This is a genomic window from Paenibacillus sp. EKM212P, assembly GCF_011066115.1.
Classification (GTDB): domain Bacteria; phylum Bacillota; class Bacilli; order Paenibacillales; family Paenibacillaceae; genus Paenibacillus; species Paenibacillus polymyxa_B.
The window spans coordinates 403701-461371 of sequence record NZ_JAAMNR010000002.1 but is presented as its reverse complement, the minus strand read 5'-3'; the positions used below and the strand labels follow the sequence as shown (position 1 = coordinate 461371).

63 protein-coding genes, 1 riboswitch and 1 other annotated feature (2 of these 65 cut by a window edge) are annotated in these 57671 nt (G+C 46.6%); of the genes, 58 read left to right on the top strand and 5 right to left on the bottom strand.

The features are described from left to right. From G9G54_RS08270 to ytfJ, 9 genes are all read left to right on the top strand, one after another. Positions 1-1642, top strand: partial view of a thiamine pyrophosphate-dependent enzyme gene (locus tag G9G54_RS08270; protein WP_165177261.1) — the 3' portion only. Its footprint begins 647 nt before the window's first position; the window shows 1642 of its 2289 coding nt (coding positions 648-2289); the start codon falls outside the window, past its left edge; the stop codon is at positions 1640-1642. A gap of 219 nt (positions 1643-1861) precedes the next feature. Then, positions 1862-2329: an IDEAL domain-containing protein gene (locus G9G54_RS08265; RefSeq protein WP_013310772.1), complete on the top strand. Its 468-nt coding sequence runs from the start codon at positions 1862-1864 to the stop codon at positions 2327-2329. Between the two features lie 68 nt (positions 2330-2397). After that, positions 2398-2571, top strand: a riboswitch (FMN riboswitch). 330 nt (positions 2572-2901) lie between these two features. Continuing rightward, positions 2902-3567 (top strand): riboflavin synthase, encoded by a 666-nt coding sequence (gene ribE, locus G9G54_RS08260; RefSeq protein ID WP_165177259.1) that lies wholly within the window; start codon positions 2902-2904, stop codon positions 3565-3567. 60 nt (positions 3568-3627) lie between these two features. Continuing rightward, a complete protein-coding gene (gene ribB / locus G9G54_RS08255) occupies positions 3628-4311 on the top strand; it encodes a 3,4-dihydroxy-2-butanone-4-phosphate synthase (protein WP_080710688.1) in 684 nt (227 codons plus the stop codon). 79 nt (positions 4312-4390) lie between these two features. After that, positions 4391-4855, top strand: a complete 465-nt coding sequence (gene ribH, locus G9G54_RS08250; protein ID WP_023989205.1) for a 6,7-dimethyl-8-ribityllumazine synthase — start codon at positions 4391-4393, stop codon at positions 4853-4855. Positions 4856-5028: 173 nt separating this feature from the next. Then, a complete protein-coding gene (locus tag G9G54_RS08245) occupies positions 5029-5823 on the top strand; it encodes a segregation and condensation protein A (protein WP_029517304.1) in 795 nt (264 codons plus the stop codon). Beyond that, positions 5792-6403: an SMC-Scp complex subunit ScpB gene (gene scpB / locus G9G54_RS08240; RefSeq protein WP_013310766.1), complete on the top strand. Its 612-nt coding sequence runs from the start codon at positions 5792-5794 to the stop codon at positions 6401-6403. Before G9G54_RS08245 ends, scpB begins: the two co-directional genes overlap by 32 nt. A gap of 167 nt (positions 6404-6570) precedes the next feature. Continuing rightward, on the top strand, positions 6571-7272 hold the full coding sequence (locus G9G54_RS08235; RefSeq protein ID WP_165177257.1) for a DUF2953 domain-containing protein: 702 nt from the start codon (positions 6571-6573) through the stop codon (positions 7270-7272). A 151-nt stretch (positions 7273-7423) separates the two neighbouring features. Further along, a complete protein-coding gene (gene ytfJ / locus G9G54_RS08230; RefSeq protein ID WP_039271014.1) occupies positions 7424-7915 on the top strand; it encodes a GerW family sporulation protein in 492 nt (163 codons plus the stop codon). 92 nt (positions 7916-8007) lie between these two features. On the opposite strand, the gene G9G54_RS08225 is transcribed toward ytfJ, so the two are convergent. Continuing rightward, positions 8008-8730 (bottom strand): protein-glutamine gamma-glutamyltransferase, encoded by a 723-nt coding sequence (locus tag G9G54_RS08225; RefSeq protein WP_165177255.1) that lies wholly within the window; start codon positions 8728-8730, stop codon positions 8008-8010. Between the two features lie 207 nt (positions 8731-8937). On the opposite strand from G9G54_RS08225, the gene G9G54_RS08220 reads away from it, so the two are divergent. From G9G54_RS08220 to G9G54_RS08195, 6 genes are all read left to right on the top strand, one after another. Further along, positions 8938-10200, top strand: a complete 1263-nt coding sequence (locus G9G54_RS08220) for a D-alanyl-D-alanine carboxypeptidase family protein (protein WP_165177254.1) — start codon at positions 8938-8940, stop codon at positions 10198-10200. Positions 10201-10259: 59 nt separating this feature from the next. Continuing rightward, positions 10260-11003, top strand: a complete 744-nt coding sequence (locus tag G9G54_RS08215) for a nucleoside recognition domain-containing protein (protein WP_039271021.1) — start codon at positions 10260-10262, stop codon at positions 11001-11003. A 7-nt stretch (positions 11004-11010) separates the two neighbouring features. Next, positions 11011-11541 carry a spore maturation protein gene (locus G9G54_RS08210; protein WP_013310760.1) on the top strand — a complete coding sequence of 177 codons (531 nt, stop codon included), beginning with the start codon at positions 11011-11013 and terminating at the stop codon, positions 11539-11541. A 78-nt stretch (positions 11542-11619) separates the two neighbouring features. After that, positions 11620-12378, top strand: coding sequence for a pseudouridine synthase (locus G9G54_RS08205; RefSeq protein WP_165177252.1), 759 nt, complete (start codon positions 11620-11622; stop codon positions 12376-12378). 109 nt (positions 12379-12487) lie between these two features. Beyond that, on the top strand, positions 12488-13204 hold the full coding sequence (locus G9G54_RS08200) for a response regulator transcription factor (RefSeq protein WP_029517311.1): 717 nt from the start codon (positions 12488-12490) through the stop codon (positions 13202-13204). Position 13205: 1 nt separating this feature from the next. After that, entirely contained in the window at positions 13206-14648 is a 1443-nt protein-coding gene (locus G9G54_RS08195) for an ATP-binding protein (protein ID WP_071641423.1), read from the top strand. 222 nt (positions 14649-14870) lie between these two features. On the opposite strand, the gene serA is transcribed toward G9G54_RS08195, so the two are convergent. Next, positions 14871-16463, bottom strand: a complete 1593-nt coding sequence (gene serA, locus G9G54_RS08190; RefSeq protein WP_165177250.1) for a phosphoglycerate dehydrogenase — start codon at positions 16461-16463, stop codon at positions 14871-14873. Between the two features lie 261 nt (positions 16464-16724). Continuing rightward, positions 16725-16973 (bottom strand) — a binding site (T-box leader). A gap of 185 nt (positions 16974-17158) precedes the next feature. Here serA and G9G54_RS08185 point away from each other — a divergent pair. Both G9G54_RS08185 and G9G54_RS08180 read left to right on the top strand, forming a co-directional pair. Further along, positions 17159-17746, top strand: coding sequence for a type II CAAX endopeptidase family protein (locus G9G54_RS08185; RefSeq protein ID WP_061829230.1), 588 nt, complete (start codon positions 17159-17161; stop codon positions 17744-17746). Then, on the top strand, positions 17743-18084 hold the full coding sequence (locus G9G54_RS08180; protein ID WP_039271029.1) for a hypothetical protein: 342 nt from the start codon (positions 17743-17745) through the stop codon (positions 18082-18084). The genes G9G54_RS08185 and G9G54_RS08180 overlap by 4 nt, the downstream gene beginning before the upstream one ends. A 105-nt stretch (positions 18085-18189) precedes the next feature. Here G9G54_RS08180 and G9G54_RS08175 read toward each other — a convergent pair whose 3' ends face one another. Then, the gene (locus G9G54_RS08175; protein ID WP_165177249.1) at positions 18190-19137 is read right to left on the bottom strand and encodes a polysaccharide deacetylase family protein; all 948 of its coding nucleotides are present in this window, start codon (positions 19135-19137) and stop codon (positions 18190-18192) included. A 94-nt stretch (positions 19138-19231) separates the two neighbouring features. Here G9G54_RS08175 and G9G54_RS08170 point away from each other — a divergent pair, with 94 nt between their 5' ends. From G9G54_RS08170 to spoIVA, 16 genes are all read left to right on the top strand, one after another. Next, entirely contained in the window at positions 19232-19609 is a 378-nt protein-coding gene (locus G9G54_RS08170) for a hypothetical protein (RefSeq protein ID WP_165177247.1), read from the top strand. Between the two features lie 197 nt (positions 19610-19806). Continuing rightward, positions 19807-20421: a genetic competence negative regulator gene (locus G9G54_RS08165; RefSeq protein WP_013310751.1), complete on the top strand. Its 615-nt coding sequence runs from the start codon at positions 19807-19809 to the stop codon at positions 20419-20421. An 86-nt stretch (positions 20422-20507) separates the two neighbouring features. Beyond that, positions 20508-21203, top strand: coding sequence for a glutamic-type intramembrane protease PrsW (gene prsW, locus G9G54_RS08160; protein ID WP_165177245.1), 696 nt, complete (start codon positions 20508-20510; stop codon positions 21201-21203). Between the two features lie 265 nt (positions 21204-21468). Continuing rightward, positions 21469-22854, top strand: coding sequence for a germination protein YpeB (gene ypeB, locus G9G54_RS08155; RefSeq protein WP_165177244.1), 1386 nt, complete (start codon positions 21469-21471; stop codon positions 22852-22854). A 165-nt stretch (positions 22855-23019) separates the two neighbouring features. Continuing rightward, positions 23020-23679 (top strand): flagellar brake protein, encoded by a 660-nt coding sequence (locus tag G9G54_RS08150; RefSeq protein ID WP_165177242.1) that lies wholly within the window; start codon positions 23020-23022, stop codon positions 23677-23679. A 129-nt stretch (positions 23680-23808) separates the two neighbouring features. After that, complete coding sequence (gene cmk / locus G9G54_RS08145) at positions 23809-24516, top strand: (d)CMP kinase (RefSeq protein ID WP_165177241.1); 708 nt, start codon at positions 23809-23811, stop codon at positions 24514-24516. Then, positions 24513-25106: a lysophospholipid acyltransferase family protein gene (locus G9G54_RS08140; RefSeq protein ID WP_013310746.1), complete on the top strand. Its 594-nt coding sequence runs from the start codon at positions 24513-24515 to the stop codon at positions 25104-25106. Before cmk ends, G9G54_RS08140 begins: the two co-directional genes overlap by 4 nt. A gap of 120 nt (positions 25107-25226) precedes the next feature. Beyond that, positions 25227-26453: a 30S ribosomal protein S1 gene (gene rpsA / locus G9G54_RS08135; RefSeq protein ID WP_165177239.1), complete on the top strand. Its 1227-nt coding sequence runs from the start codon at positions 25227-25229 to the stop codon at positions 26451-26453. A gap of 147 nt (positions 26454-26600) precedes the next feature. Further along, positions 26601-27923: a ribosome biogenesis GTPase Der gene (gene der, locus G9G54_RS08130; protein ID WP_013310744.1), complete on the top strand. Its 1323-nt coding sequence runs from the start codon at positions 26601-26603 to the stop codon at positions 27921-27923. An 11-nt stretch (positions 27924-27934) separates the two neighbouring features. Further along, positions 27935-28543: a glycerol-3-phosphate 1-O-acyltransferase PlsY gene (plsY, locus tag G9G54_RS08125; protein WP_039271041.1), complete on the top strand. Its 609-nt coding sequence runs from the start codon at positions 27935-27937 to the stop codon at positions 28541-28543. After that, positions 28536-29576, top strand: a complete 1041-nt coding sequence (locus G9G54_RS08120; protein WP_165177237.1) for an NAD(P)H-dependent glycerol-3-phosphate dehydrogenase — start codon at positions 28536-28538, stop codon at positions 29574-29576. The genes plsY and G9G54_RS08120 overlap by 8 nt, the downstream gene beginning before the upstream one ends. A 166-nt stretch (positions 29577-29742) precedes the next feature. Beyond that, positions 29743-30018, top strand: coding sequence for a stage VI sporulation protein F (locus G9G54_RS08115; RefSeq protein WP_013310741.1), 276 nt, complete (start codon positions 29743-29745; stop codon positions 30016-30018). Positions 30019-30196: 178 nt separating this feature from the next. Next, positions 30197-30847, top strand: coding sequence for a hypothetical protein (locus G9G54_RS08110; protein ID WP_165177236.1), 651 nt, complete (start codon positions 30197-30199; stop codon positions 30845-30847). A 39-nt stretch (positions 30848-30886) separates the two neighbouring features. Further along, complete coding sequence (locus G9G54_RS08105; RefSeq protein WP_165177234.1) at positions 30887-31237, top strand: 2Fe-2S iron-sulfur cluster-binding protein; 351 nt, start codon at positions 30887-30889, stop codon at positions 31235-31237. 245 nt (positions 31238-31482) lie between these two features. Continuing rightward, a complete protein-coding gene (locus G9G54_RS25560) occupies positions 31483-31620 on the top strand; it encodes a hypothetical protein (RefSeq protein ID WP_013371690.1) in 138 nt (45 codons plus the stop codon). Between the two features lie 38 nt (positions 31621-31658). Then, on the top strand, positions 31659-33137 hold the full coding sequence (gene spoIVA / locus G9G54_RS08100) for a stage IV sporulation protein A (protein ID WP_023989182.1): 1479 nt from the start codon (positions 31659-31661) through the stop codon (positions 33135-33137). A 331-nt stretch (positions 33138-33468) separates the two neighbouring features. Here the strand turns inward: spoIVA and G9G54_RS08095 are convergent, their stop codons facing one another. Then, a complete protein-coding gene (locus G9G54_RS08095) occupies positions 33469-34380 on the bottom strand; it encodes an MmyB family transcriptional regulator (protein ID WP_023989180.1) in 912 nt (303 codons plus the stop codon). A 131-nt stretch (positions 34381-34511) separates the two neighbouring features. Between G9G54_RS08095 and G9G54_RS08090 the strand changes: the two genes are divergently transcribed. The 5 genes from G9G54_RS08090 (at position 34512) to G9G54_RS08070 (ending at position 39981) form a co-directional block, all read left to right on the top strand. Next, complete coding sequence (locus G9G54_RS08090) at positions 34512-35444, top strand: zinc-binding dehydrogenase (RefSeq protein WP_165177232.1); 933 nt, start codon at positions 34512-34514, stop codon at positions 35442-35444. Positions 35445-35777: 333 nt separating this feature from the next. Next, positions 35778-36893: a sugar ABC transporter substrate-binding protein gene (locus G9G54_RS08085; RefSeq protein ID WP_165177231.1), complete on the top strand. Its 1116-nt coding sequence runs from the start codon at positions 35778-35780 to the stop codon at positions 36891-36893. Between the two features lie 67 nt (positions 36894-36960). After that, positions 36961-38478 (top strand): sugar ABC transporter ATP-binding protein, encoded by a 1518-nt coding sequence (locus tag G9G54_RS08080; RefSeq protein ID WP_165177229.1) that lies wholly within the window; start codon positions 36961-36963, stop codon positions 38476-38478. Beyond that, positions 38475-39461: an ABC transporter permease gene (locus G9G54_RS08075; RefSeq protein ID WP_165177228.1), complete on the top strand. Its 987-nt coding sequence runs from the start codon at positions 38475-38477 to the stop codon at positions 39459-39461. The genes G9G54_RS08080 and G9G54_RS08075 overlap by 4 nt, the downstream gene beginning before the upstream one ends. A gap of 247 nt (positions 39462-39708) precedes the next feature. Next, positions 39709-39981 (top strand): HU family DNA-binding protein, encoded by a 273-nt coding sequence (locus tag G9G54_RS08070; protein WP_013310732.1) that lies wholly within the window; start codon positions 39709-39711, stop codon positions 39979-39981. 71 nt (positions 39982-40052) lie between these two features. Here the strand turns inward: G9G54_RS08070 and G9G54_RS08065 are convergent, their stop codons facing one another. After that, positions 40053-40346, bottom strand: coding sequence for a hypothetical protein (locus G9G54_RS08065; RefSeq protein ID WP_165176772.1), 294 nt, complete (start codon positions 40344-40346; stop codon positions 40053-40055). 37 nt (positions 40347-40383) lie between these two features. Here G9G54_RS08065 and mtrB point away from each other — a divergent pair, with 37 nt between their 5' ends. The 20 genes from mtrB to hisC form a co-directional block, all read left to right on the top strand. Then, complete coding sequence (gene mtrB / locus G9G54_RS08060; protein WP_013310730.1) at positions 40384-40614, top strand: trp RNA-binding attenuation protein MtrB; 231 nt, start codon at positions 40384-40386, stop codon at positions 40612-40614. A 98-nt stretch (positions 40615-40712) separates the two neighbouring features. Further along, positions 40713-41264, top strand: coding sequence for a hypothetical protein (locus tag G9G54_RS08055; RefSeq protein WP_165177226.1), 552 nt, complete (start codon positions 40713-40715; stop codon positions 41262-41264). 116 nt (positions 41265-41380) lie between these two features. After that, complete coding sequence (locus G9G54_RS08050) at positions 41381-42250, top strand: heptaprenyl diphosphate synthase component 1 (protein WP_069012695.1); 870 nt, start codon at positions 41381-41383, stop codon at positions 42248-42250. A gap of 9 nt (positions 42251-42259) precedes the next feature. Continuing rightward, positions 42260-42988 (top strand): demethylmenaquinone methyltransferase, encoded by a 729-nt coding sequence (locus G9G54_RS08045; protein ID WP_023989173.1) that lies wholly within the window; start codon positions 42260-42262, stop codon positions 42986-42988. Further along, complete coding sequence (locus tag G9G54_RS08040) at positions 42981-43853, top strand: UbiA-like polyprenyltransferase (RefSeq protein ID WP_028540635.1); 873 nt, start codon at positions 42981-42983, stop codon at positions 43851-43853. Before G9G54_RS08045 ends, G9G54_RS08040 begins: the two co-directional genes overlap by 8 nt. Then, entirely contained in the window at positions 43853-44512 is a 660-nt protein-coding gene (locus G9G54_RS08035; protein WP_061829214.1) for a UbiX family flavin prenyltransferase, read from the top strand. The genes G9G54_RS08040 and G9G54_RS08035 overlap by 1 nt, the downstream gene beginning before the upstream one ends. Next, complete coding sequence (locus G9G54_RS08030) at positions 44469-45335, top strand: menaquinone biosynthetic enzyme MqnA/MqnD family protein (RefSeq protein ID WP_165177225.1); 867 nt, start codon at positions 44469-44471, stop codon at positions 45333-45335. Before G9G54_RS08035 ends, G9G54_RS08030 begins: the two co-directional genes overlap by 44 nt. Continuing rightward, entirely contained in the window at positions 45332-46306 is a 975-nt protein-coding gene (locus G9G54_RS08025) for a polyprenyl synthetase family protein (protein WP_061829212.1), read from the top strand. Before G9G54_RS08030 ends, G9G54_RS08025 begins: the two co-directional genes overlap by 4 nt. 110 nt (positions 46307-46416) lie before the next feature. Further along, on the top strand, positions 46417-46860 hold the full coding sequence (ndk, locus tag G9G54_RS08020; RefSeq protein ID WP_165177223.1) for a nucleoside-diphosphate kinase: 444 nt from the start codon (positions 46417-46419) through the stop codon (positions 46858-46860). 30 nt (positions 46861-46890) lie between these two features. Next, entirely contained in the window at positions 46891-47691 is an 801-nt protein-coding gene (locus G9G54_RS08015) for a CheR family methyltransferase (RefSeq protein ID WP_076293037.1), read from the top strand. Positions 47692-47920: 229 nt separating this feature from the next. After that, on the top strand, positions 47921-49090 hold the full coding sequence (aroC, locus tag G9G54_RS08010) for a chorismate synthase (RefSeq protein WP_013310720.1): 1170 nt from the start codon (positions 47921-47923) through the stop codon (positions 49088-49090). Position 49091: 1 nt separating this feature from the next. After that, positions 49092-50186 (top strand): 3-dehydroquinate synthase, encoded by a 1095-nt coding sequence (gene aroB, locus G9G54_RS08005; RefSeq protein ID WP_165177221.1) that lies wholly within the window; start codon positions 49092-49094, stop codon positions 50184-50186. Positions 50187-50188: 2 nt separating this feature from the next. Further along, on the top strand, positions 50189-50563 hold the full coding sequence (aroH, locus tag G9G54_RS08000; protein ID WP_165177219.1) for a chorismate mutase: 375 nt from the start codon (positions 50189-50191) through the stop codon (positions 50561-50563). A 502-nt stretch (positions 50564-51065) separates the two neighbouring features. Further along, positions 51066-52616: an anthranilate synthase component I gene (gene trpE / locus G9G54_RS07995; protein WP_165177217.1), complete on the top strand. Its 1551-nt coding sequence runs from the start codon at positions 51066-51068 to the stop codon at positions 52614-52616. Between the two features lie 34 nt (positions 52617-52650). Then, a complete protein-coding gene (gene trpD / locus G9G54_RS07990; protein WP_165177215.1) occupies positions 52651-53697 on the top strand; it encodes an anthranilate phosphoribosyltransferase in 1047 nt (348 codons plus the stop codon). After that, positions 53687-54481: an indole-3-glycerol phosphate synthase TrpC gene (gene trpC, locus G9G54_RS07985; protein WP_165177213.1), complete on the top strand. Its 795-nt coding sequence runs from the start codon at positions 53687-53689 to the stop codon at positions 54479-54481. The genes trpD and trpC overlap by 11 nt, the downstream gene beginning before the upstream one ends. After that, positions 54478-55149: a phosphoribosylanthranilate isomerase gene (locus G9G54_RS07980; RefSeq protein WP_165177211.1), complete on the top strand. Its 672-nt coding sequence runs from the start codon at positions 54478-54480 to the stop codon at positions 55147-55149. Before trpC ends, G9G54_RS07980 begins: the two co-directional genes overlap by 4 nt. Continuing rightward, a complete protein-coding gene (gene trpB, locus G9G54_RS07975; RefSeq protein ID WP_165177209.1) occupies positions 55146-56342 on the top strand; it encodes a tryptophan synthase subunit beta in 1197 nt (398 codons plus the stop codon). Before G9G54_RS07980 ends, trpB begins: the two co-directional genes overlap by 4 nt. After that, entirely contained in the window at positions 56339-57145 is an 807-nt protein-coding gene (gene trpA, locus G9G54_RS07970; RefSeq protein WP_165177207.1) for a tryptophan synthase subunit alpha, read from the top strand. Before trpB ends, trpA begins: the two co-directional genes overlap by 4 nt. A gap of 54 nt (positions 57146-57199) precedes the next feature. Next, on the top strand, positions 57200-57671 hold the 5' portion of the coding sequence (gene hisC, locus G9G54_RS07965; RefSeq protein WP_165177205.1) for a histidinol-phosphate transaminase. It continues 632 nt past the right edge of the window; 472 of the gene's 1104 nt are visible here — the first part of the coding sequence; it begins with the start codon at positions 57200-57202; its stop codon lies beyond the right edge, outside the window.

The window sequence follows — 57671 nt, the reverse complement described above, 5'->3', positions numbered from 1 at the left end:
TACTGATTTTGATCATCCTGTTACCGTAGGTGCGCATATGAACGGTGATGACCTGACGAATAATCATGTTCAGCTGTCCGAAGCACTGAAGCTGTCAGAAGGAGTATATGAGCAGGTAGCAGCAGAATATGCCGCTTTATCCGGTCGGGAATACCCGATTTTAGATCTGTATCAAATGGAGGATGCTGAGGTCGCGGTATTCCTGTTGAATTCGGCGGCTGAATCGGCTAAGGATGTGGCGGATCAACTCCGTGCGCGCGGGATTAAAGCTGGTGTGATACGTCCGAATACCATCCGACCGTTCCCAGCCGCACAACTGCGGGAAGCCTTACGTGATGTCAAGGCGCTGCTGGTAGGTGAACGTGCAGACTCGTATGGGGCAGACGGCGGGAACTTAACGCATGAAATTAAGGCGGCCTTGCAGGAGGACCCACTGAATCGGACACTCGTGTTGAGCCGTATCTTTGGCTTGGGCGGCAAGGATTTTTATGCGGAAGATGCAGAGGCGTTCTTCCAGCTTGCGATTGAGGCGGCAGAGGCCGGACGAGCGGAGAAGCCCTTTGATTATTACGGTATTAATCCGGGTTCACCGGACAAGGTGATGCCGCAAGTTATGCAGCCGCCACGTGGCAATGCATACCGTACGGGCCTGATTCAGGTTACGCCGGACGAGGCGACCGGGAAGCTCAAAGTCAAGGTGCCACCCCTGCGGTCGTTGACAACCAAACCACGCCGTCTTACACCAGGTCACGGGGCTTGCCCAGGATGTGGGGCATTGTCTGCGCTGGAACTGTTTTTCAAAGGTATTGAAGGGGATATTGTCGTGTTGTTCCAGACAGGCTGCGTATATGTGACGACGACAGGGTATCCCTATACATCACACAAACAACCGATGATCCACAATCTTTTTCAAAACGGGGCCGCTACACTTTCAGGAGCGCTGGAAGCTTATATGGAAATGAAGCGCCGTAATGAAATTGAAATGTCGGACGATCCGACCTTTATCATGATCAGTGGTGACGGTGGGATGGATATAGGTATGGGTTCTGCCATTGGTGCGGCTCTGCGTAATCATAAGCTGATCATGCTGGAATATGATAACGAAGGGTACATGAATACAGGTTCACAGCAATCATACTCCACTCCGGTTGGTCACATGACTAGTACGTCAGGTGTAGGGAAAATGCAAAAAGGAAAGCAAGGACATCACAAGGATACCGTGCAAATCATGGCTGCTTGTAACATTCCGTATGCTTTTACAGCAGCTGAAAGTCATCCGCAGGATATGCTGCGCAAAGCAGCCAAGGCTCAATGGTATGCGAACAACGTGGGTACGGCCTATGGTAAGATCCTGTGCGCCTGCCCGCTGAATTGGAAATCCGAAGACAGACTGGGCACCAGCATTGTGGGCGCTGCAGTCGAGTCTTGTTTCTTTCCTTTGTACGAAATAGAGCAAGGCAGTACGACGATTACGTACAATCCGGAAGACAAGGGAAAACGGATTCCAGCTGCTGAATGGTTGAAATTAATGGGTAAAACGAAGCATCTTCTCAAGGAGGAGGCTACGCTGGCTACCTTTGAGCAGGAGATTGAGCGTCGCTGGACTATCCTGAAAAAGAAACATGAAATTTCAGAGCTATAATTACGTTTTTTGCATAATCATCGATTAACATTGTTAGCCGCTGTTACTGTAGTGGTTCAATCAAGATTCTTTGCGTTTATTGCGCAAAGAATCTTTTTTGTCGTTTATGGGTTGAAGCATAAAAAAACAGGTAATGATTTCCGATATAGGAGTGGAGGCCTATAAGAGGCACGTTAAAAAGTTTTCTTCTGAATTTTAAGATGCAATGAGGTGCAGGTAATGATTAAGCTGAATACAGTTGAAATAATCGAAATTATAAAGAAGCAGATCCCTAAGGTTATGAACATCAAGCCAGTGGAGCTAAAGTTTACGGATGATTTTGGACGGGCATCGTTGGCAGCGACAGAACACAAATTCACGCTGACGAACCAGCATTATTCTGCCAAGGTGATGGATTGCGTGTTAGAAACACAGGTACGCCCCATTTTAATGTGCGAAATTATTTATTTTCTGAAATGCGAGTTTATTGACGGACATGTTGATGTGCGACTGGATTATGAAGCATGTTCTGAGGAAGGACGGGGACCGGTTGCTTCAGCCGTAATTACCTTTGATCATGCAACAGAGTTGGGAGTCGAGGAACTGGCCGATCTGATTGACTTGGCGCTTCATATGAATGATAAAACCTGGTTTGAAGAACTCTCCAGCCAATATGTCAAAACCAAAGCAGGAGCTTCTATTAGATAACTTGCTTTTTTTAGAAGTCGGTGCTAATATACGTAACAAGTTTAATGTTAATTCAATTAAATAAGAGCAAGATCCTTCGGGGCGGGGCGAAATTCCCCACCGGCGGTGATGACATGTTTGTGGACCGTTTTTGTGAGAAACAGCATGGCTTAGTCCGTGACCCGGATGCTGAATGATCGGCAGAAGGTGGACCTGGTGCAAATCCGGGACCGACAGTATAGTCTGGATGGGAGAAGGATACGAAGCGCATGTGCATGACGTGACATGTGCCGATTTTTAGCATACCCAATTGTGCGTACGGCTTATTTCGTTGTAGGACAGCATCGGGCGATAGTTTGCTTAAGCTTTCTTTTTGATGGTGTTCAGAGCGTATTTGGTTGTATCCTCAGTCATGCTTTCTATTGGCAAACCTATGATTTCATGTCGTCTTAAGATGCATATGAACTGCGCTTGTATACTACAAATGTGACTCTCATCACCCCCATGACGGATTGAATCCGAACTGGGGGTTTTTTGCGCTTATAGCTGATGAATTAGGGATAAACTGAAATGTAGTGGAAAGGAGTGAAGGCATGTTTACCGGATTGGTCGAGGAAGTGGGTCGCATTCAAACTATTTCCAAAAGCGGTGAAGCGATGGTGCTGGGGATTTCGGGTTCCGTGGTGTTGGGCGATTTGAAAATAGGAGACAGTGTCTCAGTGAATGGCGTTTGCCTGACGGCGATACAGATCGGTACGAAAGACTTTAAGGTTGATGTGATGCCGGAAACCTTTCGCAGCAGTAATCTGAAAGAGTTGAGATCAGGCAGCCGAGTCAACCTGGAGCGAGCGATGGCGGCGAGCGGAAGGTTCGGAGGACATATCGTGCAAGGACATGTGGACGGGACGGGAACGATTCGCGGGGTAACATCAGATCAGAATGCAGTTGTGTTCGAAATTGAGCCTAAAAATCAAACATTATTTAAATATATTCTTCTCAAAGGGTCAATCACAATTGATGGTATCAGCCTCACAGTCGCACAGCGTACGAGAGATACCTTTGCCGTATCCATTATTCCCCACACCTTATCCGAAACGGCCTTACAAGCCAAACGTGAGGGAGATACCGTCAATATCGAATGCGATATTTTGGGCAAATATGTAGAACAGCTTTTAAATTACAGAGGTGCAGCGGAGGCGGAGAGAGTAGAAGAAGCTCCTCTCAGTTTGGACTATTTGGCGAAACACGGCTTTGCCTGATATTGAAGGGTAAGCCTGTTTAGGAGCATTCGTGGCACAAGACATAAGGAGGAAAGTGTTATGGATAGAGGTAGCCAAACAAGTGCAATGGCAAACGTCATAGAGCATGGCGAGTTGGAACATGACGAAGAGATTCGTTTGGATTCCATCGAAGCAGCGTTGGAGGACTTAAAAAACGGTAAAGTTGTTATTGTGGTGGATGATGAACAGCGCGAAAATGAAGGCGATTTTATCGCTTTGGCTGAAAAAGCGTCGCCTGAGGTCATTAATTTCATGATTACAGAAGGTCGCGGGTTGGTCTGTGTGCCAATCACACGACAAAGAGCCGAGGCCTTGGAATTGCATCCTATGGTAGAGCAAAATACAGATTTCCACGGTACTGCCTTTACGGTATCGGTAGATCATATGGAGACAACAACGGGTATTTCAGCGGCCGAGCGCTCCTTGACTGTACGCGCCTTGGCAGACGAAGCAGTCACAGGCAGTGATTTCCGCAAGCCTGGTCACATGTTCCCGCTGATTGCTCGCGATGGTGGTGTCTTGCAGCGTGCTGGTCACACTGAAGCGGCTGTTGATCTGGCCCGACTCAGTGGCTTCAAGCCTGCTGGGGTCATTTGCGAAATTATAAAGGAAGATGGCTCAATGGCCCGCCTGCCTGATCTGGCAGTGGTCGCCAAGCGACATCAATTGAAGCTGATCAGTATTCAGCATTTGGTGGACTACCGTCGTCGTTTGTCATTGTAAAAATACATCTTGGTTCCAAGTAAATCTGAAGTATTGTCCGAAGTCCCTAAATAATTAAACTAAGAGAGGTTGATTAAACATGGCACGTTTTCTAGAAGGTAATCTCGTATCGAACGGTTTAAAATATGGTATTGTGGTAGGCAGATTTAATGAGTTTATTACGAGCAAGCTGTTAAGCGGCGCAATTGACGCACTTCAACGACATGGTGCACAGGAAGATGAAATTGATGTAGCCTGGGTTCCGGGTGCATTTGAAATTTCACTGATTGCACAAAAAATGGCTGCAAGTGGCAAATATGATGCCGTAATTACGCTGGGTACGGTCATCCGTGGTTCTACTTCACATTATGATATCGTCTGCAATGAAGTGGCCAAGGGTGTGGCAGCGAGCAGCCTGAAAACGGGAGTGCCCGTTATTTTTGGTGTAGTGACTACAGAAAACATTGAACAGGCTATTGAACGAGCAGGTACGAAGGCTGGTAATAAAGGTTGGGATTCTGCATTGGCTGCGATTGAAATGGCCAATCTCGGCAAGCAATTTTAATTATAGGAATAGCTGAATAGAACGCTATAAACTGCAAGGTGAAAAAGGGATTGGATTGTTAAGCAAGGCGATGACGTATATACTACAGAAAGAGGGATTGATAACGTAGAGCATAAGTGCTATAGGGAAAGGTATTGTTGAATGATGATTGGAGTAAGGCAGGGGGAAGCACATTGACAGTCGTAAATTACAAGCTGGAAACATTCGAGGGTCCGCTGGATCTACTGTTGCATCTGATTGATAAAGCCGAGATCGACATTCAGGATATCCCGATTAGCGATATTACTGATCAGTATATGGCTTTTTTGCACAGTATGCAGGAGCTGGAACTGGACATTACGAGCGAGTTTCTGGTGATGGCGGCGACGCTCTTATCTATTAAGAGTAAATTGTTGCTTCCCAAGCCACCTGTGATGGAATATGACGATTTGGATTTTTATGAGGAAGAGGATTATGATCCACGTGAGGAACTGGTCCGCAAGCTGGTGGAGTATCGTAAATATAAAGGGATTGCTCGCCATCTAAGTGAACGTGAGTGGGAGCGGAGTCTAATTTATGGCAAGGAGCCAGAAGATCTAAGCGCATTCCTGCCTACTGAACCCGTAAATCCGGTACATGGGCTGCATGCAAGCGATTTGGTCGCGGCCTTTCAGCGTGCTTTGCGCAAAGCAGAACGACGTACGACGGTAACTCGTGTTCATCGGGACGAAATTTCAGTCAAGGACCGTATCCGGCAAGTTATCGGAGCTTTAGAGATGGTGGGGAATGGAGGACGGCTGCTGTTCTCTAAGCTGATGCATGAGGATATGTATCGACATGAAGTGGTTGTGACCTTTTTGGCTATCCTTGAACTGATGAAAATGAAACAAATTTTCTGTTATCAGGAGAAGCTTTTCGATGATATTGTAATGGAGTGGAGAGGGGATTTACGGGTTAATGGATTATCTGAAGCTGAAATCAATTATTGAGGGACTGCTGTTTCTCGCAGGAGAGGAAGGGTTGTCCACCAAGCAGATCGCCGACATTGTAGAGCAGCAGCAAGAGCTGGTTGAACAGTGCCTGGAAGATATGAAGCAGGACATGGAGCAGGGAGGAAGAGGCCTGCAACTTGTCCGTATTGCCGGTCATTATCAGCTTGCAACTTTATCCGAACATGCACCTTACTTTGAAAAGCTCGCATACTCTCCGGCACGTGCCTCACTGTCTCAAGCTGCTTTGGAGACGCTGGCCATTGTGGCCTACCGCCAGCCCATTACAAGAGTTGAAATCGAAGAGATTCGGGGTGTCAAATCCGAGCGGGCCATACATACACTGGTCAACAAGGAGCTCATTGAAGAGAAAGGTCGAGCTGAAGCCATCGGACGGCCAATATTGTACGGAACGACGAAATCATTTTTGGATTATTTCGGTCTGGGCTCTTTGGCAGATCTACCACAACCGGAGTTGTTCGAAGATTCGGACAATTTGGAGGAAGAGACTCAATTATTGTTCGAGCGTCTGGAGAGCAGCCAGCCTGCAGCCAACGATCTGGATCTTGAATCCCAATAAAGTTCATCCGGATCTTGCAGCTCACTTATGTAAAATATCAAATAGACAGCCAGTCCTCAAGTAGTTAGGGGCTGGCTGTTGGTATTTTAAGATGCATGATTTTCCGGCGAACGGTCATACTATTTTTGCCATGATATTTATAGCAAAAAGGTAGGGAGGACTCGCCAGTGTGGAAATGGATCAGTATCGCCATCATCGTCGTTATATTACTTGTGCTGGCTATTTTGCTCTCTCGTATTCGATTGAAGCTGGATATTGCCAAACATGACAATGATGATCGGGCGCATCTAGAGATCAGATTTCTATACGGGATGATTAAAATAAATTACGATGTTCCGGCCATTCTCATAACAGGTTTGAAAAAAGGGCTTCTCTATCGGCTTGATCGCAACAAAAACATACATAAAACGGATGCCTCCGTGGATAGCGGTAATATTGATACAGAAAAAATCAAGCAATTTATATATGATATACAGGTTTTGCTCAAGGGTACAAAATCATTGCAGAGATGGATGAAACAAACATTGACCCATGTGACGATGTCCAAAATGGAATGGTCTACCAATATTAGCCTTGCAGACGCGGCCTATACAGCGACCTCAACCGGTATTTTGTGGGGATTAAAAACGACCTTGATCGGTTTTGCTTCCAGCTTTGTGCGCATGGACTGTACCCCCAAGCTGTATGTTGTGCCCTATTGGGTGGATCGCCTACGATTTACCACCACCTTGAACTGTGAAGCAAAAATATCGCTCGGCTATTTAATTTTCTCCATGACCATCTTATCTTACCGCATCTGGCGCGTTCCGGGTGGACCGGAGGCATGGAAACGGGTTTTTTCAAAGAAAACTGAGAATCGTCATAAATAGTGTAGAGTGATGAGCGCCAACATAGGGTAGTCATAAAAAAGCGGAGATCACGTGGGCACGAGGGGATGCATACATATTTCCTTGAACTGCTGCACACAATAGCGAAAGAAAAGGCAGTCTACGCTTGAGATAAGCAGAGGAGGAATTAATCATGTCAGATCACCCGATTCAAGGGCTCATGCAAACCGCAATGGAAAACATCAAAGCCATGGTAGATGTGAATACGATTGTAGGAGACGCGGTGGAAACACCCGATGGTTCCGTTATTTTGCCAATCAGTAAGGTAGGATTTGGTTTCGCTGCCGGGGGAAGTGATTTTAACGTAGACGAAGAGGCACTTCATACTTCCTCGGCTTCGGGTAATCATAGCGGGAAGGAAGGTCATCCTTTTGGTGGCGGTAGCGGTGGTGGTGTATCTATTCATCCCATTGCTTTTCTGGTTGTTGGCAAACAGGGGGCACAAATCGTTCCATTGGACAATCAAACGCATCTGATTGAGAAACTCATTGACTCCACCCCATACCTGATTGATAAGGTTCAGTCTATCTTCCGGAATGCAGGCGGCAACGTGCAGACTCCACCCCCACAGGTACCTGTAGATATTAATATTGATCAGAGTAATTCTGGACCGGCTTACTTGTAAAAGTCATTGGAAATGAAAAGCGTTCTCTCAGGAAGGTATCCCAAAGCCGAGTATAGGCTAAGGAATACCTTCTTTTTTGCTTACACTTGGCCCTATCCCCGAATATACTGCCTTCCCCCAATGACAGCATGTATACGGTGACTGTATTCCTGGTGATACAAAGTAGGCAGCGACAATTCATTTTTTCGATTTCCTTCGGTAGCGAACTGCGATAAGTAGATGAAGTCCGGATAGACCACTTCATTCGTCAAATAAGCAGATACCGTGGCTTCCGGCCGACGATGTTGATTCAGGGAATCGATAATACCCTTCGCCGGCAAGATGCCAATCCCATGTCCATAAAACAAGTCTTCCTTCAGCTTAACGACATTTTCTCCTTTCCATTCCAATGTTTCAGATGACACATCCGGATTGTTGAAATACAGAATATCGCCAGGAGCTGCTTTATGACTCCCTTGCTGCTGTATGAGCCTGAGGTCACTGTCATAATGCCAGTCATACAGCAGCATACCTGCAAAAATCCGATTAAACTCACTTTCCAGAATGGAATCCAGCACTCCTTTGTACAGCACAATAACCATAGCTGTTGCACATTCAAAAGCGTATTGATGACCGTTTAAAAAAATGTCTCTGATCCCCTCTGCCGGAGTGACACCTGCTTTAATCTGAAAACCACCCTTTTCCGTTAAATCCCAAAATTGCTGGTTGCAACGTGCGGTAGCAAAAGTGGCAAAGGATACACCGCTTCGATGCAATGCTTCTGCGGACTCTACAATCCGTGATCTTAAAATCATTTCAAACTGGAGACGCAGCATGATGTAACCCCCAAATCCATATTTAACTTTGGTAACTAATATATATGTACTCGGGAGGGCAAGTTGCTTGGTTTATGCAGAAAGAAAGCAAAAAGAGAGCGGCTAATGGCTGTCCCGTAAAGGAATTTTCTGTTATAAAGGTGGACATACTTTGAACAGCTTGGACATAGAATGGTACAAGACTTGCTCAAAACCGGAGGAATCCAAATGTTTAAAAAAAAGCAACACATTCACGCGGACCGCAGCCATTTTTTGAATAAGGCACGCGCATTTGTTTTGCCGCTGGTGCTTCTGCTTATTTTTTCATTGCCGCTTACGTTGCTGAGTCCACAGCCCGTTCGGGGAGCGATAAAAACAGAAGCAGCGCCGCCCGCAATAGGAACCCATGCACAGGCTGCTTCTTTAATTGATGTCACATCAGGAAGAATCATTTATTCTACCGAGGGTGACCGGGAGCTACGTATTGCCAGCCTGACCAAGATTATGACTGCAATCGTGGCCATTGAACATGGACGCTTGCAGGACCGGGTAAAGGTGAGTCCAACCGCGTATGCCAAAGAAGGGTCCTCGCTTTTTCTGCAAATGGGTGAACAAATGTCGCTGGAAAATATGCTGTACGGCTTAATGCTCCGTTCTGGTAATGATGCCGCTTCTGCCATTGCTGAGCATGTGGGGGGGACGGAAGAGGGATTTGTCCATTTGATGAATGACAAGGCGGTTCAGCTTGGGCTAAGCCACACACATTTTGCTAATCCTCACGGGCTGGATGCCGAGGGACATTATTCCTCAGCCAATGATATGGCCCGACTTACTGCTTATGCGCTGCATAATCCAACTTTTGCCCGTATCGTAAAAACAGAACTGAAAAAAGCACCGAATCCCAACGATTCTTGGGACTACTCATGGCACAACAAAAACAAAATGCTGCGGCTGTATGAGGGAGCTGACGGTGTGAAAACAGGCTTTACCAAAAAAGCGTTTCGTTGTCTGGTCAGCTCGGCCACACGGGACGGCCGCCAGCTCGCTGCCGTTACCTTGAATGACGGGGACGATTGGAACGATCATGCACGTATGCTTGATTACGGATTCCGATATTATCCGCTCATTCCGATTACGGACAAGCAGCAACCTATCGATGGTTACCCACTATTAACAGGAACAAGCTTTGCCTATCCTTTACATGATGGTGAGAAGACCCAGTTGCACAAAAGACTGGTGTTGTATAAAAATTCTGCTTCTGCAGACAGACCGGACGTATCTTTTGGCTTACGAGGGCGGGTCGAATTCCTATTGGAAGGTAAACTTATCGGTTCTGTTCCTGTGTATGAAAAAGGTAGTAAGCTGCCTGCTCAAAGTACCGTACACCCACAGCAAGAGGCTCCAACTGCACAAGATCCTGCGAACAATACTCAGCAACAAGGTTGGACGAGCAGATGGAACGAAATCCTGAAAAATTTGTTTGGAGCCTAGGGCAAGCAGGAAATTAGAGCTGGGACGTGTCACATCATTGGGAAAAGGAGGAATCAGCCATGATTCATCTCATATGGGTGGCTTTGATTTGTATTGGATTTGTATTTGCTGCCGCGCAGGGAAATATTGAGGTGGTGACGAAAGCAGCTTTTGACGGGGCAACTACGGGGGTTACAGTGTGCTTTGGACTGATAAGTGTGCTGGTGTTTTGGATGGGCATGATGAGGCTGGCTGAAGATGGCGGGCTCTTACAGAAAATATCCAAGTTGCTTTCTCCTTTGGTTGCCTTTCTCTTCCCTGATGTTCCGCGTAATCATCCCGCTATGGGTTACATTTTGTCCAATATGAGCGCCAATTTGCTGGGTCTGGGGAATGCAGCCACACCGATGGGAATCAAGGCTATGCAAGAGTTGCAGACGCTCAATCCAGATAAGCAAACCGCCACACCAGCCATGTGTACGCTGCTCGCCCTGAATACGGCCAGTATTACGCTTATTCCTACGACGTTGATCGCGATACGGCTTAATTTTCATTCCGCACATCCGGCAGAAATCGTCGGTACGACGCTGGTAGCGACCGCAATAGCCACCTTTGCTGCTATTGCGGCGGATCGTTGGTACCGTAGTCGAGAATTGCGCCGCCGTCCTCCAGCGATTCCGCCGTCCCAGACATCCTTGGCACCACTCACCTCATCAGCACCAACATCTGCTGCCTCTTCAACGACGCTGCCCGTATCTTCACCTGCCGTTCCGCGAACGGGAATCACGGCTGCCAAGGGCAGGGACACCACTTGGAAAGGATGAGGGAGGCATGCTTAATTTTATAAACCTCGTATCGACTTGGGCCATTCCGGTTATTCTCGCTTTTATTCCTTTATATGCATATGCTAAAAAGGTACCTGTCTACGATTCTTTTGTGGATGGAGCCAAAGACGGCTTTTCTACCGCCATCAGCATTATTCCTCATCTCGTAGGCATGATGGTGGCGATTAGCATTTTTCGAGCATCCGGCGCTTTAGACTATTTGATCTCCTGGGTAACCCCATGGATTAAACACTGGGGTGTACCCGGTGAGGTACTGCCTTTAGGCTTGCTTCGTCCATTGACGGGCACCGGTTCACTTGCGTTCACGACGGATCTAATTCGCACTTATGGCCCGGATTCCATGATCGGTCGGATCGCCTCAACGATTCAGGGCAGCACAGACACGACGCTATATGTGCTAACTGTATATTTTGGTGCGGTAGGTATCCGCAATGGACGGTATGCTTTGAAGGTAGGACTATTTTCAGATGTGGTTGGTTTTGTGGCAGCCATTGCCATTTGCCTGCTTGTATTTTAATTTCTGCATCGTTTTTTGAACGGGGGTTGTGATTTTGCTCATGGATGGGTATCATTAGCATGAGGTGAATTAGCGAACATGGAAAGATTGCAGAAAATATTGGCCCAAGCTGGTGTAGCTTCCAGACGTAAATGTGAAGAGCTTATTCAGTCGGGCAGCGTGGAAGTGAACGGGGTTGTCGTAACTGAACTGGGAACGAAGGCAGACCCTGATCAAGATATGATTACGGTAAAGGGACGCCCGATCAAAACCGAGAAAAAAATCTATCTGATGATGAACAAACCTAAAGGAGTCATTACGAGTGCTTCCGATCCGGAAGGCCGTAAAATCGTGTCAGACTATCTGAAAGGCGTTAAGGAACGCGTATATCCGGTAGGGCGTCTCGATTACGACACCGAAGGACTGCTGTTGCTTACCAATGATGGCGAGTTCGCCAATCTGCTCACCCATCCCAAGCATCATGTGCCCAAGACATATGTGGCAACAGTCAAAGGCGTTCCGCATGGTACTGAGCTGGACAAGCTGAAAAAAGGAATCGTGCTGGAAGATGGCATTACTGCACCAGCCGAGGTAGAATATAAAGATGTAGATCCGAATGGTAAGGAGTCTGTGATCCAGATTACCATTTATGAAGGCAGAAATCGCCAGGTAAGACGGATGTTTGAGGCCATTTCACACCCGGTCATCAGACTCAAGCGAATTGCCTTCGGTGATCTTTTGCTACAAAACTTGAAGCGCGGTCTGACCAGACCCTTAACCAAGGACGAAATCAACCGTCTCATTCAACTTGCCAAATCAGACAACACGAAAAAGAAACGGACAGGACGGGGGTCATAACCCCGGCCTTTTTGGTGTAAAGAGACTGTTGGATGAGAGTAAAGTTTGACCAAGCACGGGAAAATAGTAAAATAGAGAGAATGGTTTTTTTAGCGAAGGGGCTGGGAATATGTCAGAACAAAGCAACCGCATATTAATTGTAGATGATGAAGAACGCATTCGCCGCCTTCTGCGGATGTATCTGGAAAAAGAAGGATATGCAATTGACGAAGCTGAGGATGGTGAGATTGCCCTCCAAAAAGCGACTGCAAGCGATTACAGCATTATTTTACTGGATGTAATGCTTCCGGGGATGGATGGGATTGAGGTGTGTACACGGCTGCGTCAGACCAAAGCTACACCTGTGATTATGCTGACTGCCAAAGGTGAGGAAGTGAACCGTGTACAAGGCTTTGAAGTCGGAGCCGATGATTATGTAGTTAAGCCCTTTAGCCCGCGAGAAGTCATTTACCGGGTGAAGGCGATTTTACGCCGTTCGTCGGAAACTGCCTTTTTAACGAAAGAGGCGGTACCAAGCAATAGTATTGTTTTTCCGAATCTTATCATTGAGCATGATGCGCACCGGGTAACTGCGGGCGGGATTGAAATCAGTCTCACACCTAAAGAGTACGAGCTGTTGCACTATTTGGCGGTGTCGCCAGATAAAGTCTTCTCGCGTGAGGAACTGCTGAAAGACGTTTGGAATTACGAATTTTTTGGTGATCTGCGCACTGTGGATACGCATGTGAAACGGCTTCGTGAAAAGCTGAATAAAGTATCGCCAGAGGCAGCGGCTATGATTACGACCGTGTGGGGCGTAGGTTATAAGCTGGAGGTTCCAAAATAACGTGAACTTCTGGAGATCGCTGGTAGGCAAGCTGTGGATCACCATCATTTGTCTTGTAGGCTCTGTGCTTATTTTTCTAGGGCTTTTTTTATTGCCGTACATCAACAGAAATTTTGCGGCGTATGAATCGACGGAAATCAAGCATTTGTTCACCTATACATGCATTGTCGGATTTTTATTGACGACCTTTTTTGCCTTATTCCTTTTTACTAAAATCACACAGCCTATGCAGCTGTTGATTCAGGCGGCGAATGCGATTCGTGAGGGAAGGTATGATACTCGGCTTTCGTTGGTGACCAGTGACGAAATTGGAGAACTGGCGAAAACTTTTAATCATATGTCTACGGAACTGGAAGCAACGATCCGCAGTCTGAATGAGGAGAAAAACCATTTATCCAGCGTACTGCGAAGCATGTCTGATGCCGTAATCACCTTTGACAGAAGCGGACAAATCATCTTGACGAATCCACCGGCACAAAGTCTGTTGGATATCTGGAAAAAGCTGGAGTGGCAGGAACGTGATCTTGAGGAGTTTGGAGCTTCTGTACCTGAGCCTTTGCAGTCTCTGTTCCATACTGTTATGGACAGGGGAGAAGATGTCGGAGACTATATCCATGTCAAGAAGGGCTCCTGGTCGGTGCAGATGGCGCCTCTGTATACGGATAATGCAATCCGCGGTGCAGTAGCTGTGCTTAGAGATATTACGGAAGAAGTGAAGCTGGAGAAGATGCGGAGCGATTTTGTGGCCAACGTATCTCATGAAATCCGTACACCTTTATCTATGATGCAGGGCTACAGTGAGGCGTTGCTGGATGGCATGGCGGGTTCCCCTGAAGAATCCGAGGAGCTGGTACAGGTCATCCATGATGAATCATTACGCATGGGAAGGTTAGTCAAGGATCTGCTTGATCTGGCCCGAATGGAGGCTGGTCATACAGACATGCACCGACAGGAAGTGGATGTGAATGAGCTGATCGAGCGTGTTCACCGTAAATTTACGGTACGTTCAAAGGAACAGGGACTGACACTCGATTACCATGAGCAAGGCCAACGTTTACTGCTGCCTGAGGCAGATGAAGACCGACTGGAGCAGGTATTGACCAACTTGCTGGATAATGCATTCAGACATACACCCGGCGGGAAAAAGGTTACTATTGCGGCGGATCGAATTTTGGGAGAACGGCATGAGTTAATCCGTATTCGGATTAAGGATGAAGGTGTAGGCATTGCCAGCGAGGATCTACCTTATATTTTCGACCGCTTCTACAAGGCAGATAAGGCCAGAGTACGTGGTGAGGATAAAGGGACTGGTTTGGGACTTGCTATTGTCAAGAACATTGTAGAGGCTCACGGAGGCTCTGTCTCTGCTGCCAGCGTATTGGGGGAAGGGACGGAATTTACTATTTTGCTGCCCATCTCCAACAAAACAAAGCTGGGTCTGTAACGGAATTATAAGCCCCAGCTGATATACCCCGGTTTGCAGGCATCCTCGGAAGAGGGTGCTTTTTGTTGAAAAATCAACATTTATCTTGTTCAACGTGGAACATCCTGTTTCATGCATGATGATTGCTCTCATGACAGATAACGGTATAAGAGAAAAAGACGCCTGGGTAGCCAGGCGCCTCTCTTTATTATAAAACCATGGACTTCTCAATATTGTCTGGAACTAATTTAACACTACTTCTTGGGCAGTATTTAGTTCTGGCAAACCAACGAGTTGAATCAGTACGTCTTTTGGCACGGCTTTATCGACGGTCAGGATCATGATGGCTTCACCGCCGACAATTTTACGCCCTACTTGCATGGAAGCGATATTGACGCCGTTTTCCCCAAGCAAGGTGCCGACACGACCGATAATGCCTGGTTTATCATTGTGGGAGATGAGCAGGAAATGAGCTTCCGGTGCCACGTCTACCGGGAACTGGTTCAACCGAACAATACGTTCGCCATAGCCTGCCAGCAGGGTGCCAGATACACGTTGCTCTTCGCCGCTCTGCGTCTTGAGTGTAACGGTAATCAGGTTGGTAAAACCCTTGGTGGCGGGCGCCTGAGATACGACAAGATGGATGTCACGTGTTTTGGCCAGATGTACAGAGTTTACAATGTTCACATCGCTGCCCAGATGACGGCTAAGGACACCTTTCAAAATATACCGTGTCAGCGGCTGTGTATCCACAGAGGACAAATCGCCGGCGTAATCTACCTGAATTTCACGTACAGCCTGGTTCGTGATCTGAGCGGCAAAGCTGCCCAGCTTTTCTCCAAGCGAGAAATATGGCTGCAATTGCGTCATGACGTTGGATGGTACTGGAGGCATGTTGACCGCATTTTTAAAAGGCTCATCACGCAAAATATGCAGCACTTGCTCGGACACATCGATAGCTACATTCTCCTGAGCTTCGACAGTCGAGGCACCCAGATGTGGTGTGACGATAATTTTCGAATGACTCAGGAATGGGTGATCCTGTGCTGGCGGCTCTGACTCGAATACGTCAAAGGCTGCACCGGCAACGATACCTTCATCAATGGCTTCAACAAGAGCCATTTCATCGATAACTCCGCCCCGGGCACAGTTGATGATACGCATTCCTTTTTTCATCACTTCAAACTGTGGACGAGCAATCATATGTTTCGTTTCCGGTGTTAATGGTGTGTGTACGGTCATAAAATCTGCGTTGCGGATAATTTCGTCCACGCTCGCCAGCTTAATGCCCAGCTTCTCAGCGCGTTCTTCCGTTAGAAATGGATCATAGCCGAGGATGCTCATGCCAAATGCTTTAGCACGTTTAGCGACCTCACTGCCGATACGTCCCATGCCGAGGACTCCAAGTGTTTTGTTACGCAGTTCGACACCGAGAAATGTTTTACGATCCCATGTACCGCCAATGGTTTTGGCATATGCCTGTGGAATATGACGTGCTAGAGCCATCATCATCGCAAAAGTGTGCTCACAAGTCGTAATCGTGTTGCCGTCAGGAGCGTTAATAACGATAATCCCGCGTTGTGTTGCTGCTTCGAGGTCGATGTTGTCCACTCCGACCCCAGCTCGCCCTACAACCTTGAGGTTCTTCCCTGCCGTCATGATGCGTTCGGTTACCCGAGTTTGGCTTCGAACGAGTAATGCGTCATAGTCACCAATAATTTGAACCAATTCATCCTCGCTGAGACCTGTGTTCTTGTCTACCGTGACATCGTCTGCATCCATCAGTTGCTGGATGCCCAGGTCACTGATCGGATCGGATACTAACACTTTAAACATTTGGTTTCCTCCTCAAAGTTAACTTCTTTTATGGACAGGATGTACTTCAAACTGAAATACATTCCATAAAGAACATGAAAAAACTTGAAATGCTTCTAAAAGTACAGGAGAGCGGTGTAAAATACTAGTGTGATAACGCATTGACGCAGAAAAGGGATAAAATAGTATTATGCACCAAACTGACGATCAAAAGTCTTACGCGGAGGCGCTTTGCGGTTTTCGGGCATCAAAAAAACCCCCGAATCACATACTATCTCCATAGTAAGGGACGAGAGTTATCGTGGTACCACCCTAATTCGCAGCCATTTCGCAATGGACTGCCTTCAGCGGTCATAAATGACCGAAAGGATAACGGTTTTCTGCCGATTGCATCTAATGCCGGGAAGTATTCCACAGACCTCGGTGCAATAACTCAGGAGCGCTGAAAGTAGTTACTTCGTCACCGGCTTCCACCCAAGCACCGGTTCTCTGAGGACGAAATCAATACCTTTTCTCCATCATTGTTGTTGTCGCTAATAATTTTTTCATAATGTATCATGGCTTACATGGGCATGTCAATAGGACATGCGACATGTGTGGATAGCCGTCTAGATATATAGCTACAGAATGCGGAAAATTAAGATTTAAGTCTTCTTGAATCCGCCCGACTTTTTGGCTATGATGCTAAAGAAGACTATGCAGAGGACTAACTAACTATGAAAAAGCTTAAAGTGAAATGGAAAAGAGCGCAAATTCATGAATTGAACGACCGCTTGCTGCTTTACAATTTGTATCTAACACAGGGGCTGACCCTGCTGATTGGCGCAATCTGGATATTTTTTCAGAAAAGAAATGTGTTAGAACTATTTGCATTGCCGAACACTCTGCACGTCTTATGGTGGGGATTGGGATTGGCCGCCGCTATGTTACTTGTGGATCTGTTGCTATCCCGGATTATGCCTGAGGATGCTATGGATGACGGTGGTATTAACCAAATGCTGTTTCAAAATCGTCCGGTTTGGCATATTATTTGTATAGCAGCTATCGTCTCTATCTGTGAGGAACTCTTGTTCAGAGGTGCAATTCAGTACAGCTTTGGTCCTTATTGGACAAGCATTTTGTTTGCGGTGATTCATATCCGGTATTTACGGCATTGGATTCCCACTGGCTGGGTTTTTCTTAGCAGTTATGGATTGGGCTACATATATGTGCAGACCGGTAGTCTGTGGGCACCGATCATTTGTCATTTTGTGATTGACCTTATATCTGGCTTAGCGTTACGTTTTCGGAGGTATGAAGAATGAATCAGGAACTTAGCAGAGTGCAGACCTATGGTAGCCGTCGAAATGGTCGCAAAGGCAAGGAGGAGGACAGGTCCAAATCTAAACCAGTTCGCTCCCGTGCTTCACGGCCCGTGCCAGAATTGGCTCACGTTGCCGCTGTACCAGAAGTTGCTGTGACGATGGAGGATGATACTCCTGCCAGTGAGTACCGAACGCGGGCAGAAATGTTTCCGTCCCGCCGTATTCGGGTAAGCAAGTGGTTTTTAAATTTTTTGAGTACTCTTTTTGTGCTGATTACTGCAGCGTTACTGTGGTGGGGCATCAAGGGTGCACCACCCATCAGTGAAATGCTTTGGTAAAGGCGCAAAATGATACGGTAAAAAGGCCTCCATCTCCGCATGAATAGCGGAGAGTGGAGGCCTTTATTGCATCATCTACAGTTAAGACTGAGTATACGCAAGTGTCTATTTGCTGGCAGGAACCTCAATGCTTTGAGGATCAACCAATTGGTAACCCTTTTGCTCGAGGCGTATCAATAGACTGTCCAGAGCCTCAGCTGTCCATGGCAGTTCATGCATCAAAATATTGCTGCCTGGATGAAGTTGTTCCGTTACGTTTTTGAGAAGTGCCTCCGTTTTATTAGGCTGATTCTTTTTCATTGTCCAGTCCAGAGAACCGACGGACCATGTCATGTATAGGAGACCGTTTTCCTTAGCGACCTTGCGACCTACGTCTCCGCCGGCACCATGAGGGGGACGGAAGAATACGGGGGCTTGTCCTGTAATGTCATTAACAACTTTTTGTACCGATTCAATCTGTTTTTTGACCTCAGGCTCAGATCTATTCTTCAGCACGATGTGATCCCAGCTATGGTTGCCGATGGGCTGTCCACGGTCATGGATAAGCTTAAGCAACTCAGGATGCTCTTTTACACGGTAACCGTTTACGAAGAAAATCGCTTTCGCTTTGTGCTTATCGAGTACATCTATGATTTTGTTGATCATGGCTGCTTCCTTAGGACCATCATCAAAGGTCAGTAACACGACTTTTTTTTCGGTGCCTTGTTGGTTAGGAATTACATTGTAGGCTTTGTTCAAGTGATACATTTTGTTATTGGTAGTTGCAGATGTCGCAGCTCCTGTTTCGTTGCTTTCGCTGGTTTTATCATTTTGTGCATTGGTTTTACCCGCTTGTGCATTGGTTTTACCCGCTGAATTATGATCATCACTGCCTGCTTGCTTACTGCTGCTTTTTGGGGAAGAGACGCTGCTCTGATCTTTGGCGCTGTTACCTGAGTCAGACGCTACCGAATCCTGCTGGTTGCTTGTTGCCGCAGATTCCGGCTTGGTTGCAGTGCAAGCACTAAGCAGCAGACATGCTGTGAACAAAATGGCTGCTGTTTTTGTACCCATTATTTCATCTCACCTTCCTGTATTTTATACCGTATGAGTTTGTCACTACTGACGAACACTATGCTTGATTCTACCACAAAGGGAGGTTCTAATTGTGAAAACATCTTCATTTTTCCTGGGAATCGTCTTGGGCGCTGTAGCAAGCTCTTTGATCTCCCGCAACCGCGACATGTTGGGCTTATCCATGGACATGGGTGGGAAAAAAAGCGGCAATTTAGTGCAGAAAGCCCGTACTAAAATGATGGACGCGGCATTCCCCGGAATGGGCGAGATAACGCTCAATAAAGAAGACACCCATAAGGATCAAGACCATCATTCACAAACAGATAAAACCGCTCATAACGCCCATACTGCCAAGAACAAAGAAGAAAATATGAAGTTGATTAAAGACTTCATCAGCACAAGTCCCGATGTTAAACGTGAGGTCGAGCAAATTTTGAAAGAAACTCATACAGCCGTACCGGGATTGTAAACCAGAAACCTTTATTCCGAATCATTTTGCGGCTTTTTTGTAAAAGCCGTTCAAATGATTCTTTTTTTTATCTTTTTATTGCGTGCATTTACGATTATAAAATGATAACATGATTACATAGAACCATTTTCATCACAGGCATCATAATTGCATCATAATCTGTTAATAACACTCGGCTGCCAGGAGGAGGGTCCAGTATGAAAATAGAAAGATTAAGTCAGGACAAGATACGGATTTTCCTTACCTTTGACGATTTGAGCGAACGCGGTATTCAAAAAGACGATATGTGGCAAGAAATTCCAAGAGTTCATGAGCTGTTTACCGAAATGATGGATCAGGCATACAGCGAACTGGGCTTCGACGCCACGGGACCGTTAGCTGTCGAAGTCTTTGCGCTTCCTGCTCAAGGAATGGTTGTTATCGTCACCCGGGGAAAATACGACCATCAACAGTATGGTTCGGGTCCCGATGAGGAGCTTCCAGAGGAAGTCTACGAAATGGAAGTCACGCTGGAGCATAGCGATTCCATCGTTTACGCGTTTAGCGATTTCGAAGTACTCATAGAAGCGGCTCATATGCTTCGTAGTAACACTACGGAAGCAGGTAAGCTGTATCATTATAGAGGAAAATGGATTCTGCACTTGGAACCAGAAGAAGTAGAGGAGTCCAAGCTTGCGGCTTTAATCGCGGTTCTTGCTGAATTTGGAGAAGGCTCATCCGTTACACCAGCTATGTTGGAAGAGTACGGCAAACTGGTCATTCCTGAGCAGGCAGTTGCTGTCATCTGCACTCATTTTGACAGCCGTTCTTGATTCGTTTTATCGAAAGTGATATCGAAGTGAATTTGTCGGCTCTGCGCTGAAAGCAGGGCCGACTCATTTTTATGGAGGGATGATCGGTGCTTCTGTTTTCGGTTTTAGCGGCAGCCACAGCGCCGGGTCTCGCCTTATTGATGTATTTTTACTTGAAGGACAGGTATGATTCGGAGCCACTGCACATGGTTATTAGAGTGTTTTTGCTCGGCTTTTTGGTGGTTCTTCCTGTCATGATTTTTCAACGCGGGCTGCTGCTTTGGCTAGGGGATCACACGTTAATCCAGGTGTTCGGCATTTCAGCCGGAGTGGAAGAGTTTTTTAAATGGTTTCTGTTGTATCACATCATCTATAATCATACCGAGTTCGACGAGCCTTATGATGGTATTTTGTATGCGGCCGCAGTCTCACTCGGATTTGCAACGGTTGAAAATCTGTTATATGCCTGGGCGGGTCATGCTTCGATTAGCTTGATGCTGATGAGATCATTGCTACCGGTATCCGGTCATGCGATGTTTGGCGTAATGATGGGCTACTACATGGGGAAGGCCAAGTTTTCAGAGGGCTTGAGGAGCAAATACATGTTGCTGCTGTCATTGGTGCTTCCATGGTTCTGGCACGGAGTATACGATTTGATTTTAACGAAATTTTCACACGACTGGATCTGGTTTATCATTCCACTTATGGCATTTCTATGGTATGGAGGAATGGCGAAGATCAGTCGAGCTAATAACCGTTCTCCTTTTCGTTTGTTAAAACGGGAAGAAAAGGTTAATATGTAACGAAATGGGACACACTGATCTGACAAACCTGTTAGAGAAAGAGGTGTCTTTTTTTTGCGTATAAAAGTAAGAATTCATTGTAAAAGATGTGGGGAACGTTTTGTGCTGAGAGGACGTATAGAGCAAGGACAGATTCAGACCGGCTTTAAACGCTGCATTTGCGATAACTGTGAGTTTATTGTTGAAGTCATGGAAAACCATGCATAAGAGAGCATTCTTCTTGTCACACTATCGGTAGTGTACTTGAAGAAAGGAGACTCCCAATATGTATAAGCGACTTAGTGCCGTATTGTTCCCGGTGGTTACCCTGATGATGATAGGAGCATTTGTGTGGGGTTATCAGCAAAGCCAGATGAGAAAAGAGGTGTCTCTTCAGGCAAATAGCATGTCGATAAAAGCGGAAAATCAATATCAGCGTGCGTTTCACGATTTGTCGTTTCATATGGATCAGCTGCATTCTCAACTCGGGAACGCGGTTGCTGTCCATAATACTTCACACGCGATGCACCGCAAATGTTTGATGAACGTGTGGAGGATTGCAAGTGAGGCCCAAAATGAGGTTAATCAGTTGCCTCTGAATGTAATGCCTTTTAATCATGCCAAGGATTTACTGTCACATCTATCCGCGTTTTCGTATCAGACCGCTGTCCGTGATCTGGATCACGAGCCTTTAAACGAGAAAGAAATTTCGAACCTGAAAACGCTATATAACAATTCCAAAGAAATTTCGAAAAACATGCAGGAAGTGCAGCAAAAGGTCCTTAGCAAAAATTTGCGATGGATGGATGTAGATATGGCGGCAGGTTCGCAAACTGGGCCGAAGGACAATACCATTATTGATGGCTTTAAAACCGTGGACAAAAAGGTGGAAAACTACAAGGAGCTGGATTGGGGACCGTCTGTAGCCAGCATCTATGATAAACGCTCTGTGAAAAAATTGAGTCTCCCGGCAGTGAATGCAGAACAAATTAAACGAAATGCCGCTGAATTTACAGGAAAACCGGAAAGTCAGATCCGTGTGTACGAAAACGGTAAAGGAACGGAATGGGCATCTTATACAGCTACCCTGCTAAATAAGAAGCAACCCGTGGCCAGTATGGATTTCACGAAAAAAGGCGGCAAGCTTATTTCTTATCATGACATGAGGGCAGTAGGTCCTAAAAAAGCAACACGTAATGAAGCGATTCGCTATGCTAGTGAATACCTTGAACAAAAAGGTTACAAAGGAATGAAGCCAGTTGCGTATGATGAGAGCGGGAATTTAGCTAATATTACATTTGCGAGCCAACAAGGGGACGTGATTATCTATCCAGAAAAAATCACAGTCAGATCAGGCCTTGATAACGGACAAGTGATCGGTTTTCAATCCAGTGATTATGTGTATGAGCATAGTCATCTCCGCCGCATTCCGCAAGCAAAATTGAATTTGAATGCAGCACGAGCAAAATTGAATCCTGAGTTTCGTGAAACTTACCACCGTAAAGCCTTAATTGAAAATGAACTTTCGAATGAAGTTCTATGTTATGAATTTGGTGGTAAAATCAATGGTTCCGTTTACCGGATATATATTAACGCCAATACGGGGATGGAAGAAACGATTGAAGAGGTTAAAGATTCAGATGAACCTCAGGTTACTGCAAGTAATGCGTAGTTGATTACATGAAAATGAATCAATAGTCACTCTAAACCTCCTTCATGAAGGAGGTTTTTTGTGCTTTAGTCATAGATAGAACAAATAAAATGCTTAATATAGGCATAAAGTCGTGGTATTATATACCTTAATTAGAGCTTTTAATGGACAAGGATGGTGGATCATTTGTTTCCTAAAATTAATGATGTGTTATACATACAAGTGGCTGGTACTGACCATAAGGACGAGATTTTTGAATTTAAGTCTCGTATTGCAGAAGAGGAGTCACAGAACTTTTTAATTGAAATTCCTATGTCACAAACAAGTGGGCATTTGAAAAAATTGTTTCTAGGGGAAGAACTGTCTATATTTTTTATGAGCGAGGGTGGGATTAAAAATTATTTTAATACCCACGTTACGGGTTTTAAAGAGGATATCCTCCGGATGGTTCGTATCCACAAACCTGCTCCAGACAGCATCAGCAAAATTCAGCGCCGCAACTTTCTTCGGGTTAAGGCCAACTTGGAAATTGCAGTAAAGCATGGTGCGAACGAGTCCAGATTTGTAGCAGAGACACATGATGTAGGAGGCGGGGGTGTTTCTTTTCACACCCAGGGAACTCATCATCTTGAAGAAGGAGAATCATTGTCTTGCTGGATTTTAGTTCCATATAAAAACGGTACTCAGGAGCATGTTCCGTTCCAATCTGAAATTGTGCGCATTCAGCAGATGGAAAACGGTCGCAAACTCATTATGCTGAAATATGAGGAAATCGCTGATCAGGAGCGCCAAAAACTGATTAAATATTGCTTTGAAAGACAGCTGGAATTCCGGGGGAAATCTTAATCATCCGAAATTTTTCTTTTTTAGTAAACCTGTCGCTTATTTTGCATCGCCTATAAATGTGTGGTATAATTTTCACGTCGCAGGCAATGCCTGCTTTTTTCTTGAGGTTAGGTTAGGAGGAATTCCCTGTTGGCAAGGCAACATGTATCTTCAAGTAACAAAATAAATGTAGCCATTGATGGACCTGCTGGTGCAGGGAAAAGTACAGTGGCCCGCCTGGTGGCGAAAGCACTTTCTTATGTATATGTAGATACCGGAGCCATGTACCGAGCAGCAACCTGGTACATGATGCGTAAGGAAATTCCTGCAGAAGATGTACAAAAAGTGCTTCAACATGTACCTGAGCTGGTGATTGAATTAGTACCGGACCCCACAGGCCAAAAGGTTTATTGTAACGGGGAAGATGTAACCACTGTGATCCGTTCGATGGAAGTGACTAGCAACGTGTCACAGTATTCAAGTATTGCTGGTTTACGTACACGTTTGACTGAAAGCCAGCGTGAGATGGCTGCACGCAAGGGTGTCGTTATGGATGGTCGCGATATTGGAACAACTGTACTTCCCGATGCGGAAGTCAAGGTGTTCATGACCGCAAGTGTTCAGGAACGTGCCTCCCGCCGTTTTAAAGAACTGAGCGAAACTGATGATATCACTCTGGAGCAACTGGAACGTGACATTGCGGCACGTGACAAGCTTGACGAGGAGAGGGAGGTATCCCCGCTTCGTTGCAGTGAGGACGCCATCGTGCTCGATACGACCCATATGGGCATTCAGGATGTCGTTGATACGATCGTATCTTATTGCTTAACGGAGAAGGATGGAGAGATCAGCCAATGATATATACTGTATGCGCCAGTATTTTGCGCCTTATTTACCGCGTTCTGTTTAGACTTGAGGCGGTAGGCAGGGAAAATGTTCCTGCCGAGGGCGGAGTGCTGTTGTGTTCTAATCATATTAGTAATCTTGACCCTCCTACAGTGGGTATTTTGCTGAAGCGAAAGGTTCACTTTATGGCAAAAGCCGAGCTGTTTAATGTTCCTGTACTGGGTCCACTAATTGGGAAACTGGGAGCTTTTCCAGTCAAACGCGGCGGTGTAAGTAAGGAATCCATTAAGCTGGCATTGAACATTTTGCGTGATGGTAAGGTTATGGGGATCTTTCCCGAAGGCTCCAGAGGAGCTGGGGGAATCGGTAAAAAGGGTGCTGCAAGCTTTGCGCTACGCAGTGGAGCGGCTGCCGTTCCGGTCGCCATTATTGGTGATTACAAGCTTTTCCGTAAAACGAAAGTGTTATACGGTAAACCTGTCAATTTGGACGCTTACCAAAAGGGTGCCGATATCGAAGGAGATCCGCTTGAACTTGCAACAGAAGCAATTATGTCTCGTATTCGCACGATGAAGGAAACGGGTAAGCCTACGAATAACTGAAAGGCTTGCATGAATTGTGTCTAAGCTCGGAAAACTAGAACAAAAGTTTATTTATGTTTTGAACTCTGCCATGCGCAGGTTTAAATAAATGGTTTTTTTTGAATTGAGGAGGGTATTGACATGTCGGAAGAAATTAAAAATCAAGAAGCTGCTGAAGCGGCAAATCAAGACGAGCTCGATCAAATCGTCTCCCTGAAAAAAGGTGACACCGTTAAGGGTACAATCGTGAAATTGGAAGATAACCAAGCGGTAGTAAGCATTGGATATAAATACGATGGAGTTATTCCAATTCGCGAGTTGTCTTCTGGTTTGGATAACGCAGAAGAAGCAGTACAAGTAGGCCAAGAGGTTGAAGCTAGAATTATCAGCATTGACGATGGCAAGGAAAAACTTGTTCTGTCCAAACGTGCAATCGACAGTGAAAATGCTTGGGAAAAGTTGGAGCAACTGTACGAAAGCAAAGAAGTATTTGAAGTTGTTGTGAATGATGTCGTTAAAGGCGGCATCGTGGTAGACGTGGGTCTGCGCGGATTCATCCCTGCATCCATGGTAGAACGCCACTTCGTTGAAGATTTCAGTGATTACAAAGGCCGCACATTGCGTGTTGTTGTAAAAGAACTGGATCGTGAAAATAACAAAGTGATCCTTTCTCAAAAAGACGTTCTGGAAGCAGAATTCGAAGCCAACAAGCTTAAAGTAATGGCTGAGCTGAAAGAAGGCCAAGAAATCGTAGGTACGGTTCAACGTCTTACTCAGTTCGGTGCTTTCGTAGATGTTGGCGGCGTGGACGGTCTGGTTCACGTATCTGAAATTGCTTGGACTCATGTCGATAAGCCTTCTGATGCAGTTTCTGAAGGAGATCAAGTGAAAGTGAAAGTCTTGAAAGTAGATCCTGAAAAAGGGAAAATCAGCCTGAGCATGAAAGCTGCACAGCCTGGTCCTTGGGAATCGGCTGCTGGACAATTCAACAACAATGACATCGTAACAGGTGTTGTAAAACGTCTGGTTAACTTCGGTGCATTCGTTGAAATCGCTCCTGGCGTGGAAGGTTTGGTTCATATTTCCCAAATTTCCCACAAACACATTGGAACTCCACAAGAAGTTCTGGAAGAAGGACAAGAAGTGAAAGTTAAAATTCTTGAAATGAATCCTTCCGAAAAACGTGTTAGCCTGAGCATTAAAGAAACTGAGGAAGCTCCTGAAGCTGCTCCTAAAGCAGAAAGAGCACCACGTGCATCTCGTGCACCTCGTGAGGAACTGAATAATCCTAACGTTTCCCTCAATAATTCCGGTCTGAGCATTACGCTCGGCGAGCGTTTTGGCGATAAGCTGAACAAATTTAAATGAGTTTAAATCAATACATTTTATAATAAGCATAACGTACACCATCGGCGGACCCAGAGGGTTCGCCGATTGTTGTTACGTGACCATATCGCCAATAGGTATGTTTTTTGCTATGATGATAGCGGAAGAATTGACAGGAGGAGTGAATTTATGGCAAGACCCGTTGTGGCTATCGTTGGTCGTCCGAATGTGGGTAAGTCCACTATTTTTAATCGGATTATCGGGGATCGTTTGTCCATCGTGGAAGATAAACCCGGAATCACTCGTGACCGTATATACGGTATATCGGAGTGGAATGGTAAATCCTTCAGTATTATTGACACCGGCGGCATTGAGATTGATGGTGAGGATGTCATTTTAAAATCCATCCGTATGCAGGCCGAACTTGCAATAGAAGAAGCAGATGTAATTGTATTCATGAGTGATGCGAAAGCAGGAATTACACAGTCAGATGAAGAGGTAGCTCAAATGTTATATCGTTCGGGTAAACCGATCATCGTAGCTGTCAATAAGGTGGACAACCTCAGTCGCGCCGATCTGATTTATGAGTTTTATTCTTATGGATTTGGTGATCCAATTGCTGTTTCTGGTAGTCATGGAACAGGGATAGGCGACCTGCTAGATGCCATTACGTCCAATTTGCCTGAGCTTGAAGAAGATCACTATGATGAAGACGTTATTCGTGTTGCCTTGATCGGCCGCCCGAATGTAGGTAAATCTTCACTGGTTAACGCCATTCTGGGAGAAGAACGGGTTATCGTTAGTGACATTGCGGGCACGACGCGTGATGCAATTGATACACCTTTTGAAAAAGACGGTCAAAAGTATGTGCTGATTGATACGGCAGGTATGCGTAAACGTGGCAAAGTATATGAAACGACCGAAAAATATAGTGTAATGCGTGCCATGCGTGCCATTGAGCGTGCAGATGTTGTACTGGTCGTTATTAACGGCGAGGAAGGCATTATTGAGCAGGATAAGCACATTGCGGGCTATGCTTATGAAGCGGGTAAAGCGTCGCTGTTTGTCGTTAACAAATGGGATGTCGTGGACAAGGACGATAAAACGATGCACCAGTTTGAAACGAAAATTCGCGATCACTTTCTGTTTATGACATATGCTCCGATTGTGTTCTTGTCTGCAAAAACGAAGCAACGCCTGCAAAAGCTGCTTCCTGTTGTACAGCATGTGGCACAGCAGCATGTATTGCGTATTCAGACACATTTGCTGAATGATGTAATTTCCGACGCGGTTGCCATCAATCCTCCACCAACAGACAAGGGACGTCGTCTGCGTATTAACTATGTGACCCAGGTTGCTGTTAAGCCGCCTACGATGGTTGTATTCGTAAACGATCCAGAAATAATGCACTTCTCGTATGAGCGTTATCTGGAGAACAAAATTCGCGCCGCCTTCAATTTTGAAGGAACTCCAATTCGTATCTTTACACGGCGCAAGTCTGACGAAAGTTAGGAGCGAATAGGTTGATTTTACAAATCGTTGCCATCGTACTCAGTTACTTGCTTGGCTCTGTCAGCTTTAGTTTGCTGTATGGAAAATTAAAAGGAATCGACATTCGCCAGCATGGAAGCGGCAATGCCGGTGCGACGAATACGCTGCGTGTGCTTGGAAAAGGCCCAGCTATTCTGGTACTGCTGCTGGACGTACTTAAAGGGGTTATTGCAGTGCTAATAGGGCACTGGTTAGGTGGAGAATCATCCTGGGTATCGGGTTTGTGTGGCATTGCAGCGATTGCGGGCCATAACTGGCCGATATATTTTCACTTCCGTGGAGGAAAAGGTATTGCGACTGCTATTGGTGTATTGGCATCGCTTGCTTTACTGCCCGCACTATATGCCGGAATCATTGCGATACTTGCAATCGTAATGACGCGTTACGTATCCTTGGGATCGCTCATATTTGTCATTTTGACTCCCTGGATATTACTCGTTCTTGGTTATGCATGGCCGTTATTCTGGACGGCTCTAATCATTTGTCTGTTCGCTGTGTGGAGACACCGTACCAACATAGTCAAGCTGGTACGTGGGAATGAGAACAAGCTTGGCTCCAAAGGAGGAGATCGTCTTGTCTGAGAAAATAGCTGTGCTGGTCGCGGGGAGTTGGGGAACAGCCCTGGCTTCCGTTCTTGCGGCCAATAACAACGATGTCTCTGTCTGGACGAGAAACGAGCAGCAAGCAGCTGAAATCAATGAGAAGCATACGAATGAGCATTATTTACCAGGCTCCATTTTGTCTGACCGCATTTCAGCTACAACTGATATGCAGACTGCGGTATCTGGTGCTAAAGCAGTGATTATCGTATCTCCTTCGGCTGCTGCTCGTCAGGTGGCACGTAGTCTGAAAGCTCATTTTAGCAAGGATATGCTGGTAGTGCATGCCATTAAAGGTTTTGAAACTGAAACGCTTAAACGTATGTCCACGGTGATCTCGGAAGAACTGGAAGTCGCTGAGGGTGATATTGCTGTGCTGTCTGGTCCGAGTCATGCGGAAGAAGTGGTGAGGAAATGTCCTACAACGGTCGTTGTAGCTTCCTCCAATGAGAAGGCTGCACAAGTCGCACAGGGGCTGTTTATGAACTCCTATTTCCGCGTCTATACAAACCGTGATTTGCTCGGCGTGGAACTGTCCGGGGCGCTAAAAAACATTATCGCATTGGGTGCGGGAATGTCAGATGGACTTGGTTTCGGTGATAATGCCAAAGCGGCTTTATTGACCCGTGGATTGGCTGAAATTACCCGTGCCGGAGTTGAGATGGGCGCTAACCCACTAACCTTTGCCGGCCTGGCTGGTATTGGCGATCTAGTGGTCACTGCAACGAGTCGTCACAGTCGCAACTGGCGTGCAGGGTCACTATTGGGACAGGGCCAACAGCTTGATGCTGTGCTGGAATCTATGGGCATGGTCGTAGAAGGTATTCGAACGACAAAAGCGGCATACGCCATCTCTCAAAAATTAGGTGTTCAGATGCCTATTACAGAGGTGCTGTATGGAGTACTGTTTGAAGGACGTGATGTCCGTAAGGCCGTTGAGGCGCTGATGGGTCGCGATCCTAAGACCGAGATGGAAGTCATGCCACTTCAAACTTGGGAGCAATGGCATTCTTAAGGGCTCGGATGAGCTTTAATAATATAAAGGCTGTCTCATGGTAGATTTTTTCTATAATGAGATAGCCTTTTTTAGTTAGGCGTTTGGCATGTCTTATGTATGCTTAATCACCTTTTGTCTCTGCCACTCATAGACTGAGTTGAGCAATGGCGGAGGAGGGGAGATTGTGAATAAAAACTTTCCGAAAGATGCATTGAAGGCCATTAACAAAAAAGGCGGCAAAAACATATCCGAAAATGCAGTGAAAAAGCTGGCAGGCACGGTAAAGGCGGACACGCTTCAAAGCGAAGCGCAACTGCGTCAGCTTATCAAGCAGGTGTCTGCGATGGCCAACATTCCGGTGTCGGAAGATACAGTAAGGGATATTGTTGGTGCCGTCAAAAAGAGCGGAATGAATCCTTCCAATATGGAAGCGTTGATGAAAATGATGATGAAAAAATAGACCGCTGGTCGCACGCCAGTTAGTATTATTCACCGTGAACCGGGAAGGTTCGCGGTTTTTTTTGTATTTTGGAGTAGGTAACCTCTTTTTCAGTACACAAAATATCGAACTGCCCTGTCGAACATGTTATAATGATGCCCATCAGGAAACGGAAGGAAAGACGGAAAAGGAGGCAATAATGTTGAAGGAGGCAATATCATCAGTGTTAGTAGACAGGCTTCCTCACAATCTGGCAGTTGCGCTGAGTAGCTTGGCAGAGAGCTGGTCAACAGTGTCGGTTCCGTGGATGCTGGGCGGGAGCTGTTCACTACTTGTGCAAGAAGTTGAACTGGATCGCCTGCCTCGGGACATTGATATTTATGCGGATATTCATGCCGCAAAGCAGCTTCATTCGCACCCCCTGGGTATGAGTATAGATCGACAGCAGGTTGACCGTAGCGGCTCTTACGTTTCATTGCTCAGCCACTATGATCTGGAGGGATTTCCAGTCGAGTTGGTGGGAGGATTTGAGGTATTATGTGGCGGAGCGTTATACCGCTTAGAGATCGAGCGACTACTTTGGTCGACTGGTGTTCAGCTTGAGCTGGGGAGTGCTTCACTGCGTCTGATGCCGCTCAGTCATGAACTTTTATTCAATATATTGCGAAATCGACCCGACCGGTATAAAGCGATTGCCGATGTCATGAAGCGCGACCCGCGACGTCATATCATTGTACTGAAGCAGTTACTAGTCAGTAATATTTTTAATGAGGAGCAATTGGACAAGCTTGCAGAACTTCTGCCTTGGCCAGAGTTGCACTCTGTCATCCAGAAGGGCAATGAAGTATAAGCTGTGTGTATTAGGAGAAAGACGACTGGAGGACCGTTCATGAATGTGCAGATTACGTTTAAGCCGTCAGGCAGGCGCGTACAGGTCGGTCAGGGTACGTCATTGCTTCAGGCTGCTCGTAAAGCGGGCGTATATATTCCCACTCGTTGTGACGGAAAAGCAGCCTGTCTGATGTGTAAAGTACAAATATCACCGGAATGGGCTGAATTGGCAGGTCAACCCAGCGATGCAGAGCAGCGGAAGCTGGGACCTTTACTGGATGAAGGAATACGCTTATCCTGCCAGGCCCGTGTCCAAGGCGATATGGAGGTAACCATACCGGAGGATAAGCTCAAGGCGGCTATCAGGCGGCAACTGGAGCGTCAGGCGATGGATGATGAACTGTGGTAATGCCGATTATGTCAGGAGAATAAAAAAAGGATGGTTTCCGACGACTCTAAACGGTCAGGAGAAACATCCTTTTTTTATTTAGTCTAGCGACGAAGTCATGGGAGAGTCTTGCCCCGCATATATTAGGTGAGTGGACCCAAACGTAAAATATCGTTTCTGCAATGATCGCTGTGTCGTAATCTATTTTTTAAAAAACTAAACATATTTTACGGAGGGGATACATATGATGGTATCAGTCCAAATGCATGTACGAGTTTACGCCGTTTCGCCGATTCCATCAGTCTCCTGAATCTCGGCGGCGGACGACTTCCGGGCATTTTAAAGGCTGTTCTGCCGCATCTGGGATCAAGCAGTTGGTTGAACACGAAGCGGATGCTCTTTAAGCATTTTTCCTTCGGAGACTTTTGAGGAGGGGATTTCATTGGAGAAAGTGGACATTTTTAAAGACATTGCCGAACGCACCGGAGGAGACATTTATCTTGGGGTCGTCGGCGCAGTCCGAACAGGAAAATCAACGTTTATCAAGCGGTTTATGGAGACGATTGTTCTGCCGAACATTACAAGTGAGGCGGACCGTGCCCGCGCCGTAGACGAGTTGCCGCAAAGTGCGGCAGGCAAGACGATCATGACGACGGAGCCTAAATTCGTACCGAATAATGCCGTCCAGATCAAAGTAACGGAAGGACTGGACGTGAATGTACGTCTGGTTGACTGTGTAGGATATGCAGTAGAAGGAGCAAAAGGGTACGAGGATGAAAATGGTCCGAGGATGATTTCCACACCATGGTTCGAAGAACCCATTCCTTTTCAGGAAGCGGCGGAGATTGGTACACGCAAGGTTATTCAGGAGCATTCGACGCTCGGTGTGGTAGTCACTACAGACGGCACGATTGCGGAAATCCCGCGCAGCTCTTATGTAGAGTCGGAGGAACGCGTCATTGAGGAGTTGAAGGAAGTTGGCAAGCCATTTGTTTTGGTTATCAACTCCACGCATCCGCGCAGTGATGAAACACTCCAGCTTCGCAGTGAGCTGGCTGCCAAGTACGATATACCAGTTATGACACTCAGCGCGGCGACTATGACGGAAGATGATGTTACAGGCGTACTTCGTGAAGTATTGTATGAATTTCCGGTGCATGAGGTGAATGTAAACCTGCCGAGCTGGGTCATGGTACTGAACGAAGAGCACTGGCTGCGTAGCAATTATGAAAATTCCGTTCGCGATACGGTTAAAGATATTCGACGTCTGCGTGATGTAGATCGAGTGGTTGGCCAGTTTATGGAATATGAATTCATCGACAGGGCCGGATTGAGCGGGATGAATATGGGGCAGGGCGTAGCTGAAATTGATCTGTATGCTCCCGATGAGCTATATGACCAGATTTTGGTCGAAGTCGTCGGGGTAGAGATTCGCGGCAAGGATCATTTGCTGCAAATGATGCAGGATTTTGCCCATGCCAAACGGGAGTACGACCGCTTCGCCGAGGCGCTGGAAATGGTCAAGACAACGGGATATGGCATTGCAGCGCCGTCATTGTCCGAAATGGCACTAGACGATCCGCAGTTGATTCGTCAGGGCACAAGGTTTGGTGTGCGGCTTAAGGCAACAGCACCTTCCATACACATGATCCGTGTGGATGTGGAATCGGAATTTGCTCCGATTATCGGAACAGAGAAGCAAAGTGAGGAGCTTATGCGCTATCTGATGCAGGATTTTGAGAATGACCCAATCAAAATTTGGGAGTCAGATATTTTCGGACGTTCGCTGCATTCCATTGTACGGGAAGGCATTCAGGGTAAAATCGCTATGATGCCGGACAATGCACGCTATAAGCTGCAGGAAACGCTGGGTCGTATCATTAATGAAGGCTCCGGCGGTCTCATTGCTATTATTCTTTAAGGCTAAGCCACACCCAAAAAAATGTATAAGAGAAATACCGTGGAGAGCAATTGGCTCTCTATGGTTCGCAAAAACAAAATATTAGACTGACCTCTAAAACCAGACAGGGGTAGCCATGGACGAGAAAATAAAGTCCTAGACTACCTCTGTTTTTATTGAGCTTTTCGTTTCTCCTAGCGGGATTTAGGTTCAAATGTAACAATCCGATTAATGAGTTTCACAACGTGATTACCCTAGTAGTCATTTTCATATTTGGTCTCTTTCAACGTAGCACCGAGGCTTATTTAATTTGCAATGAACGATTCTTATAATCGATATAGCAATTGACTGGCTATTTATTAAAAGCGTTGTTCTGGCATTCGGCAGGACACCCCAAATATTCAAATACTCTGCGTCCAGGTTCGTCAATCGGTAAGTACACTTCAATTCCAGGATACATGTGGCTGCTTACAGAAAGATGAATTTGCTTGTAGCGAATGGGGGCTAAATCGGCCATGGCTCCCATTCTGGCCAAAATGATTTTAGAGTGCTCAACTTCATTTGATGAGTCCTTTGGCTGCATACTCCAATATTTATTAAGATCGTCGTATTTTCGAAATCTGTCAATTAACTTTTTATACCAATGGTCGTATCGGGAAAACATGTTATATCTTTTGAAAGCTTGTATCCCGTAAATAGCATGAGACTCCCACTCTTCGAACGACTCAGCATCGAAGGTAGAACGGGGACGAATGGAAAAATCGGAGTTAAAATGAAAATCAACTTTATTCAGTTTTCCATTCATAAAAGAATCGGAGGGGATATCAAATAAATGGCGAAACGGCTCATTTAACCCCTTGATATCTAAGGTATGAGTAACGATCATTGCCGGAAATGGCAAATTACTCATGATCTGCTGCGCTTGCTCCAGAGCCAGCTCCAGAGACCGTCCCTCCAATTCGTAATGGATCGGAAGATAATCAGCGGCGAGGAGAAGATCATTGCGCTCATCTGAAGTGCACTCCAGATACTCAGCAATATGGATCATCGTTTGCCGATCCGGTATTCGACGAGACCGTCCAACCAATAGATTTTTATACGTAGGACATGCCTCATCATTAAGCTCCTGCTGAGTAAATCGTTTCAATAACGGGTGAGATAGCTCAGTATATTCCCGTTGACGTTTCATGCGAACAGCTTCAATCTCTCCCAATACGATTTTTAATGTTTTATATTGGAAGTCCTCGTCCTTGTGCATGGTCATCCTTTTTCAATCCTTTTCATAATGAGGTGTAGTTCTACACTTGGTGCAGATGATTCCCTACAGTATACTACATTGTGAAAAAGGTGAGCTATTTACAAGAGGTTCTCAATGATAATCATGGAGGAGATCGTATGGTTCGTGCAATTGTAACAGATCCGTTTGCTTCAGGATTTTTCGCGATAAAGGAAGTAGCCGCCCCACAGGCCCAGCCTTGGGAAGCGATCGTTCAAGTACAGGCCTTCTCTCTTAATCGGGGTGAAGTTGTAGATGCAAGGAATAATGGAAGACAGATCAGACCAGGCTGGGATTTTGCTGGGATCGTCATCGAGCAGGCCAAAGATGGCACGGGTCCGAAACAAGGAAGCCGTGTGGTAGGCCTTCTCCAAATGGGAGCATGGGCCGAACAAGTTGCTGCCCCTACTTCATTACTGGCTGAATTTCCCGATGATATTACCTTCGCCCAGGCTGCTACTTTACCGGTAGCCGGTCTGTCAGCGCTCTATACGCTTAGAAAAGGAGGAATGCTGCTCGGTAAGCGGATATTGGTAACTGGCTCGACTGGCGGAGTGGGGATTTTTGCACACCAGCTAGCAGCGCAATCAGGAGCTTTTACAGTAGGTGTATCCAGAACCAAGGAAAAAGCTCTACTTGTTCAAGAGGCTGGTGCTAATGAGGTTGTCGTTGGAGATACGGCGATTTTATCGGTTGATGCATTTGGACCTTATCATCTAATTTTGGATTCAGTAGGTGGTGATACGCTAGCTGCATTACTACCTCAGCTTGTGCCAGAAGGGATTTGTGTATCCATGGGACATTCGTCCTCACCTTACGCAACGATTAATATCAGGGGCTTAGGGGGTAGGACCTTGTATAGCTTCTTTCTAGGAGAGGAGATAAATCGCTATTCGCCAGCGGAAGATCTGAAATTACTAGGTGAGCTTGTTTCAAAAGGCCAGTTAGTACCAAGGATCGAAGTGGAGGCATCGTGGAAGGAAATTGGAACTATTGCCCAACAACTGATAGATCGGAAGTTTTCTGGTAAAGCAGTGCTCCAAATAAGTTAGATGGGAGCGTCCTCATATTGAAAATGACAAGGAGATTGTATCTCCAGGCTAGTCTCCGCTCATGATGTTCACATTTTAAGCATAAGCAAAAATCGACCCTGTGGCGTACCCTGTCAAGTAGAGAGCTAAAAAGACACCTCTATGCAGCAACCGTTCCCCGTTATTCAATCGGGGGCGGTTGTTTAATTTTTTTGTGGAATTGTCGTATTTTGTCATATGTAGTCGGAATTTTTTCTATATTTCATAAAACCTATTTACATACTTGGTTTAAAGCGATATATTAAGTATCAAATTTGAATCATTTTGTGGATTGAACGAGGGGGAAATGAAATCATGAATATCCAAAAAGAGCTCCAAAGAAACAAAAAGCTAGGGCTAGGGGCTATCATGCTACTGGTGTTGGTTTTGCTGGTCACTGCATGTGGCGTGCCGAAAACAGAGAGCGGCACTCAAGGGACAAGCACTGCGGGATCGAATACAACAAACGGAAAAACGGACAATTTAAATCTAAAGGGTAAGCGGGTTGCGTTGATCATGGAGTTTAACACGGGCACATTTTCGCAACAGTATGTTCAAGGCGTGGAAGAGGAAGTTAAGAAATTTGGCGGTACGCTGACTAAGTTTGTGGCAGATAACGATAAGGCTAAAATGGCTTCTCTGCTTGATAGTGCGATTAACCAGCAGTTTGATGTCATTTTGACTGATCACGGTGATGCATTGCTGGAGACAGGGCTGAAAAAAGCAATTTCCCGCAATATTCCGGTTATCGTGTTCGATGCTGCGGTCAATGTCCCGGGTGCGGTAGTGCTCTCACAGGATGACCAAAACATGGCTGAGCTGACGCTGGAGCAAATGAAAAAGGATATCGGTGGCAAAGGCAACATTGTGAAAGTATGGGTTGCCGGATTTGCACCGATGGAACGTCGTCAGGTTGCTTATGGTGCATTTTTGAAATCCAATCCAGATATTAAAGAAATTGCGACTTTTGGTTCGGCTCAGAATCCTGCGTTGGATACGCAAGCCAAAATGGAAGCTGTATTAAAGCAATATCCTAAGGGTGAAATTACAGCCGTCTGGGCGGCTTGGGATGAGTTTGCCAAAGGCGCAGCCCGTGCCATCCAACAAGCGGGACGTACGGAAATTAAAGTCTACGGCATTGACATGAGCGACGAGGACTTGCAAATGATCCAGGACCCGAAAAATCCTTGGGTGGCCTCGGCAGCTGTAGATCCAACAGATATCGGGCGTGTACAAGTGCGCTATGCATATCAGAAGCTGCATGGGGATAACCCGGAGGAGAAAGTCGTACTGAAGGCTGTATATGTGCAACGCGAAGCGCTGCCAGATAAGCAAATTTCCACATCCGAACTGTCCCAATATGTGAAGGGATGGGGCCAAAGCGAGCAGGGCTATAAGGATTGGATGAAGGAATATGAAACGTCCAAATAAAATGTTTGCATCATGCAAAAGGCGCGCTTCGGCGCGCTTTTATCATAAGCAGGCGTGAGGGGGCACCATGAGTTCACAAGTATATACATTGGAAATGAAAAAAATCAGCAAACAGTTTGCTGGTGTAGATGCGCTGCGAGCCGTGGATTTTACGGTGCAGGGTGGCGAAATTCACGCTCTGCTGGGCGCCAACGGGGCAGGGAAAAGCACATTGATGAAGATTTTGTCCGGTGCATATCTATCCGATCAGGGAGCTATCGTAGTTGATGGCAAGGAACTGATCATTAGTTCACCGTGGGAGGCCAAAAGAGCGGGAATTCACTGTGTGTATCAGGAGGTCGATTCAGCGCTTGTGCCTCAGTTAACCGTCGCTGAAAACATTGTAATGGACGATTTGTCAGCACCTGATGGTCGATGGTGGGCTGCACCGGGCTCTATGCGCAGACGAGCGGGTGAGGCATTAGCAGGTCTAGAGGTAGATATTGACGTACGACGATATGTGTCTGAATTGACGTTGGCAGAAAAACAGCTTGTGCTTATCGCACGCATTCTGACACAGCAAGCAAATACCATCATTTTTGATGAGCCTACGGCGCCGCTCAGCGAGGAAGAAACGCGACGTTTGTTCCGCACAATCCATACACTCAAGGATGAGGGTGTTGCATGTATCCTCATCACACACCGATTACCGGAGGTTATCGAACACAGTGACCGTGTTACGGTGATGCGTGATGGCGAGCGCGTGTTCACGGGACCTGCTTCTGATTTAAGTGTTGGCGACATCGTTACGCATATGCTTGGAAAAACATTTGAAGAGGAATTCCCAAAAACAGAGGTACCGATTGGTGAAACGGTATTGGAAGCAAAAGGGCTTCACAAAGGATTACGAGTGCACGGCGTTGATTTACAGGTCCGATGTGGTGAAATTCTCTCTATTGTGGGTTTGGTTGGTGCAGGCAAGACAGAGCTGTCACGACTTCTTACAGGAGCAGACAAGCCGGATAAGGGAGAGCTGACCTTTAAAGGTCGCTCCATTCGCTTGAGAGAGCCAGCGGACGCGGTAGCTCAAGGAATTGTGTCTATACCCGAGGAACGGCGTAAGCAGGGGGTGCTAATTGAGGAGAGTGTGGAAAGAAACCTCAGCCTTCCGCTTTTGGGGAAGCTGAGTGTCCTTGGTTTCATCAGTCGGCGTAAAGAACGAAATAACGGTAATGGGATTGTCGCCTCTCTCGGTATTAAGACGCCGTCACTCCGCCAGAATGTTAAATATTTGAGTGGCGGGAATCAGCAAAAAGTTGCGATTGGCAAATGGCTGCATTCGGGAGCGGATGTATTTGTTTTTGACGAGCCAACCAAGGGTGTGGATATAGGGGCAAAAAGTGATATTTTCCGTATCATTGGCCAGTTGGCGGAGCAAGGAAAAGCAATCATCTATCTAACCTGTGAATTTGCTGAAGGGATTGGCATTGGTGATCGGATTGCAGTGATGTATGATGGCAAAATTATAAAGGAATTTGCGCGGGGCGAAGTGGAACAGGAACAGCTTCTGTTGTATGCCAGCGGCGGTGAAGAGGTGCATTCATGAAGGAAAAATGGTTAAACGTCTCATTTCGTTACGGTGCCGTAGTTGTCATTATAGGTGTATTGGCGTTTTTTTCATCTACATTACCTTATTTCTGGACTTATGATAATTTAATGGATATTCTAGGATCGATTGCCATTGTGACTTTCGTTGCCATTGGTGTGACGTTGTCACTTATCGTGGACGGTTTTGACCTGTCGGTGGGAGCTACAGTATCTTTGACAACGGTCGTTTCAGCTTCTTTGATGGTCTGGTATGAGCAGCCTGTTGCGGTGGTCATTATTGTGTCTCTGATTGTCGGCGCTTTGGTAGGACTGTTAAATTCATTATTGATCATTAAATTGCGTATTCCTGATTTGCTCGCAACCCTTGCAATCATGTATATTGTAAGCGGGATTCACAAAACGTACGCTCAGGGCTATACCATATACAATCATATGCAGTTTCCCGATGGCAGCAAGGCGCCGGGGGAGATATCTCCTGCATTTCTTTTGCTGGGGCAAGGTAAATGGTTGGGTATCCCGATTTCGGTTATTTTACTGTTACTGGCTGTGGCGGCGGTGCATGTTTTCTTGACCTATACAAAGCATGGGCGTCAAATGTATGTAACGGGTGGGAATGAGGAAGCTGCTCGTCTGTCGGGTATACGGGTAAAAAAAGTCCGTACTCTGGCCTATGTTGCTTCAGGCGTATTTGCGGCGATTGCCGGAATTTTGTATGCCTCGCGAGTAGGCTCAGGTCAAATTGACGCAGGTTCCCCTTTGCTCATGGAGGCGGTAGCTGCAGTATTCGTCGGTTTTTCGGTCTTTGGTGCTGGTAAACCCAATGTCATTGGTACATTTATTGGTGCGGTATTGATCGGTGTGTTGGTTAATGGACTAACGATGATGAATGTGCAATATTTTGCCCATGATATTGTCAAAGGAGTAGTGCTGGTACTTGCGCTGGCCGTTACTTTTTACGTGTTAAACCGTCGTCGTACTTGAAATTGTCTGTGGACTGTATTACTATAAACCTTGTTCCACGCAAGAAGGGTGCCATAAAACGCCAGTTTCGGCCTATATTGCGGAGGTTAGGTATATTCTATGTATATTTAACGACGAAACGGAAACAGATGATAACATTATGGAAGGCAGTACGCCGCCCGGGTTATTTTATACAGGCGACCTCATATCGGTCATTAACACCGATAACCTTAATGCTGGACTACACTTGAATTGGGAGGTGAATATTATGAATAAAACGGATTTGATCAATCAGGTTTCTGAAAGCACTGAATTGTCCAAAAAGGACGTAACCAAAGCAATCGATGCAGTATTTGAGGCGATCTCTGGAGCGCTGCAAAGCGGAGATAAGGTGCAACTGGTAGGTTTCGGGAACTTTGAGGTTCGTGAACGTTCTGCACGTAAAGGACGTAACCCGCAAACAGGAGAAGAAATCGAAATCCCTGCGAGCAAAATTCCGGCATTTAAACCGGGTAAAGCGCTCAAAGACGGAATTAAATAAGATTTCTTACATATTCCCAATGCGCTGAAAAGACCGTGAATTTGATTCACGGCCTTTTCTTTTTGCCCTGTTTACTTCGTGGTAGAGGTGCTATGGTCTGAAGAAGAGGAAGCTGTTCTGGCGTTTCGCGAGGCATAAGCGATCAGCACCAGGGGTTTACCCGTTAGCTCGGCAAATTCATGCTCTAGCTGTTGAAGCCGTTCGATTTGGGCAGGGCTGAGATTGGCGGGAAGATAGTTTTTCATCAGATCCGTTCCTTTCTTTAATGGATGGGACTGCACGGATAGTATGGCTCGGGACACGCTAATTGTTGCAGGTAGCTCGGGAAGCATGTAGTTGACAAAACTAGCTTGAATCTCCATCATAAAAAGTATAGCTTCGGCTCTCAGGGAGGAAAAGGACATGGAAGATAACGTGACGGGTAGCAGTGAGTACGTCGTAATTAAAGCGAAAAGCAACGGATGTCAGGTTTTTGGTCTGACCAGAGGTCAGGATACACGCTTGCATCATTCAGAAAAATTGGACAAGGGCGAGGTACTAATCGTCCAATTTACCGATCATACTTCTGCTATTAAAATTCGCGGCAAAGCCGTTGTGATGACCAAGCACGGGGTAGTAGATACGGAGGATTAAAATGCAGGCATAGCCTGCTTTTTTTTGTTGTAGAATGAGAGTGAGGACCTTTACCGTAGCAAACCCACATTATGAGGTAGAGGTCAGGGGAGGCTCTGATGAAACCTTGGATTGTATTCGGTGGCTCCATTCTCATAACCATCGCAGCAGCTGTGTTGCTGCCGTCCTTACAGGTGCTGGACTCAGGAACCGCAGCAGTTCGTGAGGCGCAGGCGACGATTTCGCCTCAGCAACGGGTGCTGCTGTCGGATGACAATCTGGTGGATACGCTGAACGAGCTGCCGTTGACCACACCGATTGCAAGCGCAAGCTGGGAACATTCAGTCCTGACCCTGGATGTCAAGCTGTCCAAGGAAGAAACTGCCCCACTAGAGATTTATCAAAACATGGCGGAGCTTGCCGCTTTTAGCTTTTACGGAACGACGAATGTACGGCAATTGCTGCTTCGGGTGGTGACGCAGGACGAATGGTCAGGAGAACGTCATTTGCTGCTTGCATCCGATATACGCCGCAACGAGTGGACGAACGAGGCATTGGAACAGCTGAGAAGCCGGGAAGGCGCGGAATTGCCAGAGGATTTGAAATCCCGTTTCCGCATTACAGTAACGCCCATGTGGCAAAACAGGTTTAACGGTGTATATACAGATTAGATGTTTCTGCCGGTGGACCTACAGTACTTTAGTCGCGAATCATTTTAAATTGTGATATAATATAAGGCATTGCAATTATTTGAGTATAGCAGAAAGTCATGTCTCGGAGGCTTAGGATGAAACCGTATCGCGTACCCCAATTAGCAAGGAAATATGTGGAATACGACATGATTCAACAACATACGGAAATGCCGGCTTTTCCTGACAGCCGTACCCGTTTGATGTTTGTGTTTTTGAACCGGAATGCGCAGGAGCTGCATGCCAGTGAGGACGAACTGTACGCATTGGTAACCTCACTTGTGCAGATGGGGCTGGATACGCATGATATGATTGATACTTTATCCGGTATACGGAGCCCGGAAGAGATGCGTTCCAGACAGCTGAAAGTGTTAGCAGGGGACTATTTTAGCAGTCGTTTTTATCAGCTGCTTGCACTGGCAGGCCGCATCACGGCCATTTCGAAGCTGAGTGATGCTGTATGTGAAGTGAACGCAGGGAAAATGAGTTTGTACTGGGGAATGAAGCAATTCCGATTGGATGCAACTCAGTATTTAACTCAGATGGTTCGTTTCAAAAAGGAACTTTTTTTATCATTCACTTCACTTGTAGCCGAACAGGATCAGGAAATTTGGAAGCAGCTTCTCAACAAATTTGCCCTCTGTGATACCTTAGTGGAGGAATGGGGGAAGCGGACAGAACCGGACAAGTCCCGTTTCGGATATATGTTCTGGCATATTTATGGTAACGGGGACCGGAACGAGCAGGCATTGCTTTCAGAGAGTGGTACTGACACTGAAGCATGGCGTAAGCTGGTTCTGAAATACAAAGCCGAGGATGCGATACTGGACAAGCTTCGCACGGCAGTTACACACATCCGGCAGATCCTGTCAGATGATCAAAATACGGGGATCGAGGAATTTGAACGCATGCTTGAGCCTTTCCTGAAGCTGCTAAATAGTCCGCACCCAGTTGTGAGGGAAGGTTAGGTGAACGTGATGGGATCAAGCGACACCAAGCCGAAAGAACAATTCGTTCATGGCGTGTTTGAAAGTATAGCAGGTAAATACGATTTGATGAACGATATACTGAGCTTTCGCAGACATAAGGCTTGGCGGAAATTTACGATGAAAAAAATGAACATGCATCGTGGCGATACGGCAATTGATCTTTGCTGTGGCACATGTGACTGGACGCTTGCGATGGCGCGTGCAAGTGAAAGTGGTCACATCGTAGGACTGGATTTTAGTCAGAACATGCTCAATGTTGGCGAGCGTAAGATTACATCAGAATCCCGTGAAAAGCAAATTAAGCTTGTTCAGGGCAACGCGATGGAACTACCTTTTGAAGATAATTCATTTGATTATGCGACGATTGGTTTCGGTCTGCGCAACGTGCCTGACCTGCGCCATGTGTTACAGGAGATGCAACGAGTCGTCAAACCTGGCGGGCAGGTCGTATGTCTGGAATTGTCCAAACCTACTTGGCAGCCGTTCAAGGGGATTTACTACACATATTTTCAACACATCTTGCCCATGCTCGGCAAATTGTTCGCCAAACGTTATGAGCAGTATAAATGGCTCCCTGATTCGTTGGCGCTTTTTCCAGGAAGGGATGAGTTGGCTGGCATCTTCCGTGAAGTCGGATTGAAGGATGTTCAGGCTCATTCTCTCACCGGAGGCATTGCGGCATTGCACATTGGAATCAAGGAGAGTCAGCATGTTTAAGAAAATTGCTATTTTTTTGGAAATGATTAAAATTGAACATACGTTATTTGCGCTCCCATTTGCATTCATGGGGGCTGTATTGGGGTCTGTTATCGTGACAGGCAACCTTCCCTCCTGGCCGCAGATCGGCTGGATCCTGCTAGCTATGGTTGGCGCACGTAGCGCGGCTTTTGGCTTCAATCGTATGATTGACCGGGTGATTGACGGGAAAAATCCGCGCACAGCAGGACGCGCTATCCCGGCGGGGTTGCTCAAATCGAGCGAAGTGGTGATTTTCATTATCGTCAGTTTGGTGTTGTTATTCTGGGCATCATTCAAGTTAAGTCCGCTGGCGTTCAAGCTGTTCCCGCTGGCCTTTTTTATGCTCGTTTTTTATTCTTACACCAAGCGTTTCACTTGGCTTTGCCATATTGTACTTGGTCTGACCATTGGTTTGGCGCCACTCGGCGCGTGGGTTGCAGTAACGGGACAAATAGATTTGACCGCTATCGTACTATATCTCACGATTGCATTTTGGACGGCGGGATTTGATGTAATTTATGCTTGTCAGGATATAGATTTTGACCAAAACGAAGGAGTTTATTCTATTCCTGCCCGTTTTGGTGTAGCAGGTGCGTTGAACATCGCTCGGGCATTCCACGTCATTACGGCAATCGGATTTATTGTATTGTTCTTTATTGCAGATTTAAGCTGGTGGTATCTGGCGGGCATGATTATTTCGTACATTATTTTATTTTATGAACACTATATCGTATCTCCAAAAGATTTGAGTCGATTGCAGACGGCATTCTTTACTATGAACGGTGTACTTAGCACTGTCGTATTTGCCTTTACACTGATTGATTTGGTGGTGCGTCAGTACTAATGAATAATCAGGTGAGCGGACATCAAGGCAAACGAATCGTTATTGGCATTACAGGCGCGAGCGGAAGCATTTATGGTGTGCGACTGGTAGAGACTCTGCTGGACTTGCAATACACAGTTCACCTGATCGTTTCCAATGCTGGCTGGCGGGTGTTGAAAGAGGAGTTGGGCTGGAATGTGACTGACCGGGAAGGGGCTTTGAATGAACAATTCGGAGGCCGTCCCGGTTCTCTTGTATACCATCCGTTCACAGATATTGGAGCTTCGATTGCGAGCGGCTCTTATTTGGTGGATGCGATGATTATCATGCCATGCTCGATGGGGACGTTGTCAGCAGTAGCACACGGTTCGTCCGATAATCTCATGGCGAGGGCAGCGGACGTGATGATGAAGGAAGGTCGGCCGCTGATCCTTGTGCCTCGTGAGACGCCTCTACATGCCATTCATTTGGAAAACATGCTTAAGCTTGCGAGACTCGGCGTCAAAATGATTCCGGCTATGCCGGCTTTTTACTTTCATCCCAAGACGCTGGATGATATTGTGCTGTTCCTCGTAGGCAAAGTATTGGACAGCTTGCGTATAGAACATCAACTGTTTACGAGATGGGGGGATTCCGATGCCGACACCGGACACCAAGACAATCACAATCGGAAAAATTAAATATACAAACGCTTGGCCTATTTTTCATTTTTTTAATCCTTCTAAGCTTCTCCATTCGGCGGAGATGGTATCTAAAGTTCCGGCTGAATTGAATCGAGGTATGCTGACTGGGAGTTTGGATATCAGTGCGATGTCCTCCTTTGCGTATGCATCGGGTGCTGAGGAAATGCTATTGTTGCCAGATTTATCCGTCAGTGCAGATGGTCCTGTGCAATCCATTTTACTATTTTCACGCAAGCCGCTGGACGAAATCAAAAACGGAACCATTGCACTTACGAATACGTCTGCTACATCCGTGAATTTGTTGAAAATTTTGATGCAAAAGGCATGGGAAGGCCATCCTTCCTATTTTGACTGTGAACCGGATCTTGACTTGATGCTGGAACAGGCAGATGCAGGGCTATTGATTGGAGATCATGCGATTAAGGCATCTTGGCGAAGTGAAGATCTGTATGTTACGGACCTCGGAGAAGAGTGGAAGCGCTGGACGGGCTACAGTATGACTTTTGCTGTATGGGCAGTACGACGTGCTGTTGCTGCTCAGAATCCTGCCGCGGTGGCTGAAATTGCGAGTGCGTTCCGCGCAAGCAAGCAGCGTAGTCTGTCGGACCTGACGCCTGTTATTTCTGAAGCATGCGAGGAAATTGGAGGTCTGCGAGATTATTGGGAGCGCTACTTTACTAATCTGTGTTATGATTTTGGAGAGAAGCAACAACAAGGTTTAGAGCTTTATTTTCAGTATGCGCATGAACTGGGGCTGCTTGACCGACGAGTGAAGCCGCTTCTCTGGAGTGACAATACGCTGACACGGGTGAAAGAATGAAACGATTGGATTTGTTTGGTTTATTAAAGAAGGATATGAACTTTATAGAAGAAGAGTTGTACCGCAGTATCGACAGTACGGAGCCGTTGATTAATGATACGTCGCTTCATCTGCTTAAAGCAGGGGGCAAGCGTTTGCGTCCCGTATTTGTATTGCTGGGAGGCAAGTTTGGAGAATATGATCTGGATAAGCTCAAGCGTATAGCGGTACCTCTAGAACTGATTCATTCTGCCTCTCTCGTTCACGACGATGTGATTGACGATGCGGAAATGAGACGCGGTCAACCCACCGTGAAGTCCAAATGGGACAATCGGGTGGCTATGTACACCGGAGACTACATATATGCACGTGCGCTGTCTATTGCTGCTGGACTGCCGAATCCCGACATTCACCGGGTACTGTCTAAAGCGCTGGTGCAGATGTCCATTGGTGAAATGGAACAGATTCGTGATTTTTTTAATGTGGATCAGAGTGTGCGTAATTATTTGCTTCGCATACGGCGCAAAACAGCATTGTTGATTGCGGTTAGCTGCCAGTTGGGAGCTATGGCTGCAGGGGCACGGGAAAGTATCAATTCCCTGCTATACAGCTATGGCTATAACGTAGGTATGGCTTTTCAAATTCAGGATGATCTGCTCGATCTGTGTGGCACGGAAAAAAAGATTGGCAAGCCGCCGGGCAGCGATATGAGACAGGGGAATATTACGCTTCCAGTGATTTATGCGCTCGAACAGCCTGAGCTGCGTGCAGATCTACTGGCTGAAATCCGCCGCATTCAGGATGGGGATGGGCAAGGAGATGCACGCAAAGCGGTGGATATGATCAAAAAAAGTGAAGGAATCGCTAAAGCTGAAATTCTCGCCGACCGATATATTAATAAAGCGCTAAACGCGCTGGACTTACTACCGGATGTCAAAACAAAAAAGACGCTACGCGATATTGCTCATTTTGTAACACGCCGCTCCTACTAAAGTTGTGTTTTGGGTTTGCTGTGACAAAATACTTTAACCGTTTCCAAGCTTTCTGTTACAATACAGTTTAGTACTGTATAAATACATTAGATTGGATTGGGAGTGAGCCGATGGATCGTACTTTTTTGATGGTTAAACCGGATGGTGTACAACGTGGACTGATTGGACGTATCATCAGTCGTCTGGAAGACAAAGGCTTCAAAATGGCGGCTGGCAAGCTTGTGCAAGTATCAAGAGAACAGGCAGAACGGCATTATGCAGAGCATGTGGGCAAGCCTTTTTTTGAAGAGCTTGTAGGCTTTATCACATCAGGCCCTGTGTTTGCTATGGTATGGGAAGGGGATAACATCGTTACGCTCTCCCGCTTGTTGATTGGTAAAACACAAGTAACCGAAGCTCTTCCGGGCACAATTCGTGGAGACTTTGCAGCACATACACCGTTTAACCTCATTCATGGTTCAGATTCACCGGAGAGCGCAGAGCGCGAGATTGTAAATTTTTTCTTGCCGGAAGAATCCGTTCGGTATGAAAAAAGTGTGGCGACCTGGGTATAAGTTTAATTACGTATGAAGAAGGATGGTAGCATGACGGATATGGAACTGGGTCAGATGGACCCCGATTACACAGCGTTTATCCGCAAAATCAAGGACAGCACAGGTATTGATCTTGCACAATACAAAGAAGCACAGATGAAAAGGCGGTTAACTACGCTTCGCAACAAAAACGGGTTTCCCAGTTTTGTTTCTTTTTATGATGCCATGATGAAGGAAAAACCTCTATTCTATGAATTTCTGGATCGGATGACGATCAATGTTTCGGAATTTTGGCGAAATCCCAATCGGTGGGAAGTGCTGCGGGATACAATCTTGCCACAACTGCTTGTAGGAAAGCAGAAGCTTAAGCTGTGGAGTGCGGCCTGCTCGACTGGTGAAGAGCCTTATAGCTTGGCTATGGTTCTCGACGGTAAAGGGATTTTAGGAAATTGCTCCATTACAGCTTCCGACATTGATGATGGTGCATTGGCAAAAGCCAAGGAAGGTAAATATTTGGAGCGTTCGCTCAAGGATGTACCTGAGCAGGTAGCTAGCAAATATTTCAAGCCGGATGGTGCGATGTATCGAATTGATGACCGTTTGAAACAAGCCGTGAAATTTCAAAAGCAAAACTTGCTGCTGGATCGGTTTGAGGATGGCTATGATCTCATTATCTGTCGAAATGTAATGATTTATTTTACAGAAGAGGCCAAACATACGTTGTATCAAAAGTTTGCAGCCAGTCTTCGTCCCGGCGGTGTGTTATTTGTCGGTAGCACAGAGCAAATCTTTTCTCCTAACCAATATGGTCTGGAATCGACGGAAACCTTTTTTTATCGCAAAAAAGCATAAGCCTGCGTATATCATCCAAAGTTTTGTAGGAACTTATTTATATCTTTGAGTAATTGATGGTTGGCTTATCAGCAAAGCACGTCCTTTAGCCCCTTTGGCTAAGAGGCGTGTTTTTGTTTATCTGCATACACGTGGCTTTTCTTGTCAAAGAAAGGTGCGTATACTATAATGAAGCACAGTTAAAGATTTTAGCGATGCACAGTTTAACAGTTTAAAGGGGGAACGCGTCATGAGTTTACGTTATTTAACCGCGGGGGAAACGCATGGTCCCCAGCTAACTGCCATTGTAGAGGGTATGCCGAGCAATTTAAAACTGGATTTTGAGGAATTGAATTTTCAGCTGCACCGTCGTCAGAAAGGATATGGACGGGGTCGGCGTATGCAGATTGAAAAAGATACGGCGAAAATTGCCGGAGGCGTACGTCACGGCTATACCACGGGTGCACCGATTGCGCTGGTTGTGGAAAATAACGATTGGAAGCACTGGCAGAACATTATGAATATTGAGCCTATTGAAGGCAGTGATGAAGAAAAACGTCGGGTTCACCGACCACGTCCGGGTCATGCGGATTTGAATGGCGGAATGAAATACAACCTGAAGGATCTTCGTAACGTGCTGGAGCGCTCCAGTGCACGCGAAACAGCAATTCGTGTGGCATGCGGCGGTTTGGCCCGTCAATTGCTGGCTGAGTTCGGAATCAAGGTGGCAGGTCAGGTCATCCGCATTGGGGAAATCGAAGCTCCTTACCGTGATCTGCCGATTGATGAGCTGATTGCCGTGACAGAAGCCTCCTCGGTGAGAGTAACCGATCCAGAAACCGAAAAGAAAATGGAAGCATATATTGATCTGATCAAGCAAGAAGGTGATTCAGTCGGTGGGGTAGTGGAATGTATTGTAGAAGGTGTTCCGATTGGTCTGGGCAGTCATGTACAGTATGATCGGAAGCTGGATGCACGTATCGCACAAGGCGTCATGTCGATTAATGCATTTAAAGGCGTGGAAATCGGCATTGGCTTTGAAGCAGGAGAATTGCGCGGTTCACAGGTGCATGACGAGATCCTATATGATGAGGAACGTGGGTATCACCGTCGTACCAATCGTTTGGGTGGTTTTGAGGGTGGTATGACGAATGGAATGCCAGTTGTGGTTCGTGGCGTAATGAAGCCGATTCCTACACTCTACAAGCCTCTGCAAAGCGTCGACATTGATACAAAGGAAGCGTTCACTGCACAGGTTGAGCGTTCGGATGCATGTGCAGTACCCGCGGCTAGCGTAGTTATGGAGCATGTGGTAGCTTGGGAGATTGCGAAAGCTTTGCTAGAAAAATTCGGCGGGGATTCGATTGAAGAGATTCGTGCGAATATTGCATCCTACGAAGAACAACTGGGGCGGTACTAAGATGAGTACGCTGACGGTACAGCTTGGGGAACGTTCTTATCCTATTCATATCGGACGAGGGCTTTTACATCGAGCCGGAGAGTTGTTGAAGGAACGAGGAATTGCGCAAAAAAGCCCGTTGTTGATTGTTTCTGACGAAAATGTAGCGGGATTCTACTTGGCAACATTGGAGAGCAATCTTCAGGCATCTGGCTACAAGACAGTGTCCTTTGTCGTTAAGCCAGGTGAAACCTCCAAGTCGCTGGCTGTATTTGAGCAGGTCATAACAGCAGCCATTGAGGGCGGCTTGGATCGCAATTCAGCCGTTATTGCACTTGGTGGTGGTGTGGTGGGCGATTTGGCTGGATTTGTGGCGGCTTCTTATATGAGAGGTGTCAAGTTTGTACAGATCCCCACTACGATCCTTGCCCATGACAGTAGCGTGGGCGGTAAGGTTGGCATCAATCATCCTTTGGCGAAAAATATGATAGGAGCCTTCCATCAACCGGAACTTGTGTTGTATGACGTAGATACGTTGTCAACATTACCTCCTCGTGAGGTATCTGCGGGGCTTGCTGAAATGATCAAGCATGGCTTGATCTGGGATGCTGATTTCGCCCAGTGGTGCCGTGACCATGCGACTGATTTACTTGCGCTGGATGCGACAGCTCTGGAGTACGGTCTGGAAAAGGGATGTTCCGTAAAAGCCGAAGTGGTGTCGCGCGATGAACGAGAAAATGATTTGCGCGCTATTCTAAACCTAGGTCATACGATTGGTCATGCGATTGAAGCCATTGCGGGATACGGTGAGTTTTTACACGGGGAAGCCATTTCTATTGGTATGGTCGGCTCCGCACTTTTGGGCGTGAAGCTGGGGGCAGATCCTTCTTTGGTAGATGAAACGAAGGAGATGTTGTCTTCGCTACGGCTACCGACCTCCCTTCCGTCACATCTCGATACAGATCGGCTGCTGTACGCGATGATGCATGACAAAAAGTTCAAAGAAGGCAGCATTACTTTTGTCGTCCCACGTAGCATCGGGCACGTGGAGGTTGTGAAGGATATTTCCGTCTCTTACATCCGACGAGTTATTGAACAGTTAAAAGAGGGGGCGTAACGATGTACAATCGGGGAATTCGTGGCGCGACGACCGTAGTGAATAATGAAGAAAACGAAATTTTGGAAGCAACATGCCAACTACTGGAGGAAATTGTATCCTACAATGAAATTCAGCCGGAGGATATTAGTAACGTATGGATTACGGTGACCCATGACCTAGATACTGCCTTTCCAGCCAAGGCCATTCGTCAGCTTGATGGCTGGGATATGGTTCCGCTCATGTGTGCATTAGAAATTCCTGTGGCAGGCAGTTTATCCAAGTGCATTCGTTTGATGGTACAGGTGAACACCGATAAATCCCAGCGGGAAATTAAACATGTATATTTGAACGGAGCACAGGCGTTAAGACCGGATCTGGCTTCCCAAGGGAAATAAGTGCCCGTTTTTAAAGTTGATGGTTGCCAAAGTAACATCCCATGAGATATAGTGTGTGTAGCAGAGTTAAGTAGAGTAGAGTTAGCCAGAGACAGAGTTGAGATGAGAAGAGTGCAGCCTTAGCCAATTCCATATGAGATTACAGAGATCGGCGGTAGCGGGTAAGCTTTTGTCTATGAAGAGATATTCTTCTACAGAGAAGCTTATTTGAGGCAACCTGTGCGGTTATACAAAAGGGATGAGTGTATACTTATCTATTTGCTGTAGTCATTTTACATATGGAGCATTCTTATAATTTCGATAACTGACAGCCTCTACCTTACCGGTAGAGGCTTTTTTACGATTATAGAATTTATAAAATTTTCAGCGGAGCTGAACAATTCTATAATCGCAAGAAAAACTTCCGCTACACGCGGTCTGGCTTCCGTGAAGGTACGTCGATAGACGTTTTTCTTATATTCTCTCCTTTGGTTCTGCGCCAATTTGGAAAGGAAGTGATCTCATGTTAACGCCGCATGTGGAGCAAGTGATAACGATGGCGAGTGAATTTAACCTGATTCCTGTGTACAAAAAAGTGCTGGCTGATATGGAGACGCCGATTCGGATTTTCCGTCGGTATGCCGAGCGGGACCGTGCCTTTCTGCTAGAGAGTGTTGAGGGAGGCGAACAGTGGGCGCGACATTCATTCATCGGTACAGACCCGTTTCTAATGGTCTCGGGTAAAAAAGGACGTTTGATATTGGAACAACACGGTAAACGGCAAATATTAAACGACAAGCCGATTGAAGCGCTCAAAGCATTGCTTCGTAAATACCGTAGTCCGAAACTGAAAGAAATGCCTCCATTTACAGGCGGGGCTATCGGATTTTTTGGATATGACCTGCTTCAATATTATGAAAAGCTACCAGAGCATTCGGTAGATGATTTGAATATGGATGATATTCGTTTTATGTTCTGCGATCAAGTCATTGTTTTTGATCATGTGAAGCAGCAAATTTTGCTGGTCGGCAATGTTCATGTAGGCGAAGGGTTCCGCGATGAGGACATTCGTGCTGCTTATGCTGACGTGGAACGCAAGTTGGAGGAAACGGCACAGTATTTGCGCAAGCAGTCTCAGCCTGAGCGATTAGGATCAGCCTCCATTCCTGATGATGTGGAACTGGGTGAGATCCAATCCAATGTGACGAAGGAACAGTTTATATCAAACGTAGAGCAGGCGAAGGAGTATATCCGCTCCGGTGATATTTTTCAGGTTGTACTATCCCAGCGTTTTCACATTGATACAGAGGCCTCACCTTTACAGGTATACCGCGTGCTGCGCACGATGAACCCGTCGCCATATATGTATTATTTGAAAATGGATGACGAGATCATCGTAGGCACTTCGCCTGAGGCACTCGTCAAGGTGGAAAACGGCCGGGTAGAAACCCGTCCTATTGCAGGAACGAGACCGCGTGGTGTAACGGAGACAGAAGATGTGGCACTTGCTGAAGAACTGTTAAACGATGAAAAAGAGCGTGCAGAACATCTGATGCTGGTCGATTTGGGAAGAAATGATTTGGGCCGTGTATCACAGTTTGGCACAGTCAAATGCGATACGTTTATGGAGATTGAACGCTATTCTCACGTCATGCACATTGTATCCAATGTGTCAGGTGAGCTACGTGAGGACAAAGATTTTTTCGATGCTTTCCTGTCTTGTCTGCCAGCCGGCACCGTATCGGGGGCTCCGAAGCTACGAGCCATGGAGATTATTGCTGAGTTGGAGCGGGAAGCACGCGGACCCTATGCAGGGGCGATTGGATATTTAGGCTTCTCAGGCAATATGGACGCTTGCATTACGATTCGCACGATTGTGTTTAAAAAGAACCGGGCCTATGTCCAGGCAGGCGCTGGAATTGTGTGGGACTCGGTTCCGGAAAGCGAGTATCAGGAGACGGTGAACAAAGCGAAGGCATTGCTGAAGGCAATCCGTACGGCAGAAGTGATGTTCCCGGCAACGACACAGCCCTATAACAGCGTCATCAACCAGGATTATTTGTACACTCCGTAACACACAAAAATCTGATTTTGAGGAGGAGACGACAATGGAACGACATGACATGATGCAAGTGGGGTTAAGCCGGATCATTGAGGGACAGCACCTTTCGCGTACGGAGGCCCGTAGCGTAATGGAACAGATTATGAGTGGAAGTGCTACACAGGCGCAAATTGGCGGGCTGCTGACGGCTCTTCGCCTCAAAGGGGAAACGGTAGATGAAATCACTGGTTTTGCCGAGGCTATGCGTAGCTACGCTAGTCCAGTGCAAGCTGAAGAAGGCAGCGGTCGTCTGCTGGACACATGTGGAACCGGAGGTTCAGGGATTCACAAGTTTAATATTTCCACGATATCCGCGATCATCGCAGCTTCGGTGTCTGTACGGGTAGCAAAGCATGGCAATCGTTCTGCAAGTGGCCGTGCCGGGAGCGCTGATGTCCTGGAGGCATTGGGAGTCAACATTCATTTGACGAGTGATCAGGCTAGGTCTTGCCTGGACCGAATCGGCATCTGCTTTTTATTCGCACAGCTGTATCATCCGTCTATGAAGCATGCCGCCGCGCCGCGCCGCGAGCTGGGTGTGCGGACGGTATTCAATATGCTAGGTCCTTTGACGAATCCGGCTGGTGCGGATCGGCAGCTGTTGGGCATTTATGACGCCAACAAAACGGAAGTCATTGCCGAGGTATTGAACCAGCTCGGCTCCAAACGGGCCATGGTTGTCAGTAGTCTGGATGGGCTAGATGAAATTAGTATTTCAGCTGCGACACGAGTATCCGAACTGAAGGACGGCAAGGTTCACACGTTCGAGCTTCATCCGTCGGATCTGGGCTTGCAGACGCATTCTCTTGATCAGGTGCTGGGCGGCGACGCACAGGTTAACGCAGATATCATACGACGGGTTTTGAACGGAGAGCATGGAGCTTATCGGGATGTTGTATTAGCGAATGCAGGAGCGTGCATTTATGTATCAGGGGCAGCAGCTACCTTGACGGACGGAGTAGCACGAGCGGCCGAAGCCATTGACTCGGGATTGGCACTTTCCAAGCTGGATCAATTAATACAGGCAACGGGGGAATATCAATATGTATCTTGACAAAATTGTGGTGACGAAGCGACAAGAAGTGGAGCAGCTTAAGGAGCATTTTCAAATAAGTAAAGCTGAACGATTAATTGCTGATTTACCTGCGACGAGAGAATTCGAAAATGCGATCGCGAGCAGACGCAATCGTCCGCTCGGACTGATTGCTGAGGTAAAGAAGGCTTCCCCATCCAAAGGGCTGATTCGACCGGATTTCCATCCGGTGGACATTGCACGTGCATATGAGGGAGCAGGAGCGGATTGCATTTCTGTACTGACAGATGTGACGTATTTCCAGGGGAGCCCTGAATATTTACAGCAAATTCGCGATCAGGTGAAGATTCCGCTGCTGCGAAAGGATTTTATCATTGATGAACGGCAAATATATGAAGCTCGTCTGCTGGGAGCGGATGCGGTGCTATTGATTGCCGCTATCCTGGAACCACGTGTATTAGGGTCCTTTTTACAGATTGCCAAGGACCTCGGGCTGGATGCATTGGTAGAGGTGCATGACAGTGAGGAGCTTAAAGCGGTGCTGGAGCTGGGGACAGCAACCTTGATTGGTGTAAATAACCGAAATCTGCGGACATTCGAGACTCGTCTCCAGAAGACAGAGGAGCTGATCTCACTAATTCCTAAAGGGGTTACGTTCATCAGTGAGAGCGGAATTGCGGGACCGGAAGATGTTAATTATCTGCATTCGGTAGGTGCACACGGTATCTTGGTGGGGGAGCATCTGATGCGCAAGGAAGATGTAGGACAGGCTGTAGCCGAATTGATGGACGGGGTTAAAGCATGAACAAAACGGGCATAAAAATTTGTGGACTTCAAAGCGTTGAAGTGCTAAAATCTATGGTAAACTTACCGGTCGATTATATAGGTTTTGTGTTTGCTGACAGCAAGCGCCGGATTGACGGCGTACAGGCTGGAAAGCTGCTTCGCGTATTGGATGAATGGACCTCAGGCAGCAGACCGCGCAGCGTGGGTGTATTTGTGAACCCTGGTGATGCACTGTTAAATGATGTGATGGAGAAAGCACCCTTGGATGTCATACAGCTGCATGGACAGGAGAGTCCGCAGCGCTGTCGGGAGATTAGAGAGCATTTTGGTATACAGGTATTCAAGGCATGGTCTGTGGACAGTCAAGGACGAACAGAACGCTCGGCGGACGAATTGGATGCCTATGTCGGGACAATTGACGCTTTACTGCTGGATACATACGATCCCCTGTATGGTGGCGGCTCTGGAAAAACGTTTGCGTGGGATCGAATTCCTGCCTATCAGGCTTGGACCCATCAACATAGAATTCCTTTGTTTGTAGCCGGCGGGCTGACTGCCGATAATGCGGAAAAGCTAGTTCATGAGTATCATCCCGAAGGGCTGGATGTATCCAGTGGTGTAGAGACGAACGGAGTCAAGGACATTGCAAAAATCACAGCATTCGTAGAAAGGGTGAAGCAGGCATGACACAATTACCTGATAACAACGGACGTTTTGGAACATTTGGCGGACGTTTTGTACCGGAAACGTTGATGAACGCACTGATTGAATTGGAGGAATCCTACCGTAAGTACGCGGATGATCCCGAGTTTAAAGCAGAGTTGAATGGGCTCCTAAAGGACTATTCTGGTCGGGAAACGCCGCTTTATCATGCGGAGCGTCTGAGTCAGCATTTGGGCGGGGCTAAAATTTACTTGAAGCGCGAAGATTTAAATCATACCGGTGCCCACAAAATCAATAATGCATTGGCTCAAGGATTGCTGGCGAAGCGTATGGGCAAACAGAAGGTCATTGCGGAAACAGGTGCGGGACAGCATGGTGTCGCGACAGCGACTGTGGCTGCGTTGCTCGGATTGGAATGCAAGGTGTTTATGGGTGAAGAGGATACTGTGCGCCAGCAGCTGAACGTCTTTCGGATGCAGCTTTTAGGTGCTGAGGTCATTCCAGTGACATCGGGTACACGTACACTTAAGGATGCCGGGAATGAAGCTTTGCGTTACTGGGTCAGCCATGTCCATGATACGTTCTATATTTTGGGTTCAGCTGTCGGCCCGCATCCGTATCCAATGATGGTGCGGGACTTCCAACGCGTGATTGGTGATGAAACACGTCGCCAGATCCTAGAGAAGGAAGGAAGACTTCCAGATGTCATCGTGGCAGCGATCGGTGGGGGAAGCAATGCCATCGGCATGTTTTATCCTTTTATTGAGGATCAGGGTGTCGCTTTGATTGGCGTAGAGGCCGCTGGAAAAGGTGTCGAAACGGAATTCCATGCAGCTACAATGACCAAGGGAACACAAGGGGTCTTCCAAGGCTCTATGAGTTACCTGCTTCAGGATGAGTACGGACAAGTGCAGCCTGCGCATTCCATCTCGGCTGGACTAGATTATCCAGGCGTTGGACCGGAGCATTCATACCTGAAAGATATTGAGCGGGCCCAATATGTTCCGATCACGGATCAGGAAGCGCTGGATGCGCTTCAGCTTCTTTGCCGTACCGAAGGAATACTTCCTGCATTAGAGTCGGCACATGCAGTTGCGCAGGTCGCCAAGCTGGCACCTACGTTGACGGCAGATGATATTATCGTTATTTGTTTGTCTGGACGCGGGGATAAAGATGTGGATTCCATTATCAAGTATTTGGGAGGAAATCCGTCATGAATTTAATTGATCAGGCGTTTGGGCGCCTTAAAAATGAAGGCAAAACGGCATTAATTCCTTTTCTGACGGTAGGCGACCCGGATGTGGATACTACAATAGAGATCATTCGGCAGTTAGAGTCGGCCGGAGCTGACATATTGGAACTGGGTGTACCCTATTCGGACCCGCTGGCTGACGGTCCTGTCATTCAGCGCGCGTCTGAGCGTGCACTGAAACGGCAAATTTCCATCCGCACGTGCATGGAGACAGCTTCTCTGGCCAGGGCGGCAGGTTCAAGCCTGCCCTTTATTCTGTTCACGTATTATAACCCTGTATTACAGATGGGTATGGATGCTTTCTTTGCAGGCTTGCAGGAGCACGGTATCAGCGGTCTGATTATTCCGGACCTTCCGCTTGAGGAAGCGGAGGAGCTGGGAGGACGGGCAGCAGAGGTGGGTGTGCATCTGATTCCTCTGGTGGCTCCAACTTCGGAGCAGCGGATCGAACGAATTGTCCGTCAGGCCCGTGGATTTGTATACTGTGTATCTTCGCTGGGTGTAACTGGGGAAAGAGCTTCCTTTTTTGAAGGTATAGAGGGCTTTATCGCGCAGGTCAAACGGCATACGGATATTCCGGTAGCGGTTGGCTTTGGGATCTCTACTCAAGAGCAGGTAGCCCGGTTTTCAAACATTTGCGATGGAGTTGTGGTCGGCAGTGCAATTGTACGTCAGGTGGAGGAGGCCATTCCATTGCTGAATGATTCTACGCGCAGGCAAGAAGGTCTTTTGCAAATTCATAATTTTGTGGCACAATTAAAGCAGTAACTGTCAAAATAGAAAGTAATAAATATGTTCTGATTGGATAGAGGAGGTAGGGGCATGCAACCTAAACCGCATATTGTACATTTGCCAGTATATCAGCCCGGTAAACCGATTGAAGACGTAAAACGTGAGCTGGGACTCGATGAAGTCATCAAGCTCGCCTCGAACGAGAATCCGTATGGTAGCTCTCCCAAAGTGTTGCAGGCCATTCAGCAGGAGTTTGCCAACATTAGTGTATATCCTGACGGAAGTGCCGTAGCTTTGACACAGGCACTAGCTAAACGGACGGGTTTAAAAGAGGAACAGTTTATCTATGGCTGCGGATCTGACGAAATTATTGCGTTGATTACGCGTGCTTTCCTCCTTCCCGGGGAAGAAAGCATTATGGCCGATCAGACATTTTCCGTATACAAAAGTAATGTGGAAATTGAGGGAGCGGTTGCAGTTGAGGTGCCTTTGCGTGACGGTGTGCATGATTTGGATGCTATGCTGTCTCACATCAATGATCGTACGAAAATTATTTGGATCT

Bases quoted from the DNA above. Each gene is read 5' to 3' on its own strand.
- G9G54_RS08265 (WP_013310772.1), top strand. From the start codon at position 1,862: ATGATTAAGCTGAATACAGTTGAAATAATCGAAATTATAAAGAAGCAG.
- ribE (WP_165177259.1), top strand. From the start codon at position 2,902: ATGTTTACCGGATTGGTCGAGGAAGTGGGTCGCATTCAAACTATTTCC.
- ribB (WP_080710688.1), top strand. From the start codon at position 3,628: ATGGATAGAGGTAGCCAAACAAGTGCAATGGCAAACGTCATAGAGCAT.
- ribH (WP_023989205.1), top strand. From the start codon at position 4,391: ATGGCACGTTTTCTAGAAGGTAATCTCGTATCGAACGGTTTAAAATAT.
- scpB (WP_013310766.1), top strand. From the start codon at position 5,792: ATGGATTATCTGAAGCTGAAATCAATTATTGAGGGACTGCTGTTTCTC.
- ytfJ (WP_039271014.1), top strand. From the start codon at position 7,424: ATGTCAGATCACCCGATTCAAGGGCTCATGCAAACCGCAATGGAAAAC.
- G9G54_RS08225 (WP_165177255.1), bottom strand. From the start codon at position 8,730: ATGCTGCGTCTCCAGTTTGAAATGATTTTAAGATCACGGATTGTAGAG.
- G9G54_RS08220 (WP_165177254.1), top strand. From the start codon at position 8,938: ATGTTTAAAAAAAAGCAACACATTCACGCGGACCGCAGCCATTTTTTG.
- G9G54_RS08215 (WP_039271021.1), top strand. From the start codon at position 10,260: ATGATTCATCTCATATGGGTGGCTTTGATTTGTATTGGATTTGTATTT.
- G9G54_RS08210 (WP_013310760.1), top strand. From the start codon at position 11,011: ATGCTTAATTTTATAAACCTCGTATCGACTTGGGCCATTCCGGTTATT.
- G9G54_RS08205 (WP_165177252.1), top strand. From the start codon at position 11,620: ATGGAAAGATTGCAGAAAATATTGGCCCAAGCTGGTGTAGCTTCCAGA.
- G9G54_RS08200 (WP_029517311.1), top strand. From the start codon at position 12,488: ATGTCAGAACAAAGCAACCGCATATTAATTGTAGATGATGAAGAACGC.
- serA (WP_165177250.1), bottom strand. From the start codon at position 16,463: ATGTTTAAAGTGTTAGTATCCGATCCGATCAGTGACCTGGGCATCCAG.
- G9G54_RS08185 (WP_061829230.1), top strand. From the start codon at position 17,159: ATGAAAAAGCTTAAAGTGAAATGGAAAAGAGCGCAAATTCATGAATTG.
- G9G54_RS08180 (WP_039271029.1), top strand. From the start codon at position 17,743: ATGAATCAGGAACTTAGCAGAGTGCAGACCTATGGTAGCCGTCGAAAT.
- G9G54_RS08175 (WP_165177249.1), bottom strand. From the start codon at position 19,137: ATGGGTACAAAAACAGCAGCCATTTTGTTCACAGCATGTCTGCTGCTT.
- G9G54_RS08165 (WP_013310751.1), top strand. From the start codon at position 19,807: ATGAAAATAGAAAGATTAAGTCAGGACAAGATACGGATTTTCCTTACC.
- ypeB (WP_165177244.1), top strand. From the start codon at position 21,469: ATGTATAAGCGACTTAGTGCCGTATTGTTCCCGGTGGTTACCCTGATG.
- G9G54_RS08140 (WP_013310746.1), top strand. From the start codon at position 24,513: ATGATATATACTGTATGCGCCAGTATTTTGCGCCTTATTTACCGCGTT.
- rpsA (WP_165177239.1), top strand. From the start codon at position 25,227: ATGTCGGAAGAAATTAAAAATCAAGAAGCTGCTGAAGCGGCAAATCAA.
- der (WP_013310744.1), top strand. From the start codon at position 26,601: ATGGCAAGACCCGTTGTGGCTATCGTTGGTCGTCCGAATGTGGGTAAG.
- G9G54_RS08110 (WP_165177236.1), top strand. From the start codon at position 30,197: ATGTTGAAGGAGGCAATATCATCAGTGTTAGTAGACAGGCTTCCTCAC.
- G9G54_RS08105 (WP_165177234.1), top strand. From the start codon at position 30,887: ATGAATGTGCAGATTACGTTTAAGCCGTCAGGCAGGCGCGTACAGGTC.
- G9G54_RS25560 (WP_013371690.1), top strand. From the start codon at position 31,483: ATGTACGAGTTTACGCCGTTTCGCCGATTCCATCAGTCTCCTGAATCT.
- G9G54_RS08095 (WP_023989180.1), bottom strand. From the start codon at position 34,380: ATGACCATGCACAAGGACGAGGACTTCCAATATAAAACATTAAAAATC.
- G9G54_RS08090 (WP_165177232.1), top strand. From the start codon at position 34,512: ATGGTTCGTGCAATTGTAACAGATCCGTTTGCTTCAGGATTTTTCGCG.
- G9G54_RS08085 (WP_165177231.1), top strand. From the start codon at position 35,778: ATGAATATCCAAAAAGAGCTCCAAAGAAACAAAAAGCTAGGGCTAGGG.
- G9G54_RS08080 (WP_165177229.1), top strand. From the start codon at position 36,961: ATGAGTTCACAAGTATATACATTGGAAATGAAAAAAATCAGCAAACAG.
- G9G54_RS08075 (WP_165177228.1), top strand. From the start codon at position 38,475: ATGAAGGAAAAATGGTTAAACGTCTCATTTCGTTACGGTGCCGTAGTT.
- G9G54_RS08070 (WP_013310732.1), top strand. From the start codon at position 39,709: ATGAATAAAACGGATTTGATCAATCAGGTTTCTGAAAGCACTGAATTG.
- G9G54_RS08065 (WP_165176772.1), bottom strand. From the start codon at position 40,346: ATGATGGAGATTCAAGCTAGTTTTGTCAACTACATGCTTCCCGAGCTA.
- mtrB (WP_013310730.1), top strand. From the start codon at position 40,384: ATGGAAGATAACGTGACGGGTAGCAGTGAGTACGTCGTAATTAAAGCG.
- G9G54_RS08055 (WP_165177226.1), top strand. From the start codon at position 40,713: ATGAAACCTTGGATTGTATTCGGTGGCTCCATTCTCATAACCATCGCA.
- G9G54_RS08050 (WP_069012695.1), top strand. From the start codon at position 41,381: ATGAAACCGTATCGCGTACCCCAATTAGCAAGGAAATATGTGGAATAC.
- G9G54_RS08045 (WP_023989173.1), top strand. From the start codon at position 42,260: ATGGGATCAAGCGACACCAAGCCGAAAGAACAATTCGTTCATGGCGTG.
- G9G54_RS08040 (WP_028540635.1), top strand. From the start codon at position 42,981: ATGTTTAAGAAAATTGCTATTTTTTTGGAAATGATTAAAATTGAACAT.
- G9G54_RS08035 (WP_061829214.1), top strand. From the start codon at position 43,853: ATGAATAATCAGGTGAGCGGACATCAAGGCAAACGAATCGTTATTGGC.
- G9G54_RS08030 (WP_165177225.1), top strand. From the start codon at position 44,469: ATGCCGACACCGGACACCAAGACAATCACAATCGGAAAAATTAAATAT.
- G9G54_RS08025 (WP_061829212.1), top strand. From the start codon at position 45,332: ATGAAACGATTGGATTTGTTTGGTTTATTAAAGAAGGATATGAACTTT.
- ndk (WP_165177223.1), top strand. From the start codon at position 46,417: ATGGATCGTACTTTTTTGATGGTTAAACCGGATGGTGTACAACGTGGA.
- G9G54_RS08015 (WP_076293037.1), top strand. From the start codon at position 46,891: ATGACGGATATGGAACTGGGTCAGATGGACCCCGATTACACAGCGTTT.
- aroC (WP_013310720.1), top strand. From the start codon at position 47,921: ATGAGTTTACGTTATTTAACCGCGGGGGAAACGCATGGTCCCCAGCTA.
- aroB (WP_165177221.1), top strand. From the start codon at position 49,092: ATGAGTACGCTGACGGTACAGCTTGGGGAACGTTCTTATCCTATTCAT.
- aroH (WP_165177219.1), top strand. From the start codon at position 50,189: ATGTACAATCGGGGAATTCGTGGCGCGACGACCGTAGTGAATAATGAA.
- trpE (WP_165177217.1), top strand. From the start codon at position 51,066: ATGTTAACGCCGCATGTGGAGCAAGTGATAACGATGGCGAGTGAATTT.
- trpD (WP_165177215.1), top strand. From the start codon at position 52,651: ATGGAACGACATGACATGATGCAAGTGGGGTTAAGCCGGATCATTGAG.
- trpC (WP_165177213.1), top strand. From the start codon at position 53,687: ATGTATCTTGACAAAATTGTGGTGACGAAGCGACAAGAAGTGGAGCAG.
- G9G54_RS07980 (WP_165177211.1), top strand. From the start codon at position 54,478: ATGAACAAAACGGGCATAAAAATTTGTGGACTTCAAAGCGTTGAAGTG.
- trpB (WP_165177209.1), top strand. From the start codon at position 55,146: ATGACACAATTACCTGATAACAACGGACGTTTTGGAACATTTGGCGGA.
- trpA (WP_165177207.1), top strand. From the start codon at position 56,339: ATGAATTTAATTGATCAGGCGTTTGGGCGCCTTAAAAATGAAGGCAAA.